The organism is Paenarthrobacter sp. CC6 (assembly GCF_040560085.1).
Classification (GTDB): domain Bacteria; phylum Actinomycetota; class Actinomycetes; order Actinomycetales; family Micrococcaceae; genus Arthrobacter; species Arthrobacter nicotinovorans.
Map to the genome: position 1 here is coordinate 1 of NZ_JARDAN010000023.1, position 57,671 is coordinate 57,671.

52 protein-coding genes, 2 tRNA genes and 1 riboswitch (1 of these 55 running past the window's edge) are annotated in these 57,671 nt (G+C 63.6%); of the genes, 45 read left to right on the forward strand and 9 right to left on the reverse strand.

Annotated features, from left to right (window positions below; genetic code table 11):
* Positions 1-317 precede the first annotated feature (317 nt).
* The 8 genes from PV760_RS18730 (at position 318) to PV760_RS18765 (ending at position 8,180) form a co-directional block, all read left to right on the forward strand.
* Entirely contained in the window at positions 318-1,088 is a 771-nt protein-coding gene (locus PV760_RS18730) for an MBL fold metallo-hydrolase (protein WP_354628455.1), read from the forward strand.
* Positions 1,089-1,111: 23 nt separating this feature from the next.
* Complete coding sequence (locus tag PV760_RS18735) at positions 1,112-1,888, forward strand: fumarylacetoacetate hydrolase family protein (RefSeq protein ID WP_018776247.1); 777 nt, start codon at positions 1,112-1,114, stop codon at positions 1,886-1,888.
* A gap of 122 nt (positions 1,889-2,010) precedes the next feature.
* The gene (gene gltX, locus PV760_RS18740) at positions 2,011-3,531 is read left to right on the forward strand and encodes a glutamate--tRNA ligase (protein WP_018776246.1); all 1,521 of its coding nucleotides are present in this window, start codon (positions 2,011-2,013) and stop codon (positions 3,529-3,531) included.
* 14 nt (positions 3,532-3,545) lie between these two features.
* Positions 3,546-4,274: an HAD family hydrolase gene (locus tag PV760_RS18745; protein ID WP_018776245.1), complete on the forward strand. Its 729-nt coding sequence runs from the start codon at positions 3,546-3,548 to the stop codon at positions 4,272-4,274.
* A 139-nt stretch (positions 4,275-4,413) separates the two neighbouring features.
* A tRNA-Gln gene (locus PV760_RS18750) sits at positions 4,414-4,485 on the forward strand.
* 128 nt (positions 4,486-4,613) lie between these two features.
* Positions 4,614-4,686: transfer RNA gene (locus tag PV760_RS18755), tRNA-Glu, on the forward strand.
* Positions 4,687-4,782: 96 nt separating this feature from the next.
* Positions 4,783-6,564, forward strand: coding sequence for a dynamin family protein (locus PV760_RS18760; RefSeq protein ID WP_354628438.1), 1,782 nt, complete (start codon positions 4,783-4,785; stop codon positions 6,562-6,564).
* Positions 6,561-8,180, forward strand: a complete 1,620-nt coding sequence (locus PV760_RS18765; RefSeq protein WP_354628439.1) for a GTPase — start codon at positions 6,561-6,563, stop codon at positions 8,178-8,180. Before PV760_RS18760 ends, PV760_RS18765 begins: the two co-directional genes overlap by 4 nt.
* A 27-nt stretch (positions 8,181-8,207) precedes the next feature.
* Here the strand turns inward: PV760_RS18765 and PV760_RS18770 are convergent, their stop codons facing one another.
* On the reverse strand, positions 8,208-8,744 hold the full coding sequence (locus PV760_RS18770; RefSeq protein WP_354628440.1) for a DUF1697 domain-containing protein: 537 nt from the start codon (positions 8,742-8,744) through the stop codon (positions 8,208-8,210).
* Between the two features lie 2 nt (positions 8,745-8,746).
* Positions 8,747-9,466, reverse strand: coding sequence for an IclR family transcriptional regulator (locus PV760_RS18775; protein WP_014922101.1), 720 nt, complete (start codon positions 9,464-9,466; stop codon positions 8,747-8,749).
* A gap of 133 nt (positions 9,467-9,599) precedes the next feature.
* On the opposite strand from PV760_RS18775, the gene leuC reads away from it, so the two are divergent.
* From leuC to PV760_RS18805, 6 genes are all read left to right on the forward strand, one after another.
* Positions 9,600-11,051: a 3-isopropylmalate dehydratase large subunit gene (gene leuC / locus PV760_RS18780; RefSeq protein ID WP_018776241.1), complete on the forward strand. Its 1,452-nt coding sequence runs from the start codon at positions 9,600-9,602 to the stop codon at positions 11,049-11,051.
* A gap of 9 nt (positions 11,052-11,060) precedes the next feature.
* A complete protein-coding gene (gene leuD / locus PV760_RS18785) occupies positions 11,061-11,669 on the forward strand; it encodes a 3-isopropylmalate dehydratase small subunit (protein WP_018776240.1) in 609 nt (202 codons plus the stop codon).
* A 208-nt stretch (positions 11,670-11,877) separates the two neighbouring features.
* On the forward strand, positions 11,878-13,203 hold the full coding sequence (gene murA / locus PV760_RS18790) for a UDP-N-acetylglucosamine 1-carboxyvinyltransferase (protein WP_026266908.1): 1,326 nt from the start codon (positions 11,878-11,880) through the stop codon (positions 13,201-13,203).
* Between the two features lie 11 nt (positions 13,204-13,214).
* Positions 13,215-13,988 (forward strand): lysophospholipid acyltransferase family protein, encoded by a 774-nt coding sequence (locus PV760_RS18795; RefSeq protein WP_026266907.1) that lies wholly within the window; start codon positions 13,215-13,217, stop codon positions 13,986-13,988.
* Positions 13,985-15,037, forward strand: coding sequence for an NAD(P)H-dependent glycerol-3-phosphate dehydrogenase (locus PV760_RS18800; protein WP_018776237.1), 1,053 nt, complete (start codon positions 13,985-13,987; stop codon positions 15,035-15,037). The genes PV760_RS18795 and PV760_RS18800 overlap by 4 nt, the downstream gene beginning before the upstream one ends.
* Positions 15,037-16,173, forward strand: a complete 1,137-nt coding sequence (locus tag PV760_RS18805) for a D-alanine--D-alanine ligase family protein (protein ID WP_018776236.1) — start codon at positions 15,037-15,039, stop codon at positions 16,171-16,173. Before PV760_RS18800 ends, PV760_RS18805 begins: the two co-directional genes overlap by 1 nt.
* Before the next feature lie 58 nt (positions 16,174-16,231).
* Here PV760_RS18805 and PV760_RS18810 read toward each other — a convergent pair whose 3' ends face one another.
* Complete coding sequence (locus tag PV760_RS18810; RefSeq protein WP_026266905.1) at positions 16,232-16,741, reverse strand: DUF3515 family protein; 510 nt, start codon at positions 16,739-16,741, stop codon at positions 16,232-16,234.
* 121 nt (positions 16,742-16,862) lie between these two features.
* On the opposite strand from PV760_RS18810, the gene thiL reads away from it, so the two are divergent.
* From thiL to rsmD, 4 genes are read left to right on the forward strand one after another with little or no spacing between them, the layout of a single operon-like run.
* Positions 16,863-17,876, forward strand: coding sequence for a thiamine-phosphate kinase (gene thiL, locus PV760_RS18815; RefSeq protein ID WP_354628441.1), 1,014 nt, complete (start codon positions 16,863-16,865; stop codon positions 17,874-17,876).
* A 22-nt stretch (positions 17,877-17,898) separates the two neighbouring features.
* A complete protein-coding gene (locus tag PV760_RS18820) occupies positions 17,899-18,906 on the forward strand; it encodes a DAK2 domain-containing protein (protein ID WP_110503991.1) in 1,008 nt (335 codons plus the stop codon).
* Positions 18,896-21,151 carry an ATP-dependent DNA helicase RecG gene (locus PV760_RS18825; protein ID WP_018776232.1) on the forward strand — a complete coding sequence of 752 codons (2,256 nt, stop codon included), beginning with the start codon at positions 18,896-18,898 and terminating at the stop codon, positions 21,149-21,151. Before PV760_RS18820 ends, PV760_RS18825 begins: the two co-directional genes overlap by 11 nt.
* Positions 21,152-21,184: 33 nt before the next feature.
* Entirely contained in the window at positions 21,185-21,751 is a 567-nt protein-coding gene (gene rsmD, locus PV760_RS18830; RefSeq protein ID WP_018776231.1) for a 16S rRNA (guanine(966)-N(2))-methyltransferase RsmD, read from the forward strand.
* A gap of 13 nt (positions 21,752-21,764) precedes the next feature.
* Here rsmD and PV760_RS18835 read toward each other — a convergent pair whose 3' ends face one another.
* Both PV760_RS18835 and PV760_RS18840 read right to left on the reverse strand, forming a co-directional pair.
* Positions 21,765-22,553 (reverse strand): spermidine synthase, encoded by a 789-nt coding sequence (locus PV760_RS18835; RefSeq protein ID WP_189076809.1) that lies wholly within the window; start codon positions 22,551-22,553, stop codon positions 21,765-21,767.
* A complete protein-coding gene (locus tag PV760_RS18840; RefSeq protein ID WP_354628442.1) occupies positions 22,550-23,803 on the reverse strand; it encodes an aminotransferase class I/II-fold pyridoxal phosphate-dependent enzyme in 1,254 nt (417 codons plus the stop codon). The genes PV760_RS18835 and PV760_RS18840 overlap by 4 nt, the downstream gene beginning before the upstream one ends.
* 35 nt (positions 23,804-23,838) lie before the next feature.
* Here PV760_RS18840 and coaD point away from each other — a divergent pair, with 35 nt between their 5' ends.
* The 9 genes from coaD (at position 23,839) to PV760_RS18885 (ending at position 30,233) form a co-directional block, all read left to right on the forward strand.
* Entirely contained in the window at positions 23,839-24,339 is a 501-nt protein-coding gene (gene coaD / locus PV760_RS18845) for a pantetheine-phosphate adenylyltransferase (protein ID WP_018776228.1), read from the forward strand.
* A gap of 165 nt (positions 24,340-24,504) precedes the next feature.
* Complete coding sequence (locus PV760_RS18850; protein ID WP_079582429.1) at positions 24,505-25,032, forward strand: YceD family protein; 528 nt, start codon at positions 24,505-24,507, stop codon at positions 25,030-25,032.
* 33 nt (positions 25,033-25,065) lie between these two features.
* Positions 25,066-25,269, forward strand: coding sequence for a 50S ribosomal protein L32 (gene rpmF / locus PV760_RS18855; RefSeq protein ID WP_011775139.1), 204 nt, complete (start codon positions 25,066-25,068; stop codon positions 25,267-25,269).
* Positions 25,270-25,292: 23 nt separating this feature from the next.
* Positions 25,293-26,003 carry a ribonuclease III gene (rnc, locus tag PV760_RS18860; protein ID WP_018776226.1) on the forward strand — a complete coding sequence of 237 codons (711 nt, stop codon included), beginning with the start codon at positions 25,293-25,295 and terminating at the stop codon, positions 26,001-26,003.
* A gap of 3 nt (positions 26,004-26,006) precedes the next feature.
* Positions 26,007-26,984, forward strand: coding sequence for a bifunctional DNA-formamidopyrimidine glycosylase/DNA-(apurinic or apyrimidinic site) lyase (gene mutM / locus PV760_RS18865; protein WP_354628443.1), 978 nt, complete (start codon positions 26,007-26,009; stop codon positions 26,982-26,984).
* Between the two features lie 46 nt (positions 26,985-27,030).
* Positions 27,031-27,171 (forward strand): hypothetical protein, encoded by a 141-nt coding sequence (locus PV760_RS18870; RefSeq protein WP_155845886.1) that lies wholly within the window; start codon positions 27,031-27,033, stop codon positions 27,169-27,171.
* Positions 27,168-27,887: a hypothetical protein gene (locus tag PV760_RS18875; protein WP_110503996.1), complete on the forward strand. Its 720-nt coding sequence runs from the start codon at positions 27,168-27,170 to the stop codon at positions 27,885-27,887. The genes PV760_RS18870 and PV760_RS18875 overlap by 4 nt, the downstream gene beginning before the upstream one ends.
* Before the next feature lie 7 nt (positions 27,888-27,894).
* On the forward strand, positions 27,895-29,196 hold the full coding sequence (locus PV760_RS18880) for an MFS transporter (RefSeq protein ID WP_493002014.1): 1,302 nt from the start codon (positions 27,895-27,897) through the stop codon (positions 29,194-29,196).
* Complete coding sequence (locus PV760_RS18885; protein WP_354628444.1) at positions 29,193-30,233, forward strand: TolB family protein; 1,041 nt, start codon at positions 29,193-29,195, stop codon at positions 30,231-30,233. Before PV760_RS18880 ends, PV760_RS18885 begins: the two co-directional genes overlap by 4 nt.
* Positions 30,234-30,243: 10 nt before the next feature.
* Here the strand turns inward: PV760_RS18885 and PV760_RS18890 are convergent, their stop codons facing one another.
* Complete coding sequence (locus tag PV760_RS18890) at positions 30,244-35,151, reverse strand: DUF4082 domain-containing protein (RefSeq protein ID WP_354628445.1); 4,908 nt, start codon at positions 35,149-35,151, stop codon at positions 30,244-30,246.
* Between the two features lie 348 nt (positions 35,152-35,499).
* On the opposite strand from PV760_RS18890, the gene smc reads away from it, so the two are divergent.
* Positions 35,500-39,078: a chromosome segregation protein SMC gene (smc, locus tag PV760_RS18895; protein ID WP_354628446.1), complete on the forward strand. Its 3,579-nt coding sequence runs from the start codon at positions 35,500-35,502 to the stop codon at positions 39,076-39,078.
* Positions 39,079-39,098: 20 nt separating this feature from the next.
* Entirely contained in the window at positions 39,099-40,304 is a 1,206-nt protein-coding gene (gene ftsY, locus PV760_RS18900; RefSeq protein WP_018776218.1) for a signal recognition particle-docking protein FtsY, read from the forward strand.
* A gap of 96 nt (positions 40,305-40,400) precedes the next feature.
* Here the strand turns inward: ftsY and PV760_RS18905 are convergent, their stop codons facing one another.
* Positions 40,401-41,621, reverse strand: coding sequence for an MFS transporter (locus PV760_RS18905; RefSeq protein ID WP_354628447.1), 1,221 nt, complete (start codon positions 41,619-41,621; stop codon positions 40,401-40,403).
* A gap of 262 nt (positions 41,622-41,883) precedes the next feature.
* On the opposite strand from PV760_RS18905, the gene PV760_RS18910 reads away from it, so the two are divergent.
* Positions 41,884-43,215 (forward strand): ammonium transporter, encoded by a 1,332-nt coding sequence (locus tag PV760_RS18910; RefSeq protein ID WP_018776216.1) that lies wholly within the window; start codon positions 41,884-41,886, stop codon positions 43,213-43,215.
* Positions 43,212-43,550, forward strand: a complete 339-nt coding sequence (locus tag PV760_RS18915) for a P-II family nitrogen regulator (RefSeq protein ID WP_167262769.1) — start codon at positions 43,212-43,214, stop codon at positions 43,548-43,550. The genes PV760_RS18910 and PV760_RS18915 overlap by 4 nt, the downstream gene beginning before the upstream one ends.
* A gap of 99 nt (positions 43,551-43,649) precedes the next feature.
* On the opposite strand, the gene PV760_RS18920 is transcribed toward PV760_RS18915, so the two are convergent.
* On the reverse strand, positions 43,650-45,050 hold the full coding sequence (locus PV760_RS18920; protein WP_110504039.1) for a glucose-6-phosphate dehydrogenase: 1,401 nt from the start codon (positions 45,048-45,050) through the stop codon (positions 43,650-43,652).
* 111 nt (positions 45,051-45,161) lie between these two features.
* On the opposite strand from PV760_RS18920, the gene ffh reads away from it, so the two are divergent.
* Both ffh and PV760_RS18930 read left to right on the forward strand, forming a co-directional pair.
* Entirely contained in the window at positions 45,162-46,742 is a 1,581-nt protein-coding gene (gene ffh, locus PV760_RS18925) for a signal recognition particle protein (protein ID WP_018776214.1), read from the forward strand.
* 63 nt (positions 46,743-46,805) lie between these two features.
* Positions 46,806-47,528: an alpha/beta fold hydrolase gene (locus tag PV760_RS18930; RefSeq protein WP_193590646.1), complete on the forward strand. Its 723-nt coding sequence runs from the start codon at positions 46,806-46,808 to the stop codon at positions 47,526-47,528.
* On the opposite strand, the gene thiC is transcribed toward PV760_RS18930, so the two are convergent.
* Complete coding sequence (gene thiC, locus PV760_RS18935) at positions 47,511-49,370, reverse strand: phosphomethylpyrimidine synthase ThiC (protein ID WP_354628448.1); 1,860 nt, start codon at positions 49,368-49,370, stop codon at positions 47,511-47,513. The two genes, PV760_RS18930 and thiC, sit on opposite strands and share 18 nt — an antisense overlap.
* Positions 49,366-49,473: riboswitch (TPP riboswitch) on the reverse strand. (Overlaps the previous gene by 5 nt.)
* 84 nt (positions 49,474-49,557) lie before the next feature.
* On the opposite strand from thiC, the gene PV760_RS18940 reads away from it, so the two are divergent.
* From PV760_RS18940 to PV760_RS18995, 12 genes are all read left to right on the forward strand, one after another.
* Complete coding sequence (locus tag PV760_RS18940; RefSeq protein WP_354628449.1) at positions 49,558-50,640, forward strand: amidohydrolase family protein; 1,083 nt, start codon at positions 49,558-49,560, stop codon at positions 50,638-50,640.
* A 92-nt stretch (positions 50,641-50,732) separates the two neighbouring features.
* Positions 50,733-51,605, forward strand: a complete 873-nt coding sequence (locus tag PV760_RS18945; RefSeq protein WP_354628450.1) for a VOC family protein — start codon at positions 50,733-50,735, stop codon at positions 51,603-51,605.
* 123 nt (positions 51,606-51,728) lie between these two features.
* Positions 51,729-52,166 (forward strand): hypothetical protein, encoded by a 438-nt coding sequence (locus tag PV760_RS18950; RefSeq protein WP_018776209.1) that lies wholly within the window; start codon positions 51,729-51,731, stop codon positions 52,164-52,166.
* 237 nt (positions 52,167-52,403) lie between these two features.
* A complete protein-coding gene (rpsP, locus tag PV760_RS18955) occupies positions 52,404-52,826 on the forward strand; it encodes a 30S ribosomal protein S16 (RefSeq protein ID WP_018776208.1) in 423 nt (140 codons plus the stop codon).
* 1 nt (position 52,827) lies between these two features.
* Complete coding sequence (locus PV760_RS18960) at positions 52,828-53,070, forward strand: RNA-binding protein (protein ID WP_011775119.1); 243 nt, start codon at positions 52,828-52,830, stop codon at positions 53,068-53,070.
* A 129-nt stretch (positions 53,071-53,199) separates the two neighbouring features.
* Positions 53,200-53,754: a ribosome maturation factor RimM gene (rimM, locus tag PV760_RS18965; RefSeq protein ID WP_354628451.1), complete on the forward strand. Its 555-nt coding sequence runs from the start codon at positions 53,200-53,202 to the stop codon at positions 53,752-53,754.
* Positions 53,755-54,555 carry a tRNA (guanosine(37)-N1)-methyltransferase TrmD gene (trmD, locus tag PV760_RS18970; protein ID WP_018776206.1) on the forward strand — a complete coding sequence of 267 codons (801 nt, stop codon included), beginning with the start codon at positions 53,755-53,757 and terminating at the stop codon, positions 54,553-54,555.
* A gap of 264 nt (positions 54,556-54,819) precedes the next feature.
* Complete coding sequence (gene rplS, locus PV760_RS18975; RefSeq protein WP_014922079.1) at positions 54,820-55,173, forward strand: 50S ribosomal protein L19; 354 nt, start codon at positions 54,820-54,822, stop codon at positions 55,171-55,173.
* Positions 55,174-55,254: 81 nt separating this feature from the next.
* Positions 55,255-55,932, forward strand: a complete 678-nt coding sequence (gene lepB, locus PV760_RS18980; protein WP_018776205.1) for a signal peptidase I — start codon at positions 55,255-55,257, stop codon at positions 55,930-55,932.
* Positions 55,933-56,748, forward strand: a complete 816-nt coding sequence (gene lepB / locus PV760_RS18985; RefSeq protein WP_039241891.1) for a signal peptidase I — start codon at positions 55,933-55,935, stop codon at positions 56,746-56,748. It abuts the gene before it with no gap.
* Positions 56,748-57,488 (forward strand): ribonuclease HII, encoded by a 741-nt coding sequence (gene rnhB, locus PV760_RS18990; RefSeq protein WP_354628452.1) that lies wholly within the window; start codon positions 56,748-56,750, stop codon positions 57,486-57,488. Before lepB (PV760_RS18985) ends, rnhB begins: the two co-directional genes overlap by 1 nt.
* Positions 57,489-57,555: 67 nt before the next feature.
* Positions 57,556-57,671, forward strand: partial view of a DUF2469 domain-containing protein gene (locus tag PV760_RS18995; protein ID WP_018776202.1) — the 5' portion only. The gene runs 229 nt beyond the window's last position; 116 of the gene's 345 nt are visible here — the first part of the coding sequence; its start codon is at positions 57,556-57,558; the stop codon falls past the right edge of the window.

Below are 57,671 nucleotides of genomic sequence, written 5' to 3' on the forward strand. Positions count from 1 at the left end.
GTCGGCACCCAGGCTGGGTGCCGACGTCTGGGCTTTCGCTCTTGTGCGGCTGAGGGAGGGGTGGGTTGAAGGGGGTGGGGTGTGATGGAGGGTTGGGGTTGAAGGGGGTGGGGTGTGAGGGAGGGTTTGGTTGAAGGGGGTGGGGTGTGAGGGAGGGTTTGGTTGAAGGGGGTGGGGTGTGAGGGAGGGTTGGGTTGAAGGGGGTGGGGTGTGATGGAGGGTTGGGGTTGAAGGGGGTGGGGTGTGAGGGAGGGTCAGGAGGATGCCAAGATGGGACTGTGACTTCTGAACCAAAGGCGACTCCAGACCACGCGCCCATGGGCGGCTCCTTGCAGCGCAGCAGCGCATTGACGCGCTTCCGGCTTGCGCCCAACCCCGGCCCGATGAGCCTGGACGGCACCAACTCATACGTCATCGGCGCTCCTGGTTCGGGCACATCAGCCGTTGTGGACCCGGGCCCCCAGGATGAACAGCACTTGGCCGAACTGGCAGCAGCCGGCCGGGTGGAGTTGATCCTGATAACCCATCGCCACGCCGACCACACTGAGGCATCCGCGCGTTTTCATGAGCTGACGGGTGCTCCGGTGCGGGCGATGTCCCCGGAATACTGCCATGGCGGCGAGCCTCTCCGGGACGGTGAGGTCATCAACGCGGGGGAAGTGGAAATCCGTGTGCTGGCAACGCCCGGCCATACCTCGGATTCGGTGTGTTTCCATCTCCCCGACGACGGTCCCCGAGGATCGGTCCTTACGGGCGACACCATTCTGGGCCGGGGCACCACTGTGTTGGACTACCCGGATGGCCGGCTGGGGGACTACCTTGCCAGCTTGGATAAGCTCGAGGCCCTTGGCGGGGCAACACTGCTCCCCGCCCACGGACCTGTTCTTCCAGCACTGGACGGGAAGTGCCGCGAATACCGTGAACATCGGCTGCAGCGTCTTGCGCAGATCAGGGCAGCCCTGGAACAGGTGGGCAAGGACGCAACGATCGCCCAGGTTACGGACGTGGTGTACGCCGACGTCGACCCCTCCGTCAGGTGGGCGGCTGAGACCTCCGTGGCCGCGCAGCTGGAATACCTTCGAAGCTAAGCCGTGACGGTAGGCTTGGGCCCATGCGTATCGCCCGGTTTGTAGTTGATTCTGATCCCCTTTACGGCGTTGTCGAAGGCGAGCCCGGCAGTGAGGAAATCACTGTCATCAACGGCGACCCTTTCTTCAACGGCGTTGAACGTACCCATGTGAAGCACAAGCTGGAGGACGTGCGGCTCCTTGCCCCCATCATTCCCCGCAGTAAGGTCATTGGCGTGGGCAGGAACTTCGCAGAACACGCTGCGGAACTCGGCAATGAAGTGCCGCAGCAGCCGCTGCTTTTCCTCAAGCCGAACACCTCGGTGATCGGCCCGAACGATCCCATAATCCTTCCCGAATTCTCCGAGGAGGTCTCGTTCGAGGCTGAGCTGTGCGTCGTCATTGGCCGCATCTGCAAGGACGTTCCCGAGGACCGCGCGGATGACGTCATCTTCGGCTACACCTGCGGCAACGACCTCACTGCCCGCGATGTCCAGAAAACGGACCTCCAGTGGGCCCGCGCCAAGGGCTTCGATACCTCCGCGCCGCTGGGACCGTGGATCGAAACCGAATTGGATCATGAGGACCTCTCCATCCAGGGGCGCCTCAACGGTGAGCTCCGGCAGGACGGCAGCACCAACCAAATGATTCGTGGCGTTCGTGAGCTCGTATCGATCGTTTCCCACGCGTTCACGCTTCTTCCGGGCGACGTCATCATGACCGGTACCCCGGCGGGTGTCGGTCTTGTCAGCGAAGGCGACCGTTTTGACGTCGAGATCGAAGGCATCGGACGCCTCTCCAACCCCGTCGTTCGCCGCTAGGCGAGCGGACTGAGCAAAACCACGACGGCGGTGCTTGCCTTTCGTACGAAAGGCAAGCACCGCCGTCGTGCGTCTTCGCCCGGGAAACCGAAGCAGTGGCAAGCGGTAAAGTTGGAACTACTATGACTACTGCTTCTGCGTCCACCGCTGCCTCCAGCGCCATTCCTGCCGTCAACGCCGAGACTCCGGTCCGAGTCCGTTTCTGCCCGTCACCCACAGGCACCCCGCACGTTGGCCTGATCCGCACGGCCTTGTTCAACTGGGCTTACGCGCGCCACACCGGCGGCAAGCTGATCTTCCGGATCGAGGACACCGACTCTGCCCGCGACAGCGAAGAGAGCTACCACCAGCTGCTGGATGCGCTCAAGTGGCTCGGCATCAACTGGGATGAAGGTGTGGAGGTCGGCGGCCCGCACGAACCCTACCGCCAGTCGCAGCGCGGCGACATTTACCAGGACGTCATCGCCAAGCTCAAGGCCGGCGGACACGTCTACGAGTCGTACTCCACCCCGGATGAGATCGAAGCCCGCCACCGGGCCGCAGGACGCGATCCCAAGCTGGGCTATGACGGATTCGACCGCCACCTCACGGAAGAGCAGCTCGCGCAGTTCAAGGCCGAGGGCAGGGAAGCCGTCCTGCGCCTGCGCATGCCGGACGAGGACCTGACGTTCAACGACCTGGTTCGCGGCGAGATCACGTTCAAAGCCGGTTCCGTCCCGGACTTCGCAGTGGTCCGCGCCAATGGTGCCCCGCTGTACACATTGGTGAACCCGGTGGACGACGCGCTCATGGGAATCACCCACGTCCTGCGTGGCGAGGACCTGCTGAGCTCCACCCCGCGGCAGATCGCCTTGTACCGGGCGCTGTACGCCATCGGTGTCGCCGAGTACATGCCGGAGTTCGGCCACCTGCCCTACGTCATGGGCCAGGGGAACAAGAAGCTGTCCAAGCGCGACCCCGAGTCGAGCCTGTTCCTCCACCGCGAACGCGGCTTCATTCCTGAGGGCCTGCTGAACTACCTGTCCCTTCTTGGCTGGTCCCTGAGCGCTGACGAAGACATCTTCACGGTGGAGCAGCTGGTGGCCAACTTCGACATCCACGATGTCCTTGGCAACCCTGCGCGCTTCGACATCAAGAAAGCCGAAGCCATCAACGGCACGCACGTCCGGATGCTTGCCCCCGCGGACTTCGAAGAGCGCTTGGTTCCGTACCTTCGTGCAGCCGGTTTCGTGGGGGAGATCCTTACCCCGCGCCAGGAAGAGATCCTCGCCGAGGCAGCCCCGCTGGTCCAGGAACGCATCACCCTGCTGGGAGAGGCTCCGGAGATGCTTGCCTTCCTGTTCAAGGCCGACGACGCCATCGACATTGCGGACGACGCCCGCAAGGGCCTCCCGGCCAACCTGGAGGAAGTTCTGGACGCGGCCCTCGCCGCTTTGGAACCCATCGAAGAGTGGACGGCGGAGAACATCCAGACCGCGCTCAAGCAGGCTTTGGTGGAGGACCTGGGCATCAAGCCCAGGGCTGCGTTCGGACCTGTCCGCACGGCCATCTCCGGTCGTCGTATTTCCCCGCCGCTGTTCGAGTCGATGGTGATCCTGGGCAAGGATTCCTCGTTGGCCCGCGTTCGCGCTTTCCGCGGCTAGGAGAGACACCTGTCATGGCGATTGCAACTGCTTTCGGCGCTATCCGCGGTGTCCTGTTCGACATTGACGACACTCTGGTGGACTTGGAATACGCCATGACGACAGCTTTGCGTGACGTCAGCGAACATCTCCTGCCCGGCCTTGACCAGGCCGGGTGGGTGAAGTTCGGCCGGATCTTCACGCACGAAACAACGCATTTCTACGACCGGTACCTTGCCGGTGAGCTGACCTTCAATGAGCAGCGGCTGCTGCGGGGCAGGGCCGCCCTGGGTCACTTTGGCGTGGAACTCGACGACGGCGAGGACGCGCAAGCGTGGGTGGCCGAGTATCACCAACGCCAGACAGCGTACGTTCGCGCCTTCTCTGATGTTGAAGGCGTGCTGGACGCGCTCGATGCTGCCGGGATCCCTTATGGGGCTGTCAGCAACAACGTGCACGATTACCAGCGTGCCAAGTTGGACGGCGCCGGCCTGTCGCGGATCGGGATCCTGGTGGGGACGGACACTGTGGGTGTCGCCAAACCTGACCCGGCAATCTACCTTGAGGGCGTGCGCCTTCTCGGCACGGAACCGGGGGAGACACTCTACGTAGGCGACAACCGGCTGCTTGATGCCGATGGTGCCGACGCAGCAGGGCTGGTGGGAGTCTGGCTCAACAGGACCGGCGAAGTGGTGGAAGAGTTCACCGGGCGCCAGGTGGATTCCCTCGCGCAATTGCTGGCCAAGACCCCGACGGCCGCCTGAGTTTTCCGTGTGATGCAGGTAACGGCCCGCCGATTTGTGCAGGTGGCGAGACTCCGGTAGAGTCATTACTCGTGCTGAGGGGCACGGAGGGAAAAGCTGAGGGAAACCAAGGCAAGGAACTCCGGTCCGAAAGTCACTTTGGGATATGGTGTAATTGGCAACACTACGGTTTCTGGTACCGTCATTCTAGGTTCGAGTCCTGGTATCCCAGCTCTGAAATTCCGCGTAAATACTCGGAAAATTCGGAACCTCCGATCCGCGAAAGCGATTTGGAGCGAAGCTGAAAGTATGAAATACTCATTCAGCTTGATCGCCGGAAACGGTGACAAAAAAGTGCAAGGCCCCATCGTATAGCGGCCTAGTACGCCGCCCTCTCACGGCGGTAACGCGGGTTCGAATCCCGCTGGGGTCACAATGAATCCCCCGGAACATGTGTTCCGGGGGATTTCTTTTGCCCATTGAGCCTGCCCGGCGCTCGTGAACGGGACGGGGCTGGCATGATGATGCTGTGACCGAACACGCAGACCCGCCGGCAGCCCGGAGCAGCCCTGTGCCCCCGAGTGCGGCAGCCGCCGTCGAAACCCTGGAAGCTGCACGCGCCGGACTTGCGGCCACCACCCTTCCTTTGGCGGTGCCCGAAGTGCAGGAGGCCCGCCAATGGATACGGGAGTCCCTGGCGCAGCTCGATGATTACATCATTCCCCGCTACCGCAGCCTGGACGCGCCGCTGCTGGCCGTCGTCGGCGGTTCAACCGGGGCCGGAAAGTCGACGTTGGTCAATGCCCTGGTGGGGTTTCCGGTGACCCGCTCGGGAGCGATCAGGCCTACAACGCGCCAACCGATCCTTCTGCACCACCCCAACGATGCGGAATGGTTCGAAGGACAGAGGATCCTTCCGAACTTGCAGCGGATCCGGGGAACGGTCTCGTCAGTCCCCGTCCCGGCGAACCAGGCCGGCGCGGCCCCCGACGCCCAGGCGATCACCTCGCTGGTATTGCTGGGGCACCCTGCTGTGGCGCAGGGCATTGCCCTGTTGGATGCCCCGGATGTCGACTCCATTTCCGACGACAACCGCAGACTCGCGGGGCAGCTGCTCGCCGCGGCCGACCTTTGGATCTTCGTCACCACCGCCAACCGCTACGCCGACGCCGTTCCATGGCGTCTGCTCCTTGATGCGGCTTCGCGGGACATCACCGTCGCCGTGGTCCTGGACCGTGTGCCGCCGGCAGCTGAGGACGAAGTCCGGACCGACCTGCAGGCGATGCTGGACCGGCAGGGACTTGGGGAGGCGAAACTCTTTGTCGTGTCCGAAAGCGCGTTGGACGGGCTGGGAATGTTGCCGGAGGGAGCGGTGGACCCTTTGCGCCTGTGGCTCGGTGCCTTGGCCGCCAATGCCGCCGGCCGTGCCGAGGTTGCCCGGCGGACACTCAACGGTGCCGTCAAGGCCGTGAGTCTTCGCCTGGAGGCTGTAGCGGTCGCCACGGCGGCACAGGACGCTGCAGCCCGTGACCTGGAGGGCTCGTGCTCCGAGGAATACGGGCACGCACTGACCCGCATCCTGGAAGCCACCAAGGATGGGGCACTCCTCCGCGGAGAAGTATTGGCCCGTTGGCAGGATTTCGTGGGAACGGGAGAGTTCTTTCGGGCCCTGGAGCAGAACATCGGCCGGATGAGGGACCGCATGGGCGCCTTTTTCCGAGGCGAACCGGCACCGGCTGTAAAGGTGGAGACGGCGATCGAAACAGGGCTGCAGGCAGTGATCCTCGATGAAGCGGCCACTGCTGCTGAAAACGTTGACAGGCGCTGGCGGGCGGACCCGGCTGGCCGCCAACTACTGGGCCACGACGACCTCTCCGGAACCAGCGAAGGCTTCGATGCCAAGGCGGCCGCGGCAATCCGTACTTGGCAGGAAGGCCTGATGGAGATGATCCGGACCCAAGGACAGGGGAAGCGGACCCAGGCCAGGTGGCTGTCCTTCGGGGTCAACGGGCTTGGTGCTGCGCTCATGGTGGTGGTCTTCTCCATGACGGCTGGCCTGAGTGGTCTGGAAATCGGGATCGCGGGCGGCACAGCGGTGGTTGGGCAGAAGCTGCTCGAAGCGGTATTCGGCGAGGATGCTGTCCGTCGCCTTGCCCAGCAGGCCAGGCAGGACCTGCACACGCAGTGCCAGCGCCTGCTGGATGAAGAACGGCTCCGCTTCCTCACCAGGCTCGAGACCGTTCAGCCGGTCTCGGGTCCTGATCTCGCTCTGCACGCCAAGGCCCTCCGCCGGCTGGCAGGGACTGCATGAGCCGCCACAGTCTGGTCCGTGAGTCGTCCGCATTGCAGCGCAGGCTCGAAGCCCTCAATACCGCACGCGAGCTGGCCGAAGGCGTTCTTCCCGATCAGGAACTCCAGTCCGTCTACGACGTTCTGGAGCGGGCAACTTCCCGGCGCTCGTTGTCGGCAGGACATACCGTGGTGGGCTTTTTCGGAGCCACCGGGAGCGGCAAGTCATCCCTGTTCAACGCAGTTTCCGGCAGCGAACTGGCCACCGCGGCTGCGCGGCGGCCCACCACCTCCGAGCCTTTGGCGGGTATCTGGGGTGAGGACGGCAGCGGACCCCTGCTCGATTGGTTGGACGTGAAGGACCGTCATGTACTTCCGCCGGTTGCCGGCTTTGCCGACGAGGACAGTGGGCTGGTGCTCCTGGACCTGCCGGACTTCGATTCCACCCGGGTGGAGAACCGGGAGATTGTCCAACGGATGGTTGGCATGGTGGATGTCCTGGTGTGGGTGATGGACCCGCAGAAATACGCCGATGCCGCGGTGCACAACGACTTCCTCCGGCCCATGGCTACCCACGGCGCCGTCACCTTGGTTGTCCTGAACCAGATCGACAAACTGGGCGCACCGGACGCCGCCGCGGTTCTGGACTCCTTGGAAGGGATCCTCGCACGCGACGGCCTGGGGACCGTCCGCGTGCTGGGCGCGTCGGCGCTGACGGGCGACGGCGTCCCCGCCGTCCGCGGGGCCATCAGGAACGTCGTGGTCCAGCGGGCAGCGACCACGCAGCGCTTGGCAGCCGACGTCGCCAAGGCTGCTGCCGGGTTGTCGAAAGCGTCGGGCGACGGTGAAGCACGCGGGATCAAGGCAAACGCAAGGGCCCGCCTTGCATCGGAACTGGCGACGGCGGCGAACGTCCCTGTGGTGGTGGACGCGGTCCAGCGTTCGTTCCAAAGGGAGTCGGCGCGCAGGACGGGGTGGCCGGTCACACGATGGTTGTTGCGGTTCCGTCCCGATCCCCTGCGGAGGCTGAATCTGGGGCGGAGCGACACCAGGCCCGAATTGAGCCGCACGTCCTTGCCTCCGGCCGGCGCCCCTGAGCGTGCCCGCACGGATGCCGCCGTCCGGGAGTTCGCCGATGAGGCCTCGGCCGGCGCTCCGGGTCCTTGGCGGGCAGCCATTCGCGGGGCAGCGAGGGATGGCCGGGACCAATTGCCCGATGCCTTGGACCAGGCCATTGCCGGAGCGGACCTGAAAACGGCTAAACGTCCCCTCTGGTGGCTGTTGTTCAACACCCTGCAATGGTTGGCCCTCCTCTTGGCGGTCGGCGGGCTGGGCTGGCTCGGAGTCCTGGCAGCCTTGGGCTACTTCCAGATGCCCGTGCCTGAGGTTCCGCGCACGGAGGGGTGGCCGTGGCCCACCTTGATGGTGGCCGGGGGAGTGGCGTTGGGAGTGCTGTTGGCCATTACCGGCCGCATTTTGGGCGGCTGGGCGGCACGCATCAGGGCAGCCGGCGCGGCGAAGCGTCTGAAAGCGGCCGTGGCCGAGGTGGCGGAGCAAAGGATCGTGGAGCCCGTGGGAGTGGAAATCACGCGGTTGAAAGCCTTCAACGCTGCACTGAAAGCCGCGCGCCCGGACTAGGATTCGCCCGGACTAAGGTGCGCCCGGCTAGAGAGCGGCCGCGGCGTCCCTGACTTTGACCAGCGTACGGAGGTTCCGGGTGGTGGTGCTTGCCTTGTAGCGTGGCTTGGCGGAGAGCTTGCTGAACGGGCTGTCCAGGGTGCCGCCTGCAGGTGCCAACCAGGCGGAGGCTTCAGGGCCCAGGCGCACTTGCGTCACGCCCCCCAGTTCTTCGGCTGCTGCAAAGAGCTCGTCAAGCATCGCGGTGTCCGAGGCTAAGGTGATGTAGCTGTGCGTCGACTTGTCATCCGCGGGGTACGGGCAGGCGTCCACAAGTTCGGCGACCCTCTGCGCTGTCAGGACAACCACCCAGGCGTCGTAGCCGAAGGAGTCCCGCAGGCACTGTTCGAACCGGGCCTTGACGTCCTTGGCGCTGAGGTCGCTTTGCAGCACCACATTCCCACTTGCCAACAGGGTCTTGACCTTGGTGAACGGGTAGTCGTGGAGCGCTGCCTTGAGGTCGGCCATCTTGATGTTGATGCCGCCCACATTGATTCCGCGCAGGAATACTGCGTAGCTTTCCATGGCTAGTCGTTGTTCTTCCGCAGCGCCTCAGTCAGGACCCGTGCGGCATTGCACACGACTTCGGCGTGCAGGCGTCCGGGCTGGCGGGTGAGTCGTTCTATCGGACCCGAGATGGACACTGCGGCGATGACCCTGCCGGAGGGTCCGCGCACCGGCGCGGAAACCGAGGCGACTCCGGGCTCGCGTTCGCCGAGGCTCTGACCCCAGCCCCGGCGTCGTACTCCTGCCAGGACGGTGGGCGTGAAGCGGGCGTTCTGCAGTCCCTCAAGGAGCCGGTCGTGGTCTTCCCACGCCAGCAGTACTTGCGCTGCGGAACCGGCTTTCATGGACAGCTGCGTGCCGACGGGAATGGTGTCGCGCAGGCCGATGGGACGTTCTGCCGAAGCCACGCATACGCGCCAGTCACCTTGGCGGCGGAAGATCTGTGCGCTTTCGCCCGTGGCGTCGCGAAGCTGGATGAGGACCGGGCCGGCCGAAGCAATCAACCGGTCTTCGCCGGCGGCGGAAGCAAGCTCGACGAGCCTGCTGCCCAGGACAAAGCGCCCTTGGATGTCGCGGCTGACGAGCCTGTGGTGAACCAGTGCCAGGGCGAGGCGGTGAACCGTGGGGCGGGCGAGCCCGGTGGCTGCTACAAGCTGGGCAAGTGTCGTTGGCCCGGCCTCGAGGGCATCGAGTACTTGGGCCGCTTTATCAATGACACCGACTCCACTAGAATTGTCCATGTAATGATATTGCCGTCTCAATATCTGAGATGCAAGTTGTTTCACTGGCCTATTTCGCAAGCGTGCTGGTTCAGTGGATGAAGAACAGTTCAGTGGATGTAAACCATCCGACCGCAGTGAAGGGAGCAAGGCCGTGGGAAAGACACTGGCCGAGAAAGTCTGGGACGCGCACGTTGTGCGCAAGGGTGAAGGCGAAGGAGCCAATGCCCAGCCCGATCTTCTCTTCATCGACCTTCACCTGGTTCACGAAGTAACATCCCCGCAGGCATTCGAGGGCCTGCGCCTGGCCGGCCGCAAGCTGCGCCGCGTGGACCTGACCATCGCCACGGAGGACCACAACACTCCCACGCTGGACATCGACAAACCGATCGCCGACCTCACCAGCCGCACCCAGATCGAAACCCTGCGCGCCAACTGCAAGGAATTCGGTGTGCGCCTGCACTCCCTGGGTGACAAGGAACAAGGCATCGTCCACGTCGTGGGTCCGCAGCTGGGCCTGACCCAGCCCGGCATGACCGTGGTCTGCGGCGACTCGCACACCTCCACCCATGGCGCCTTCGGTGCACTGGCCATGGGTATCGGCACGTCGGAAGTGGAGCACGTCATGGCCACCCAGACACTGTCCTTGAAGCCGTTCAAGACCATGGCCATCAACGTCGAGGGCACCTTGCGTCCGGGCGTCACTGCCAAGGACATCATCCTCGCAGTCATCGCCAAGATCGGTACCGGCGGTGGCCAGGGCTACGTCCTGGAATACCGTGGTTCGGCTATCCGTGCCCTGTCCATGGACGCCCGCATGACCATCTGCAACATGTCCATCGAGGCCGGCGCACGTGCCGGCATGGTCGCGCCGGACCAGACCACGTACGACTACATGCAGGGCCGCCCCCACGCGCCGGAAGGCGCGGACTGGGATGCCGCCGTCGAGTACTGGAACACGCTGCACACCGACGCCGACGCGACCTTCGACGTCGAGGTGGACCTGGACGCAGACACGCTTGAGCCGTTCGTGACCTGGGGTACCAACCCGGGGCAAGGTGTTTCCCTCTCGGCCAAGGTTCCGTCTCCCGAAGACTTCGGTGACGAGAACGCCAAGGCTGCCGCTGAGCGTGCCTTGCAGTACATGGGCCTGGAAGCCGGGACGCCCATGAAGGACATCCGCGTGGACACCGTGTTCCTGGGGTCCTGCACGAACTCCCGCATCGAGGACCTGCGCGCTGCAGCGGATATCATCCGGGGCCGGGAGAAGGATCCGAAGGTACGGATGCTGGTGGTTCCCGGATCGGCGCGCGTCCGCCTGGAAGCCGAGGCCGAGGGCCTGGACAAGGTCTTCAAGGACTTCGGTGCCGAATGGCGCTTTGCCGGCTGCTCCATGTGCCTGGGCATGAACCCGGACCAGCTGGAACCGGGGGAGCGTTGCGCCTCAACGTCCAACCGCAACTTCGAGGGCCGCCAAGGCAAGGGCGGCCGCACACACCTGGTCTCGCCCGTGGTGGCTGCAGCGACTGCCGTCCGCGGCACGCTGAGCTCGCCGTCGGACCTTGAGTCCGCCGCCACAGGCACTTTGACCGGAATCGCAGTCTAGGAGGATCCCATGGAAGCTTTCACAACCCACACCGGCATCGGGGTCCCGCTGCGCCAAAGCAACGTGGACACCGACCAGATCATCCCCGCCGTGTACCTCAAGCGAATCACCCGTACCGGGTTCGAGGACGCCCTGTTCGCCGCGTGGCGCAAGGACGAGTCTTTCATCCTGAACCAGGCCCCGTTCAACGCCGGTTCCGTGCTGGTGGCAGGCCCGGACTTCGGTACCGGCTCATCACGTGAACACGCCGTTTGGGCCTTGAAGGACTACGGCTTCAAAGCAGTCCTCTCGTCCCGTTTCGCCGATATCTTCCGCGGCAACTCCGGCAAGCAAGGACTCCTCGCAGCACAGCTTGCGCAGGACGACATTGAACTGATCTGGAAGGTCCTGGAGAACGCTCCCGGTACCGAGGTGAAGGTGGACCTGGTCAGCAAGACGGTCGAGTGCGGCAATGTGGTGGCACCGTTCGACATTGACGACTACACCCGCTGGCGCCTGCTGGAAGGCCTGGACGACATCGGCCTGACCCTCCAGCACGAAGAAGACATCACCGCATACGAAGCCACCCGGCCGTCGTTCAAACCCCGGACGATCCCGGCGAAAGTCGATGCCCGTTAGCCGCTGACCCTTCATCGGAATTTCCGCTGGCAGAGGACCGCCGGACCCCCTTGTGAGGGTCCGGCGGTCCTTTTTTGCGGGAGTTCGGCCTGGGCCGGATCCGTACGGCGCGGGGCGGGTCCATTTCGGTTCGGTTACGTGAGCTTCTATGCTTAGCTGGAGCCTTTGTAAGTTTGGGGGGCGAGTAGTCGTGAGGAAACCGGTATAGATGAGTAGTGTTCTGACAATCCGCGGTGGGGTCCCGTTAACTGGACGAGTGACCGTTCGCGGTGCCAAGAACCTGGTGCCCAAGGCGATGGTGGCCGCGTTGCTGGGCAGCGAGCCATCGGTGCTGAGGAACGTGCCGGAAATCAAGGACGTCGAGGTCGTCACCAGCCTTCTGAAGCTGCATGGTGTGACTGTCGTCAAAGATCCGGAGTCGGGTGACCTCACCCTGGATCCGAAGGACGCCAAGACGGCCTCCAGCACTGCAATCGACGCACACGCCGGCGATTCAAGGATCCCCATTTTGCTGTGCGGACCGCTGATCCATGCGATCGGTGAGGCCTTCATCCCGGATCTCGGTGGTTGCAAGATCGGTGACCGGCCCATTGACTACCACCTGAATGTCCTTCGCCAGTTTGGTGCCGTGGTGGAAAAGCGCCCCGGGGGCATCCACATTTCGGCCCCCCACGGCCTGCACGGCGCCAAGATTTCCTTGCCCTACCCGTCCGTGGGGGCTACGGAGCAGGTTCTGCTCAGTGCAACGCGGGCCGAAGGCATCACGGAGCTTATTGGTGCGGCAACCGAGCCGGAGATCATTGACCTCATCGCTGTCCTCCAGAAGATGGGCGCCATCATCAGCGTCCAGACTGACCGGACCATCCGCATCGAGGGCGTCAAGGACCTGCGCGGGTACAACCACCGTGCACTCCCTGACCGCAACGAGTCCGCTTCCTGGGCCTCGGCTGCGTTGGTAACCCGCGGGGATATCTTCGTTGAAGGTGCTTCCCAGCGGGACATGATGACGTTCCTGAACACCTACCGAAAAGTGGGCGGCGGAATGGACATCGGCGACGACGGCATCCGTTTCTACCACCAGGGTGGAAAGCTCAGCCCGCTTGTCCTGGAGACGGACGTGCACCCGGGCTTCATGACCGACTGGCAGCAACCGCTGGTGGTCGCGCTGACCCAGGCCGATGGCGTGTCAATTGTCCATGAGACCGTTTACGAGAACCGTTTTGGTTTCACCGAGGCTTTGGCCCGCATGGGGGCAAACATCCAGGTGCACCGCGAATGCCTTGGCAGCGTGCCCTGCCGCTTCGGCCAGCGGAACTTCCTCCACTCCGCGGTGATCTCCGGCCCCACGCCCCTGAGGGGCACCGACATTGACATCCCGGACCTTCGCGGCGGCTTCAGCCACCTCATTGCAGCGCTGGCAGCAACAGGAACCTCCAAGGTCACCGGGATCGATATCATCAACCGCGGTTACGAGCGCTTCACCGAGAAGCTGGCCGCCCTGGGCGCCGATTTCGACATCACCACCATCAAGTAGCGGGGGATCCTTTGAAGGAATCGGCCACGAGCCGTGCCATGTTCATATTGCTGGCGGGCCTTGCCCGTCCGGCGATGAATATGTTGATGGCAAAGAAGTGGGAAGGCATCGGGAAACTTCCCGCGGGCGGTTTCATCGCCGTGCCCAACCACTGCACCGAGATTGATCCCATTGTTGTGGGACACCTGGTGTACAACCAGAAGCGGCCACCCCACTTCCTGGCAAAAGCGGGGCTCTTCAAGGTGCCCGTACTGGGCAGCCTGCTGCGGGCCACGAAACAAATCCCGGTTGAACGCTCGACGGCGGGTGCGAACCGCTCGCTGCAACTGGCCAAGGAGGTGGTGGACGCCGGTGGCGCCATCATCATCTATCCCGAGGGAACCCTGACCAGGGATCCCGACCTGTGGCCGATGAAGGGCCACACCGGGGCCGCCCGCCTTGCCCTGCAAACAGGAGCACCGGTAGTACCCATGGCCCATTGGGGCGCACAGGAGGTCTTCCCCCGGTACGCCAAGCGCTTCCATGTCTTTCCCCGGAAGACCGTCCGCGTGCTGGTGGGTGAACCTGTGGACTTGAGTTCCTTCGCCGACCGGCCACTCGACCGGGCCACGCTCACCGAGGCCACGGACGTGATCATGGACGCCATCACAGCCCTCCTGGAGACGCTTCGTGGCGAAAAAGCGCCGGCTGAACGCTGGGACCCCGCGCTCCACAAACAAAGCAAGCATGGCCGTTTCGTTGAGGGGGCACCCTCCGAGACCCAGGATCCGGAGGCCGGCAAGTGACCGTGATCGAAAGCGCCGGTTTTGTTCCCGGCACTGTGGCCGTTCTGGGTGCAGGGTCCTGGGGTACTACGTTCGCGAAGATCCTGGCTGACGCAGCCATTGCGGCCGGTGTCGAGCGCAGCATCCGCATCTGGGGGCGCCGCGCCGAAGTAGTGGAGCAGATCAATACACTTCACCGCAACGAGCAGTACCTGAAGGACATTGACCTCCCGGCCTCCATCACAGCGTCCACGGATGTGGCAGAGGTGCTGAAGGATGCCACCCTCGTGGTGCTCGCTGTACCTGCACAGTCGTTGAGGCCGCAGTTGGGTGATTGGAAACCGCTGTTGTCGTCCGACGCCGTGGTTGTTTCCCTCATGAAGGGCCTGGAACTGGGCACGGACGCCCGCATGAGTGAAGTCATTGCGCAGGAACTTGGTCTTTCGGAGAGCCGCGTCGCTGTGGTTTCCGGACCCAACCTGGCCATGGAAATTGCCAGGGAACAACCGACTGCCTCCGTTGTTGCGTGCAGCGACGCCGATACGGCGGCTGCTATAGCCCTGTGCTGCACCGCGCCCTACTTCCGCCCCTACACCAGCACGGACGTGGTCGGCGTCGAGATCGGCGGCATCGTCAAGAACGTGATTGCCCTGGCGGTCGGAATCTGCGAGGGCCGGCAAATGGGCGACAACACCAAGGCGTCAGTGATAACCCGCGGACTCGCGGAAACGTCCCGGCTGGCTCTTGCCCTGGGCGGCGAAGCCCACACCATGGCCGGACTTGCCGGACTCGGAGACCTCGTGGCCACGTGCTCGTCTGCGCTCTCCCGGAATCACACTGCCGGCCGCCTGCTGGGTGAAGGCCTCAGCCTGGTGCAGGTGGCCGAACAGATGACCCAGACCGCTGAAGGCATCAAGTCCGGCCCCGCCGTGCATGAACTGGCGGGGAAACTGAATGTAGAAATGCCCATCACCGCAGCCGTAGTGGCCGTGCTTGAAGGCAGAATGTCCGTTGATGACCTGGGGCCGCGCTTGCTGGCCCGGGCACTGAAGTCCGAAGGCGACTACTGATGGTGACTGAAGAACCCACACCCGTGAAGGCGAAACCCCGCGTGGCGATCCTCTTTGGGGGCCGCTCAAGCGAACACGCTGTCAGCTGCGTCACGGCAGCTGGCGTCATGGGAGCCATCGACACCAACAAGTACGAGGTCATCCCTATCGGCATCGCGAAGTCGGGCCAGTGGGTTTTGGCTTCTGGAGATACCAGCCAGTGGTCCTTGAGCTCCAGGTCGCTTCCCGAGGTAGCGGCGTCAGGGCAGACTGTGACGTTGGCCGAAGTCGGCGGTGAGCACCAATTGATCGTCACAGAGCCCAACGCCGTCCCCCGGGAGCTGGGCTCCGTTGACGTCGTGTTCCCATTGCTGCATGGCCCGTGGGGTGAGGACGGAACAATCCAGGGCCTCTTGGAGTTGTCCGACACGCGCTACGTAGGCGCAGGCGTCCTGGCCTCCGCAGTGGGCATGGACAAGCACTTCATGAAGGTTGTCTTCGAAGCCGCCGGGCTGAAGGTGGGTCCCTACGTAGCCGTGACGGACCGCGAATGGGTGACCGACGCCGAGGCCGTGCGCAAACGCGTGGACAAGCTTGGTTTCCCGGTCTTCGTCAAGCCCGCCCGCGCGGGTTCTTCCATGGGAATTTCGAAGGTTGACTCCCTGGACGGCCTGGATGCCGCCGTCGAGGAAGCCCGCCGCCATGACCTGAAGCTCGTTATCGAAGCCGGGATTGTGGGACGTGAAATCGAGTGTGCCGTCCTGCAAGGACGCGGCACCGACGCTCCCCGCACGTCAATGCCCGGTGAAATTGCCGTGGCGGCCGGGGAACACGATTTCTACGACTTCGCTGCCAAGTATGTGGAGGACGGGGCCGCCGCACTCAGCTGCCCGGCCGACATGCCCGACGAAGCCATTGCCCGCGTCAGGGAACTGGCCGCCGTCGCTTTCGACGCCGTAGGCGCGGAAGGCCTCAGCCGTGTGGACTTCTTCTACACCCCGTCCGGCGAGCTGATCATCAACGAGATCAACACCATGCCTGGCTTCACTCCCAAGAGCATGTACCCGCAGATGTGGGCAGCCTCCGGACTGTCCTACGCCGAATTGATCGATGAACTGATCCACTTGGCGCTGACCCGGAAAACGGGCCTGCGCTAAGCTCACGATGCTTGGGCACTGCCTGCCTTGGCAGGCAGGCGGGGCCCAAGCATCGCCGCTATTTGCCTGTCGGCAGGTTCTGCAGGTCTTCCTGGCCTACACACTTGCCGCTGGCCTTGATTTTTCCGACGGCGGCGGCGAGCTCGGTCAGGACAGTTGCGGAGCTGATGTTGGCAGCCTCCAGTTTGACCGGGTCGACCAGGATTTCCGTGGCGGGCTCGCGGCCGAACGTGGTCAGCGTGTACACGGGGTCGCCCTCCTTGATGACCCAATCGATGTTATTGACGCTGACACAGCGGTCCGTCGTGGGTCCGGGGACATTCACACCACAGCGCAGGATGATCTGGGACGGATCGCCCCATGCTGCCGTCGCCTGGCTGTTGGTCTTGCGGAGGGCAGCATCGCCGATCTTGTCGGGCAGGGCCACCATCATGGGGGCGCAGGCAGGGTTGGCGGCGTCCGCTGCAGCAGTGACGTCAACGGCAGGTGAACAGGCCGACAAAGCGAGCACGGATGCAGAGGCCAGGGAAATGGCCATGGCAGTCCTGTGGAGGGTCTTTCGATGCATCCTTCCAGCCTATCCCGCATGGACTGCCTGCCCGACGTGGGTAGCGCGGGTCACATTCCGCGAAGCCGCCGCAGGGGCAGCCCGTCATTATTGTGTCGGTGGATCGCGATAGCGTAGAACCGTGCCCGCAGAACAAGTGACCGTCCAAGACCTTTCGGAGTCCGAGCTCCTCGCCCGGATCTTTCCCCGGCTGAATAGCAGCCCCGGCGTCCTGCTGGGACCCGGTGATGATGCAGCCCTCGTAGCGGCCCCGGACGGCCGCGCCCTGATTTCCATAGATACCCAAACGCAGGACCAGGACTTCAGGCTGCAGTGGAACAACGGCTACAGGACCAGCGGCTACGACGTCGGCTGGAAGGCCGCGGCGCAGAACCTCAGTGACATCAATGCCATGGGAGGCACTGCCACCTCGCTGGTGGTGAGCCTGACCATGCCGCCGTCCACTCCCGTCGATTGGGTGGAGGCTTTTGCGGACGGCGTCACTGCAGCCATCGTCGAGCTGGGGGCACCGGACTGCTCTGTTGCCGGAGGGGACCTCGGCCGGGGCCGGGAACTCGCCGTGACGGTCGCCGTCGTCGGAACTCTTGCCGGAATGGCGCCGGTGCTGCGCTCTGGCGCCCGGCCAGGGGATGTGGCGGCGGTTGCCGGCACGCTCGGCCGGGCAGCCGCAGGCTGGGCGTTGCTTGAAAGCGATGTCCCGCTTGAGAAGCTTGACGAGGAGCTGAGGGGCTTCGTGGGGAACCAGTGCAGGCCTCTGCCGCCGCTGGCAGCAGGACCGCTTGCTGCGAGGACCGGCGCCACTGCAATGCTGGACATCTCCGACGGTCTGTTGCGCGACGGCGCCCGGCTGGCCACCGCCAGTGGTGCCGTGCTGGACTTCGATCCCATCGCGTTGAAAAAGTATGCCGCCGTGCTGGAACCGGCAGCTGCCTTGCTGGGTGCCGACGCCATGGCATGGGTCCTTGGCGGGGGAGAAGACCATGGCTTGCTGGCCACGTTCCCAGCCGGTATTCAGCTGCCGCAGGGCTTCACTGCGATAGGCTCAGTTCAAGCCGTTGTCGAGCCGCCAGGCAGCGGCGTCCGGATTGCCGGGCATGCTGCTGACACCGTTGGATGGGATCACTTTGCAGACTAAGATCGCCGCGAATGCGCACGCCATGAAACGTTGGCTCGGCAAGGCGGAGGTGGTCCTCGGAAACCACAGCGACCGCCTTAATGCGATCAACATCTTTCCCGTTGCCGACGGCGACACGGGCACAAACCTGTATCTCACGGTCCGTGCTGCCGTTTCTGCCTTGGATGGACCTACCGTTGCGGCGTCAGAATCAGGCCACGATGTTGGCGCGGTTCTGTCAAAGGCCGGCCAGGCAGCCATGGAGCAAGCGCGGGGGAATTCGGGAACGTTGTTCGCTGTCTTCCTGTGCGCGGCCGCTGAACCTTTGGCAGGCAAAACACGCCTTAGTGCCCCGCTCCTGGCTACCGCACTGAACAGGGCCCAGATACGTGCCTGGTCCGCGCTCAGCGAGCCCGTGGCAGGAACCATGCTTTCAGTCCTGGAAGCCGCCGCCCATGCCGCACAGCGGGTTGACGCAGAGCAGGACGGCGACGACAGCAACCATGCGCTTGGGTTGTCGCTCGATGCCGTGGTGGAAGCTGCCTACCAAGCCGTTCTTCGCACCGAGGATGAGCTCGCCCAGTTGCAGGAAGCGCACGTGGTCGACGCCGGCGGCGTGGGCATGCTCCTGGTATTGGACTGTCTTCGTTCCGCAGTGCTCGGCGAGGAACTGCAGGACGAAATGCTGGACAACCTGCACGGCTACAAGCTGCAGGATCCACACATCCATGAGCACATGCCGGCAGATGACGGCGTGGAGGTCATGTGCACCATCAGCCTTTCCCCGCTCAACGCTGCCATCCTGCGGCAAAGGCTGGATGAGATGGGCGACTCCGTCATCATGAGCCAGGTCGGGGGTGCCCGGAACGACGACGACGATGACGAGGAATCGCCGATGGAGGCCAGTTACCGTTGGCGTGTCCACGTCCACGTTCCGGATCCCGCTCCGGCCGTGGAACTGATCCGCTCGCTCGGGGAACCGAGCGATATCGCCGTCAGCCAGCTTGCCCTGCCCCGGCATGATTCAGACCAGCCACGGCATGATTACTGAACTGGAACTGCCCCTCGAACGCAGGATCGGTAAGCGGTCCGCGGCAGTTATCGATAAACACCTGGGCCTCAAATCAACCGGTGCCCTGCTGAACTACTTCCCGCGGCGTTACCTGAGCCGCGGAGAGCTGACGCCCATCAGCAACCTGCCGTTGGACGAGGAAGTCACGCTCATCGCCCGCGTCCTGTCCAACAGCACCCGCCAGATGCGCGCCCGCCGTGGTTCCATCACAGATGTCGTCGTCACCGATGAGGCCGGCGGAAGCGGTGTCGCGGGGACCCTGAAGGTGAGTTTCTTCAACGGGTTCCGCGCCAAGGCGGAGCTGCTGGCCGGTCGCCGGGCCATGTTTTCGGGGAAGGTGACACGCTACGGTGGGGCTCTTGGCCTGACCAACCCCGACTTCCTGTTGCTCGATGAGGACCCTGAAGCCGAAGGCTCCGTGGACCCTGCGAAGCTGGCCGCCATGCCTATTCCGGTGTACCCGGCGACAGCCAAACTGACCAGTTGGTCAATTCACAAAGTGATCACTGCGCTCCTGCAGACCATGGACCTTGACGGGCTGGAGGACCCGATCCCGGCGCATCTTGCCGGGAGGGACGGTTTGCTGAGCGTCGCTGAGGCGTATCGGCTGATCCACTCGCCGGAGACCTCCAAGGACTGGCAACGGGCGCAGGAACGATTCCGATACCAGGAAGCTTTGGTCCTGCAGACTGCCTTGGCGAGGAGGCGCGCCCAGCTTGCGGCCGAGGAAGCCACAGCCAGGCGACCGCTGCCCGGGGGCCTCCTCAGCACCTTCGACCGGAACCTTCCGTTCACGCTGACCGCCGGCCAGTCCGCCGTCGGAAAGACCCTGGCCGAGGAGCTGGGCCGGGATACGCCCATGAACCGGCTCCTGCAAGGCGAAGTGGGTTCCGGCAAAACAATCGTTGCCCTGCGCGCCATGCTCCAAGTCGTGGATGCCGGAGGCCAGGCCGCGCTCCTCGCACCCACCGAGGTCCTTGCCGCCCAGCATTTCGATTCAATCCGCCGGACCCTGGGCCCACTTGCCCGCGACCATATTTTTGGCGGGGCAGGCATGCTCGGCGGAGACTCCGGGCAGCAAGCCGTCCAGGTAACCTTGCTGACCGGTTCCATGCCCACCGCGGCACGAAAGCAGGCAATGCTTGATGCGGCGTCCGGGAATGCCGGGATCGTCATCGGCACGCATGCCCTGCTGAGTGACAAGACGAGTTTCCAGGATCTCGGCCTGATTGTGGTCGATGAGCAGCACCGCTTCGGGGTGGAGCAGCGCGATGCCCTCCGGGCAAAAGCACAACGTCCTCCCCACTTGCTGGTGATGACGGCAACTCCCATTCCGCGTACCGTCGCCATGACTGTGTTCGGTGACCTTGAGACCTCCATCCTTGACGAGCTTCCCGCCGGGCGCGCCCCTATCTCCACGCACGTGGTGGGGCTCTCGGAAAACCCGGGTTGGGCTGACCGCATCTGGAAGCGGTCGCGCGAGGAAGTCGACGCGGGACACCAGGTCTATGTGGTGTGCCCCAAGATCGGATCGGACGACGACGGCGACTTCAGTCCCGGCGAATCGGAACCGAGCGAAGCGGAACTCCAGGACGAGGGCGGGGCGAGGGAGCTCGCGTCGGTGACTGCCGTCGTCGAGGGCCTCCTGCAGGAGCCGTCCCTGGCTGGTGTTCCAGTGGCACCCCTGCACGGACGGCAGGATCCGCAAATGAAGTCTGAAACCATGGCGTCTTTTGCGTCCAATGAGACCAAGGTCCTGGTTTCCACCACTGTCATCGAAGTGGGCGTGGATGTCCACAACGCCACGTTGATGGTGATCCTTGATGCTGACCGTTTCGGCATTTCCCAGCTCCACCAATTGCGGGGACGTGTGGGGCGCGGCGGGCTTCCGGGCACGTGCCTGCTGGTGACCACCCTGGAGCCCGGGCATCCGAGCCGGCGCCGCCTGGAGGCGGTTGCGTCCACTACCGACGGTTTTGAATTGTCGCAGGAGGACCTCAAGCTGCGCCGTGAAGGCGACATCCTGGGGGCGTCACAGTCCGGCGGACGCTCCACTTTGAAGCTGCTCCGGGTCCTTGAGCACGAGGACATCATTGCCCGTGCAAGGGCCGACGCCCAATCCCTGGTGGCGGACGATCCCGCGTTGGCGGACCAGCCCGCGCTTGCCGCCGCGATAGATCAGTACCTGAACCCTGAGAAGGAGGCGTTCCTTGAACGCGGTTAGAAGCCCCGGCAAAGGCCCGCAAGGAGTATGCCTGTGAGCCGCATCATCGCCGGAGTGGCCGGCGGAAACCCTCTGGCAAGCGTCCCCGGCAATGCCACCAGACCCACGACGGACCGCGTCAAGGAAGCCCTGTTTTCGCGTCTGGAATCGTTGGCGGTGATCGACGGCGCGCGGGTCCTGGATCTCTACGCGGGCTCGGGTTCGCTGGGCGTCGAGAGCGCCAGCCGGGGCGCGCACAGCGTGGACCTGGTGGAGTTCGATGCCAAGGCAAGCGACGTCTGCCAACGGAACGCGGACCTGGTCAACCAGACCCTGGGGTCCAAGAAGGTTTCCGTCCACCGTTCCAAGGTGGAATCGTTCCTGGAGCGTGCAGGCGATGCTTCGGTGTGGGACCTGGTCTTCCTTGACCCGCCCTACCCCCTGGACGAACCGGCGCTGGCTGCGGTGCTCGAAAAGCTGGCACTGCACCTGGACGATGCCGCCGTTGTGGTGGTGGAGCGCAGTTCCCGCAGCCCCGAACCGTCGTGGCCGGATGCCTTGGAGTGTTTCGCCGACAAAAAGTACGGGGAGACCAAGCTGTGGTTCGCTGAACCGGCGTGAGCACTGGTTCCGTTTAGCCGGCGATCCGGTCCAGGTCCACGCCCGTCAGGACGGCAGCCGGGTGGGGGCCGCGGGCCAATAGTTCAGCTGTCCATTCCGCGGGCCATGGCGTACGTGTGCCGACCAAAATTATGTTGCCCGGATAGCGGCCTTCAAACATGCCGGCCTCCGCGAACGCAGCAACATCCGGCATGGCCTTGCGCAGCGCTGAGACCTGGCTGCGGACAAGCGTGAGCGCCGGCTCGTCGCCCACATTGACGATGAGGACGCCATCGGGAGCCAGCCGGGCTGCTGCCTCTTCATAGAACTCCCGGCAGGCGATATGGGAAGGGGCCTCGGGCCCGGAAAAGATGTCAAGGATGACGACGTCGAACCCCGCCTCGGCGGGAAGCTGCGCCAATGCGTCGCGCGCGTCGCCGATATGGGAGGTCAGCCTTGTACCGTCGGGCATCGGCAGTTTCTGGAGGACAAAGTCCAGGAGTTCACGTTCCAGTTCAACGGCGTACTGTTCGGAGCCCGGTCGGGTGGCCTGGATGTAGCGGGCCAGTGTAAGTGCTCCGGCGCCCAGATGAAGGGCCCGGATGGGGCGGCCAGGTTCTGCGGCCAGGTCCACCACGTGCCCGATCCTGCGGAGGTATTCATAGAAGATCTCACCGGGCGCCGCCAGGTTCACGTGTGACTGTTCGGCTCCGCCGATGCTCAGGATGAAGCTGCCCTCCACGAGGGGGTCTGTATCGATCGTGGCGTGCTGGCCGCTGGTGCGGAGGAAGCGGGCGGCATGGCCGGAATCCCGGGAATTCACAGGCGTTCCTTGAGCGTAGCCAGGCGCCCGGCAGCTTCTTCCAGGACGTCGATCTTCTTGCAGAAGGCAAAACGCAGCAGGCTGCGGGTGCGTTCGGCGCCTTCCGGATGACAGAAGACCGGAACAGGGATGGCAGCCACTCCGACGAGTCCGGGCAGGCGCCTGGCGAGATCAACGGAATCCCTGATGCCCAGCGGCGCGGTATCGACGTTGATGAAATACGTGCCGCTGGGGTTGAAAACGCCGAAGCCTGCGGCGCGGAGGCCTTCGGCGAGGATGTCGCGCTTTTGCCGGAGGGTATCGGCAATGCCCTGGTAAAACGCGTCGGGAAGGCCCAGTCCGACCGCGATGGCGCCCTGGAATGGCGTGCCGGAGCTGTAGGTCAGGAATTGCTTCACGGTGCGTACAGCTGCCACCAGGTGTGCCGGTCCGGTGAGCCAGCCGATCTTCCATCCGGTGAAGGAAAACGTCTTGCCGGCGGAGGAAATGGTGATGGTTCGTTCGGCGGCGCCGGGCAAGGTGGTGACCGGGATGTGCGGCACTCCGAAGGTGAGATGCTCATACACTTCGTCGCTGAGGATGACGGCGTCGTATTTGACGGCCAATTCCACGATCCTGGCGAGGACGCTCTGCGGAAATACGGCACCCGTGGGGTTGTGCGGGTTGTTCAGGAGGACAATTTTGGTTCTGCCGCTGAAGGCTTCTTCCAACGTTTCGAGGTCCGGCAGGAAATCAGGGGCCAGCAGGGGAGCGGTGACATGCTTGGCGCCGGACATCCCGATGATGGCACCGTACGAGTCGTAGAAAGGCTCGAAGGTCAGGACCTCGTCGCCGGGTTGGACGAAGGCGAGCAGCGCCGCTGCGATGGCCTCGGTTGCTCCCGTAGTGACAAGGACTTCATTGTCGGGATCCGGGTCCAGGCCGTAAAACCGTTGCTGGTGGGCCGAGACGGCCTCCCGCAATGCGGCAACCCCCTTGCCTGGCGCATACTGGTTCGCTCCTGCCGCAATGGCGGCCTGCGCTGCGTCCTTGATCTCTACGGGGCCGTCCTCGTCGGGAAACCCCTGACCGAGGTTGATGGCTCCGGTGGACACAGCCAGTGTGGTCATTTCTTCGAAGATGGTGACTCCCAGGTCCCCGGCAGGTGAGAGTAGGTTGGCTCCCATAGCGGCCCGTTTCCAAGGTGCCGGAGCGCCGGCTGAAGTTCCAATAAGGGGAGCGCTGCTGCCTGCTGATGCCATGGCAGCCATGGTATCCCGGCGAAGCCATGGGGTAGGTTCGTCTCATGAGACGCGCGGTATGCCCTGGATCCTTTGACCCCATCCACAATGGACATCTCGAAGTCATTGCCCGGGCCGCCGGCCTGTTCGATGAAGTCATCGTTGCCGTGTCCACCAATTACGCCAAAAAGTACCGGTTCAGCCTCGAAGACCGGATGGAGATGGCACGCGAAACGTTGGCTTCCCTACGCGGAATCATCGTGGAGCCCATGGGTGAAGGCCTGCTGGCCGAGTATTGCCGCCACAGGGGCGTTTCGGCGATCGTCAAAGGCCTGCGCTCGTCCTCGGACTTCGACTACGAGTTGCCGATGGCCACGATGAACCGCCAGTTGACCGGCGTTGAAACCGTCTTCCTGCCCGCCGAAGCGCACTACGTCCACCTGTCCTCCACCCTGATCAAGGAGGTCAATGTCCTGGGCGGGGACATCTCTGATTACGTCCCCAAATCTGTGTTGAAGCGGCTCCTTGCAGGCGAGCCGCCCACTGAAGCGCCCCGCAAGGGGTAGGCTTGTCGGGTACCTGCGCCCTCACGCAGAGTTCCCCAAGCTGAAACCAGCGTACTTCTGTGCGCGCCCGGTGCCGGTTTGAGTCCTCAAGCGTGATCAGGCTAAGATGGTACGTCGGTCATATGTTCTACAGGAGTTCTCATTAAGCGAGATGCAAGTTCGCCCTTGGCGCTGGTAGTCAAGGACCTTGGACGCAGTCCAGGGACCATGCGGACACTCAACGAGCATGTACCTGCGCCAAGTGACCTTGGTGTGGCGCTCATTGGCGTAAAGGAAGGCTCGGATATCGAGCTGGATCTTCGTCTTGAGGCCGTACACGAAGGAATTCTGGTATCCGGATCCGCGATCGTCGAAGTAACCGGCGAGTGTGGGCGATGCCTGGATCCCCTTGCGTATGACCTTGAGGTCAATGTGCAAGAACTTTTCTTCTACGAAGGTGCTGAGCTTTCGGCCGAAGAAGACGATGAAGAGCAACGTCGAGTCGAGTACGATCTGATCGATCTTGAGCCGGTGTTGCGGGACGCAGTTGTCACTATGCTGCCGTTCCAGCCGGTGTGCCGGGAAGACTGCCAGGGTCTGTGCTCCGAATGTGGAGCGCGCCTGGAAGACGAGCCGGGGCACCACCACGAGGTCATTGACCCTCGCTGGGCTGCCCTAGCTGATCTGGCTAAGACTGACCGGCAAACCGATTAGTAAGTGTTCGTCTAAGAGAGAAATGAGATAGCCGTGGCTGTTCCCAAGCGGAAAATGTCTCGCGCAAATACACGCGCCCGCCGTGCCCAGTGGAAGGCAACTGCCCCCAACTTGGTCAAGACCATCGAAAACGGTCAGGTTACTTACAGCCTGCCGCACCAGGCAAAGGTCGTTACTGACTCTGCCGGCACCGCGCTGTTCCTTGAATACAAGGGCCGCAAGGTCGCAGACGCCTAATCTGCCGTAGAGGCTGACTAAGGATGTCTTCAACTGAAGAGCTTCTGAAGCGTCTCGGTGTCTCCATTGACACCGAGACGCTTCGTCTTGCTCTCACACATCGCTCATACGCGTATGAGAACGGCGGGATCCCCACCAACGAGCGCCTTGAGTTCCTCGGCGACTCCATCCTGGGTTTCTCCGTGACCGATTCCCTTTACCGTGAGAACCCCACGCTGCCTGAAGGCGAGCTGGCCAAGCGCCGCTCCGCCGTCGTCAGTACGCGCGCCCTGGCCGGAATCGGCCGTGAGATCGGCGTCGGCGAGTTCATCTACCTCGGCCAAGGCGAAAAGCTTACTGACGGCAAGAACAAAGCCTCCATCCTGGCTGACACCATGGAGGCGCTGATCGGTGCCACGTATCTGTCAAACGACATCGAAACCGCACGCCAGCTGGTCATGCGGCTCGTGGGACCCCTCCTGAAGGACGCAGGTGCCCTGGGTGCCGGCACGGACTGGAAGACCAGCATCCAGGAGCTCACCGCCAGCCGGCAATTGGGCGCCATCCACTATGCGGTGGAAGGCTCCGGACCGGATCACGCGCGGACTTTCGAAGCCGTACTGAACATTGGCGGAACACCCTACGGACGCGGTTCCGGTCACTCCAAGAAGGAAGCAGAGCAGGAAGCGGCCGCCGATGCCTGGCGTGCCCTGACTGCCCTGGACACGACCCCGACTGGTCCGGCGTCCGCTTGATCCATGCCTGAGCTTCCCGAAGTAGAAGTGGTGCGCCGTGGCCTTGCCCGATGGGTCAGGGGCCGGACCATCACAGCCGTCGAGGTGCTGGACCCACGCTCGATCAGGCGCCACGCCTTGGGAACCGAAGACTTCGTGGGGAATCTGGAACACACCACGGTGCTTGACGTCGTGCGGCGGGGAAAGTTCCTGTGGATGCCTCTCTCCATGGACGGTGTGTCCGCCACCGGTGACGGGACCCTTCCCGAGGTCTCGACCCTGCCCAAGGTCGCGCTTATGGCCCATCTGGGAATGAGCGGACAACTTCTCATGCAGGATCCGGACGTGCCGGACGAAAAACACCTTAAGGTCAGGATCTCGCTGAGCCCGGTGGAGGGCATGCATGAACAACTCAGGTTCGTGGACCAAAGGATCTTCGGCGGACTCTTCGTGACCTCCCTTGTGCCCACTCCGGACTCCGGGCCCGGAGGCCTGGGCGAGACGCCGCTGCCGGAAATCGCCGAGGAAGCCTCGCACATAGCAAGGGATCCGTTGGATCCGTGGTTCTCATTCGACGCGTTCTACCGGAACGTCAAGAAGCGGAAGACGGGCCTGAAACGTGCCCTGCTGGACCAGGGAGTCATCTCCGGTATCGGCAACATCTACGCCGACGAGGCCCTGTGGAAGGCGCAGCTCCACTACGCACGGCCCACCGATACCTTGCGACGGGCAGATGCAGAGCGGCTCATCTCGGCCGTCAAGGATGTCATGGACGCCGCCTTGGCCGCCGGCGGGACCAGCTTCGACTCCCTCTACGTTAACGTCAACGGCGATTCGGGCTACTTCGCGCGCTCCCTCAACGCCTACGGGCGGGCCGGTGAATACTGCCTGCGTTGTGCCGGGAAGGGGCTTCAGAGCGTCATCAAACGGGAACAATTCATGAACCGTTCCTCCTACACCTGCCCGGTTTGCCAGCCCCGCCCACGGAATGGGCGCTGGTAGCGCCAAAACTGTTCCGGAATCGTGGCGTGAATGGCAGACTGTCCCCATGAAACGCTTGGTGCGGTACATCGCCATCGCACGGCCGAACGCCACCTCGTCGCAGGTGGCGTCACTTCTACCCGCCGCCCCTGAGTCCCACGCCGTAAATCCGCGGCCGGGCGGGGCTGTTCTTCCGGTCATGCCATGATGGCGCGGCGGCTGGTCATCGCAGGCATATGCCTTGCCGTGCTGATCGCCGCCGTCGCAATACTCTTTGACCAACTGGCGGTGAAGCCGGCCCCTTCGGCGCAGACGACGTCCTCGTCGTCGCCAAGCCCGGGCTCGACTGCCCCCGGGTCAACAGCCTCGGCGGGAACCACTTCGCAAGGCGCCGAGGCACCCGGCTCCGGCAGTTCGCCGTCGGATGCTTCAGCAAGCGGAGGTACTGAAAACGGTGGCGACGGCGGTTCGTCACCGTCCGCCGGTCAGCCACTGGAAGTCCTTCCCCCTGTGACGGCAACACCGACAGGGCTGCCCGCGCCAACTGCTCCCGCTCCACTGATCACCGGAGCCTTGCCGGAGCCTGGTACCGCAGCCGGTGAAATGGTGGACGGCTGGCCCGCAGGGATCCTCACCTTGCCAGCGGGGTCGACCATCGGTTCAACCTCCGTGTCGACCTCGGGCAACACGCTCCAGGTCGCAGCTGACGGCATCATCGACAAGCCCCAGGCACAGGTGCTGGGTTCCTTCCGAGATTCCTTGGTATCGCATGGATTCTGGTCCGAAGACGCTCCAGCCGCTGACGGTGCCATGGCTGCCCGGTTCGTACGGGGAACGGATACGGTCACTGTTTCGGTATCAACCACAGGGACCGGCAGCTCGCGGTTCCAGCTTCTGGGCAGCCTGCACACGGCGGCGGACTAGGGCACCCATGTATATTTCCCTTTCTGACCGCAGCGGCGGTAAGCGGGACAAACCGCAGGGCACGAGGACGGCACTATCCAGCGAGGTGCCGTTCCGCTTGTCTCCGGTCATCCTTTGGCTGGGCATTGTCAGTATGGTCACCGATGTTTCCTCGGAATCGGTGTCGGCCATCCTGCCCCTGTACGTGACAGGTTTCCTGGGCCTGTCCACGATCGCTTTCGGTGTCATCGACGGCATCAACCAAGGTGCCAGCGCCATCGTCAGGATCGCCGCAGGTTGGGCCGCCGACCGCAGCGGCCACCCCAAACGGATAGCTTTGGCGGGCTATGGCTTGTCCATGCTCGCCAGGATCGGTTTCCTTTTCGCCGGGGGTTTTTGGGCGATTGCGGCCATTGTTACCGGTGACCGCATCGGCAAAGGCATCAGGACCGCTCCGCGTGATGCGCTGATTTCAGTCTCGGCGCAGCCGCAGCATCTGGCGAGATCGTTCGGCGTGCACCGGATGCTGGACAACATCGGCGCGGCAGCGGGTCCGTTGATCGCCTTCTTTGTGCTGTTGATGATTCCCAACGGGTTCAGCACCGTGTTCGTGGTGTCCCTGGCCTTCGCGGTGATCGGTGTCGCCGTCCTTGCCCTGGTGGTGCCCGACATTCAGGCCAAGGCCCTGAAGGGAGCCGGGGCACGGCAGGACCGCAGGCTTTTCGCATTTTCCTGGAGCCATTTGAAGGAACCGGGTTTGGGCAAGCTGCTGATCGCGGCAGGGCTCTTGGGCCTGGTCACGATTGGTGACGGTTTCATCTACCTGGTCCTGCAGGACAGGGATTCCTTCGCGGTCCAGTGGTTTCCCCTGCTTTTTGTGGGCACCAACGTGGTGTTTCTTGCTTTGGCCATTCCGCTGGGACGGCTGGCAGACCGCGTGGGGAAGATCCCGGTGTTCGTCGCCGGGCACGTTGCGCTGCTTGCCACCTATCTGTTGGCCGCGGCTCCTTTTGGCGGGCTTTGGGCGACGCTGGGCTGTTTGGTCCTGCTGGGTGCCTTTTACGCAGGCACTGACGGCGTCCTGGCCGCGCTGGCCAGCCAGCTGACGCCGTCGGGAAAACTCGCCACGGGAATCGCCTCAGCGCAAACCGTGGTGGCTCTGACCCGCATGCTGGCATCGGCCGGATTCGGTGTGCTGTGGTACGCCGTTGGTGCTTCCACCGCGATGCTCTTGGCAGGGGCGCTTTTGGCCTGTGCCGTTGTGGCTGTGGTTTTCATCCTCCGAGGTGCCAAGCGCGATGTCCCGGCCGACGTGAGCGACGAAGCATGAGGGAACGCGCCTCCGGGGGAGCTGCCGCGGGGAAGGTGCGGTGGGGTGTCCTCCTGATGGTCACTGTACTGGTCCTGGTCGCAGCGGGCGTCTACGCGGTGGGGGCCTACCAACGCTTTGAAGAAAGCCGGACGGCGGCCTCGTCCGTGGGGACCTCAGCCGGCGGACAGCTCCCCGGTGCTCCGTTCGTGCTGTTCCGGAACACCGCGTCAGGGCAGGGGTACGGGAACGCCGCAACTGTTCCGTTGTCGGATCCCGGCGGTAGCCGGGCCGTGAGCGGCCAGGAATGCGACCGGGTCTACGGCTCGCCGGAGCAGGTGGTGTGTTTGCGCACCAACCGAGGGCTGGTGACCTCTTTTGAAGCCGAGGTGTTCAACCGTAACTGGGAGCAGCAACGGGCCTGGCCGCTTCCCGGGATCCCCAGCCGGACCCGGATCAGCCCCGACGGCTCCAATATTGCCACTACGGTGTTCGTCACCGGCCACTCCTATGCGACAGCAGGATTTTCCACCGCCACCGAAATCAGCCTCCCAGGCGGTTCCACCGGCAACCTCGAGGACTTCGCCCTGCTGGTCAACGGCGAACGGTTGCAGGCTACCGACCGCAACATCTGGGGGGTGACCTTCGCACCGGACCAGGCGGATGTTTTCTATGCCACTGCGGCCGCCTCCGGACGCATCTGGCTGGTGCGGGGGAGCCTGTCAGCAAGGACTTTGACGGCTGTCCATGACAACGTGGAGTGTCCTTCGATTTCCCCGGACGGGACCCGGATCGCGTACAAGAAGAACGACGGCGGCGCGCTGGCAGCGCACTGGAACATCGCGGTTCTTGACCTCGCCAGCGGACGCGAGACCGTCCTTGCCGAAAAGCGCAGTGTGGATGACCAAATCGAGTGGCTCGATGACCGGAGCCTTCTCTATGGCTTGCCGGACGAGACAACGGACGGGGACAGCAACATCTGGAAGCTGGAAACGGAACCGGGCGCCCAACCAAGCATGTTCATTGCCCATGGTTGGTCGCCCAGCGTCGTTCGCTGACGTTGTTGCTTCAGCAGATCCCGAGCAAGCCGCAGACGAGTCCAGTCTGGGTCGGGCTGGGTGACGGACTCGGTGACGGGGTCGCTGTCGGTGACGGGGTCGGGGTCGCTGTCGCTGTTGCTGTTGGGGTTGCTGTCGGCGTGGCAGTAGGTGATGGTGACGGCGCCGCCTGCTGCTGGGCTGGAGCTGCGGTGGAGTACACCACATCCACGAAGTAGTTCGTGGCGTTCCAGGAACTGGTGGGCATCACGCCGCCTGAGCCGTACCGGTAGCGTCCGTTGTTGGGGCCCGAGGCCGTGAACACTCCGCTCGTCCATGTCTGGTTAAAGAATCCCTGCGTTGAGGAGTAGCGGCCGTTTGGCGCCCGGTAGGAGACCACATAGGTCTGTCCGGTAGACAAGGCAACCGGGGTTGCCAAGGTGGCGGTTTGCCAGCCGGTGGCCGTTTCGTTGGTGAAGGTCACCTGTGCCAGCCTGGTGCCTGCGGCGTTCCACAGCGAACCAACATGGGTGCCTGTGTTCCCGGTTCCCTTGTAGAAGCGGATCCCTGTGACGTTCCCCGCCTGGGACACCGTGAAGGCAGTTCCGAGCTCCACCGAAAGCGGGTCGGAGTTGGCGGCAACCTGGGGAAGCAACGAACCGAAGATCGTCGATTGCTGGACCGCTGCCGCCGCCGTGGTGAACTGCCAGGTGGTCGGGGGCAGGGATTGCCCCTGCGGGGTGGCCACGCCCGAGACGTTGGCGGATATCTGGGTGTTGGCGGGAAGGGCGGCCGTCGGCGTGAACGTGATGGTGCGGGCGTCAGCTGACAGTGCTGCCGTTCCTGCGACAGAGGATCCGTTCGCGGTCAAAGTGAACGTGGCGCCCGGATTGATGGCGGTGGAGAACGTGATGGATGGTTTCACGTCCGTGGGAATGGCGGCGGCTCCTGGAGCGGGCACCTGGGCACTGATGGACAGGGGAGGTGCGGCTACGGTGAAGACCAGGTCCACCAGGTAGCTGGCCGTGGACGCCGTACTCGGGAAGTCACTGGTGTAGGAGTACGCCCCCGAATCCGGCTGGGTCTTCAGCGGTCCCCTCGTGAAGCCTTCACCGAAGCCACCGGAGGTGTAGGAGTACTTGCCTGTGGGCGTCTTGTAGGCAGCTACATACTCGGTGTCTGCCTGGATGTTCACGGGCTGGCTGAACGTAGCAGTCTGCCAGCCGGTGCTGGATTCGTTCGTGAACGTCACGGTCGCCAGGACCTGGCCGCCCACCGTGTAGAGGTATCCGGTGTGGGTCCCGGTGTTGCCGGCCGACTTGTAGAAGCGCACACCGGTCACCTGGCCCGCAGTGTCGCTGGTGAAGCGGACACCCAAGGTCAAGGGCACGCCATCATCTAATTCGAGGGTCGTTGGCGTCACCGTGTCCTCGTACAGGGTGCACGGGCACGAACCGGGTGTGCCCGCGGCCTGTACTGTGGTGAACTGCCACGTCCCACCGGATGACATTGGTTGTCCGGAAACGGCCGTAGCAGTCACCGTGGCCGTGTAGGAAGTAGCCGCCGCCAAAGGTGCCGAGGGCGTGAAGGTCACCTTGCGGGTGTTGCTGTCATAGACAGTAGTCCCGGCAACGGCGGCACCTGCGGCCGTCTTGAGTGACAGAGCGACGCTTGAGGACACGGCTGCTTCCGAAAGAACCGCGCTGACCGTTGTGTTGAGCGGAACGCTCGAGGCGTTCGGAATGGGGGAGTGGCCACCAACGGTGAACGGAGGCGCCGAGACCACCACCACTACGTCCACCAGGTAACTGGTGGAGGACCTCGAAGCAGGGAAGTCCCCGCTGTAGCTGTAGGCCCCGGCGTCCGACACAGTCCGCAACGGTCCAACGCTCAGTCCGGCCCCAAAGCCGTTGGCGGTTGCCGAATATGCGCCCGTGGTTGACTTGTAGCTAGCTATGTACTCGGTATTGGCAGCCATTTGGACCGGCTGGCTGAACATGGCCGTCTGCCACCCGGAACTGCTCTCATTGGCAAAGGTGACCGTTGCCAGCTGCTGCCCGCCCGCTGTGTAGAGCGCGCCTGTATGGGTGCCGGTGTTGCCGGCTGACTTGTAGAAGCGGACCCCGGTTACCTGACCGGCGGAGACACTGGTGAACCGTACTCCCAGGGTCAGCGGGACTCCGTCCTGGATTTCCGCGATGCCGGGAGTGACGGAGTCGTCATAGAGGCTGCACGGGCACGATCCCGGCACGGACGCCGTGGCAGCGGTGGTGAAGGTCCACGTGCCGCCCGAGGTGACCTGGCCTCCCGTGGTGTCGGTGCCTGACAACGTTGCCGTGTACACGGTGCTGAAGGCCAGCTGGGATGCCGGAGTGAACGTTGCCTTGCGCGTGGTCGCGTCATAGCTCGTGGTGCCCGTTACCGTTCCGGCAGAAGACTTCAGGACCAGCTGGACGCTGGCTGGGGTCACTGGCTTGGAGAAGGAGGCGCTGACCTTGGTGGTCACGGGGACGCTGGACGATGACGGAATGGGGGACTGCCCGGACACCGTCAGCGGCGAAGTATCCACGGTGCTGAAAACTGCATCAACGAAGTAGTTGCCGCCATTGAAACTGGTGGTCGGGAAGCCTTGCGAGGTGTTGTAGACGCCCGCAGGCTCCGCCCCAAAACCACCTGTGACCTTCAATGGCGGATCATTGAATCCAAAGCTCGCCCACTGGTAGTCCTTGGTGGCATAGTGCCCCCTGGGTGCCCAGTACGAGACCGTGTACTTTTGGCCCGCGGAAACTGCTACCGGCTGGCTGAACAGCACGCTCTGCCAGCCCGAGGCGGTTTCATTGGCAAAAGTGGCGGTAGCCAGGCGGGTGCCGGTGGAGCTCCACAACGAACCCGTGTGGGTTCCGGTATTGGCCGAGCTCTTGTAGAACCGGACCCCCGTCACGAAGCCATTTACTGAGGGCGTGAACCGCAGGCCCATTTCGTAGGCTCCGCCGTCTCCGGAGTCGGTGATGGCAGGGACAGTTTGGCCAAAGACGCTGTAGGGTCCGGTGAGGCCAAGGTTCCTCGTAGCCACGGCTCCGATGTTGGCGCTGTCATCCACGGCCCGAACCTGGATCGCGGCGGTGTCCAGGCCTTTCTGGATGTAGGTGTAGGTCCAGGAAGCCTTGCCCTGGGCCGGGTGCCAGGTAGTACCGCCGTCGGTGGAAACCTCGACGCCGGCCACAACACCGCCGGTGTCCGTGGCAGTTCCGGTGACCGTCACGCTGCTTCCGTGCGCGATGGTCGCGCCGTTGGCTGGAGCGGTGATGGTCGCCGTGGGGCCGGTCAGATCCGAGCTCGCGCTCGCAGCAACAAGCCCGGCCGCGCGGGTTGCCGGCTGAACGCCCATGTCCGCAAACAGGTTCACTTGAGCCTGCCGCATGCGCATATCGGCAGCGGCGCCGTCGCCGTCGTGCTCCTGATCCAGGCCCCAGGTCCACTGGACGCTGCCGGCCGAGAAGACAAGAGCCCCGCTGGCCGCCCGGTACAGGGTGATGTGATGCGTGGTTGTGCCGGGTTTGACCGTATTTCCGTAATCCTGGAGGTACTCGCTGACGCTGCCGACTGTTGTGGACAGCTGGATCAGACCTGACGGCCGGAAACCGTTATCGAGGTCCTCGTCGGATTCATAGCCCACTGTGTGCGGCGCCAAGGCAGCAGTGGTACCTGCGGGCAGGGAAGCCAGTGAGGTATTGCGCCACAACCGCGACTTTCCTTCAGCGGCTGACACCGTCACTGGAAGGTCGGTGTAGTTGGACATATACAGCGTGCCCGTCAATCCGTTTTCGGGCAGACCACCGCCATTGGCCTGGGATGCGTAGCGCGGATCCCGCCATGTTCCGGTCCATTGGCTGGTGGGGTCGATCTTTCCGTTGCTCCACGTCTCCTTGTAGCAGGTCAAGGTGCGGCCCGCGGCGCCGTCCACGGAGGAGGGCTCGAACCGCGTACGCCAGTACATTTCATTGCCTGAAAGGAACTGGAGGTTGACGCCCGCGTCGCGGGCCGCAGTAACGTTGGCCCTTTGGGGGCCGGACCAGTATTCGTCGTGGCCGACGGAAAGAAATACCTTGTGGTTCAGCAGCTCCGCACCATTGCGGTCAACGTCAAGGCCGCTGACGTAGCTGACGTCATAGCCGTTTTGTTCCAGGAACCGCACCATCGGATATTCGTTGGCGAAGTAGAAGTCCCGGCCTCCGATGCCGCCTCGGGTGTTCACGGGGCGGTTGTAGCTCACTTTGTAGGCGCGCCCGTTGACGGCCCCCTGGTAGAAGTCGGCGCCGCCATACGTGTTGTAGGCCTGCCAGGTCTGGTCCGCTGTTTGGAAAACGATCGATGAACGGTTTCCGTCGTTCCTGACGATGAAGGTGATGTGGCTCTGGCCGCCCGTATCCGGTCGAGTGAGAAGGGCGATATAGACCCCTGAGACCGCGGTCGCAGGTACCTGCCAGGTGGCCGAAACAGCCCAGGTACCGCAGTCATAGAGTTCGGTCGTCAGATCGTTCCTGCATGCGGGCTGCGTCTGGCGCAGGACCGATGGAGTGACGTCGGCAATCTTCCGTGCACCGTTGCCTCCGTACCAGCCCGTGCGGTAGATCGCGATGGTGTAGCTGGGGGCCTTCGTGTCGATCTTGAAGCGGATGGGTTGTCCGGCATTGACGCTGATCTCGGTGGAGAAACCCTGGATTGTGTCATCCCCGGCCCCATCAATGTCCCATTCCGAGGGCGGGCTGCCCGGTTTGGAATTCTCACACGCCACAGCGTTCACTATGGGGTCGCAGGGACCCGCCGCCACAGCCGCGGGGGCGGTCAGGGGCAGCAACGCTGCCACCATTGCCAGCACCAAAGTGAAGAGCAGCCCCTTGAGGGCCCGCTGAGGTGGGGTTACTGAAGGACCGGGCATGAGAACTCCTGGAGTGGTACGCCAATTGCTACGACGGGTCTGCGTCTTCACGCAGCCCCTGCTTGCCGCTCCCCAGCCAGGGTCAAACCAAGATCTTCAGTTATTGAAACCACGGTGCCTTGTGGACAGGCGTTCCTACTACGGGACCGGATCCAGCCAAAGCCGAACAGAAGTTCAAGCCGAGGCCGGATCACCGGAACGAATCCACCAAGTAACCCTTGGCAGGAGTGTAGGGGTGCGGCATCCCTGCCGCAAGGCTTTCCCGCTGCAGATCCGCGGATTTCACGTAAACGGCAGTAGATTTAGGGGGACACAAACACCCGGGCCACCCAGGAGAACCGAAGCGCCTTGCATTTGAAAAGTTTGACCGTCCGCGGATTCAAGTCGTTTGCGTCGGCCACGACGTTCGACTTCGAGCCCGGCGTCACTGCCGTCGTCGGTCCCAATGGATCCGGCAAATCCAACGTGGTGGATGCGCTGGCCTGGGTCATGGGCGAGCAGGGCGCAAAAACACTGCGCGGCGGAAAAATGGAAGACGTCATCTTCGCCGGAACCTCGGGCCGCCCGCCACTTGGCCGGGCCCATGTGTCGTTGACCATCGACAACGCGGACAACGCGCTTCCCATCGAGTACAGCGAAGTAACCATTTCCCGCACCCTCTTTCGCACCGGTGGTTCCGAATACGCCATCAACGGTGCGCCGTGCCGGCTGCTGGACATCCAGGAACTCCTCTCGGATTCCGGTCTCGGCCGGGAAATGCACGTGATCGTTGGCCAAGGCCAGCTGGACCGCGTCCTGCACGCTACGCCCGAAGACCGCCGGGGCTTCATCGAAGAAGCCGCAGGCATCCTCAAGCACCGGCGGCGCAAAGAAAAAACAGTGCGCAAGCTGGAGGCCATGCAGGCCAACCTGGCACGGCTCAGTGACCTCACCGCCGAAATCCGTCGGCAACTGACCCCCTTGGGGAAACAGGCCGAAATCGCCCGCCGCGCCCAAACCGTCCAGTTCGACGTACGCGACGCCCGCGCCCGTCTCCTTGCCGACGACCTCGTACAACTGACAACCACCCTGGAACAGGACGTCGCCGACGAAGCCGCGCTCAAGCAACGCCGCCAGGTAGTCGAAGCCGGGCTGGGCGTGGGACGGCGACGGCAAGCAGAGCTGGAACAGCACGCCGCAGAAGCAACCCCCCGCCTCAACGCCGCCCGCGATACCTGGTACCAGCTCTCCGCCGGCAGGGAGCGTCTGCGTTCGCTGGGTTCGCTGGCCGCTGAACGGCGGCGCCTGCTGGGCTCCTCCGAAACCGCACCCGAATCGGGGCGCGATCCGGAACACCTCGAGCGCCAGGCCGCCAGGGTCCGCGAGGAACAAGCAGCCCTGGAACACGACATCCTGGCAAAACAGGCCGCACTGCTTGAAGCCACCGTCGCCAAGGACGCAGCCGAAGCACTCGCAGCCGCCGAAGACAAACGCCTCACAGTCATGTTGCGAGCTGCAGCCGACCGCCGCGAGGGGCTTGCCCGTCTCGCCGGCCAGCTTGCTGCCGCACGGTCCCGGGCAGAGGCAGCCGAGGCCGAGCGCGGCAGGTTGCGGGAGTCGCTGGGGGCCGGAGATGAGCGGCGTAGAAAGGCGCAAAGCGAGTTCGCCGCCCTTGAAGCGCAAGTAGCCGGCGTCGAGGACGGCGAGGAAAGCCTGGATGCCGAATACGAGGAAGCAAGCGCGGCGCTGGACGGAGTACTTGCTGAAATTGAGGAACTCAAGGCTTCCGAGCGGGAGGCAGTCCGTGAGCGGGACGCCCTGACGGCCCGGCGGGATGCGCTTCAGCTCGGACTCAACCGCAAAGATGGCTCCGGGCACCTGCTGACGACCGAAGGAGTACTCGGTCCGCTGGCGGGTTTGATCAGCATCGAGCCCGGCTGCGAGGCCGCCATTGCCGCGGCCCTGGGCAGCGCCTCGGATGCCCTGGTGGTTGCCGGTGCCGACGCCGCCGTTGCGGCCTTGGGTCTGTTGAAGAAGGACGACGCCGGTCGTGCGGCGTTGCTCTTGGCCGGCGGTTTCGCCGAAGAAGACGACGCCCGGACCGCCGTCGAACTGCCTGCGGGATGCCGCCGGGCTGTCGACGTCGTAAAAATAGCCGACCCGGCGGGCCACGGTGCCCTCGGACTCCTGGCCAATACCGTCGTGGTCGATGACCTCCGCACGGCGGCGGCGCTGGTCGCGGACCACCCTGAAGTGAAGGCAGTCACCATCGACGGTGACGTTTTTACGGCCGTGACTGTCCTTGGCGGCTCAGCCACCGCACCATCGCTTCTTGAAGTCCAGGCCGCAGTGGACGACGCCGATGCCCGCCTTCATGAGGTCACCGCCCGGCTGGAGCGTGGCCGTTTCGCCCTCGCCGGGGCCCAGGCCCGCCGCGCCGAAGCGCAGGAACGTGCCGATGCCGCACTGGAAAGACTGCATGAGTCCGACGCGCGGCTTGCTGCTGTCGCCGAACGCCTGGGCCACCTGAATTCTGTTCTGCGCAGCGCAGTGGGCGAAAGCGATCGTCTGGCGGCCTCCATGGCCAAGGCTGAAGCAAATATTGCGGAGGCGCAGCTGGATCTGGAAGTTGCTGCCGAGCGCCTTGCTGCCGCCCAGGAAGTCCCTGACGAGGAACCCTCCACCGACCAGCGGGATGAACTTGCCGCTGAGGCGAGGACGGCCCGCGCCCTGGAGACGGAAGCCCGGCTGGCGCTTCGCACTGCCGAAGAGCAACTGGGCGCGGTCAGCAACCGGGCTGCCTCCCTGGAGCGGGCTGCAGCCACCGAACGCCGTGCGCGTGAGGAGGCTGCACGACGGGCCCAGCGTCGCAGGTCACAGGCCCAGCGTGCTGCCGCTGTTGTTTCGGCGGTCGAACAGACTCTGCGCTACGTGGACGTCTCGGTGGAGGTGGCTGCCGATGAACGGGACCAGGCCGAGCAGAAACGCGAACTCCTTGAAAAAGAGCTTTCGGACGTCCGCTCGGGCAACGAGGCCCTGGCACGCGAGCTTGCCGAACTGACCGATTCGGTGCATCGGGATGAGATGGCACGGACACAACAGCGGCTGCGGATCGAGGCCTTGGAAAGCCGGGCAATCGAGGAACTGGGACTTTCCGCTGAGCAGCTCATTGCCGACTACGGCCCGGACCGGCCGGTTCCGCTTCCCGCCGGATCCACCACGGACAAATGGGCCGAACTGCGGGCCCCCGTCGACGAAAACGGCGAACCTGTGGTGGAAGGTGTTCCCTTTGTCCGGGCGGAGCAGGAGAAGCGGCTGAAGAAGGCCGAGCGCGAGCTGGCAGCCCTGGGCAAAGTGAACCCGCTGGCGCTCGAGGAGTTTGCAGCCCTGGAAGAGCGGCACCAGTTTCTCAGCTCGCAGTTGGAAGATCTCAAGTCCAGCCGGAAAGACCTGCTGGACATCATCAAAGAGGTGGACAAACGCGTCCAGCAGGTCTTCACGGAAGCTTTCGCGGACACCTCAGCCCAGTTCGACCACGTCTTTGCCAGGCTCTTCCCCGGTGGCGAGGGAAAGCTGGTGCTTACTGATCCGGATGACATGTTGACCACGGGCATCGAGGTAGAGGCCCGTCCCGCCGGGAAGAAGATCAAGAGGCTTTCACTGCTTTCAGGTGGTGAGCGCTCCCTGACTGCTGTCGCACTGCTGGTTGCCATCTTCAAGGCGAGGCCTTCACCGTTCTATGTCATGGACGAAGTCGAAGCGGCGCTGGATGACACCAACCTGGGCCGGCTCATCACCATCTTTGAAGAATTGCGGGAGTCCAGCCAGCTCATCGTGATCACCCACCAAAAGCGCACCATGGAAGTGGCCGATGCCCTCTACGGTGTGACGATGCGCGGTGATGGCGTGTCAACCGTCATCAGCCAGAGGCTCGGTGCCGGGGCTTAGCTTTATGAGAAGGTAGGGGAGTGAACGATTTCCTACCCATAATTCTGTCCATTCTCGCTGCGCTCGTAGTGGTCGGCGGACTCGTGCCGGTATTGATGAAGGCCCGCAAATCGGGCGCAAAATACCCCGGAACGCGAGATGCGAACGATCCTTTGCAGTCGTCGGCAGCAGGCGGCGGAACCCTTGTGGAGGACCGCCCGGATGCGGCGAAGGCACCGGCCCCGACCTTTGACGGAACAGTCGAAGGCACGGATGTTCCGGACGACGCCGCAGGGCTCGAAACCATCGCCATCGACACCCCGGCGCCGGTCGAAGGGCGCCTGACCCGCCTGCGCGCCCGCCTGGTCAAGTCCAACAACATCCTCGGCAAGGGCCTGCTGGCCTTGCTGTCCGGCGACAAGATCGACGAGAACGTCTGGGATGAGGTGGAGGAAACCCTTCTCCTGGCCGATCTCGGCACCGAGCCCACCATGCAGTTGGTTGATGCATTGCGTGAGCGTGTCAAAGTCCTGGGCACCCGCAGCCCCGAAGACGTCAAGGCCATGCTCAGGGAAGAGCTCATCAAGCTGGTTGATCCCGGGATGGACCGTTCACTGAACGTCGAACGCAAAGGCGACCGTCCCGCCGTCGTGCTTGTTGTCGGTGTGAACGGCGTCGGCAAGACCACCACCGTGGGCAAGCTGGCGCGTGTCCTGGTGGCCGAAGACAAGGACGTGCTGCTTGGTGCTGCTGACACCTTCCGTGCCGCCGCGGCTGAGCAGCTGGCCACGTGGGGACAGCGCGTGGGTGTGCCCACGGTCAAGTCCGACATCGACGGTGCGGACCCCGCCTCGGTTGCTTACGAGGCCGTGAAGGCAGGCATCGACCAGGAGGTCGATGTTGTCATGGTGGACACGGCAGGACGCCTGCAAAACAAGACCGGCCTCATGGATGAGCTGGGCAAGGTGAAGCGGGTCATCGAGAAGCTGGCGGAGGTGGACGAGGTCCTGCTGGTACTGGACGCCACCACCGGCCAGAACGGACTCAATCAGGCACGGGTTTTTGCTGAAGTGGTCAACATCACCGGCATCGTGCTGACCAAGCTCGACGGCACGGCCAAGGGCGGCATCGTTGTCGCCATCCAGAAGTCCCTCGGCGTTCCGGTGAAGCTGATCGGCCTGGGTGAAGGCCCGGACGACCTTGCACCCTTCGAAGCGGAAAGTTTCGTTGACGCACTGCTCAACTAAACAGCGGAACAGCTGAAGAGCTCCAGCCAAACAGAACTCCCACTGGACTGGCCGGCAGCAGTGGTTGACCCGAAACCGGGCAACCTCGGCCGCCGGTCAGTTCCTACGTTTAAGGGGTTCCCTTGCAGGCAGCCACGCTGCCGCGGTGACCAACAGCACCGCACCCGTCAGGCCGAACGCCCAGCCATAGCCCAAGCGGTCGGCGATCAGGCCGGCAACCACCGGGCCGATGATTGCGCCAGTATCGGCAGCCATCTGGAAGACGGCAAGCACCTTGCCGCCCGAGCGTCCCCTTCCAATGACATCGGCGACGGCGGCCTGCTGCGCCGGCCCCAGCAAGCCGGAGCCGAAGCCTGCTATGGCGGAGGCGATGAAGAAAGCAGTCAGATCCGTGGTCAGGCCGATGAGCCCGGTGGCCAGTCCAGTGATGACCAGGCCAGGGATCAGCAGGCGTTTTCGTCCCCAGGCATCTGCCAGGCGGCCGGAGAACGTCAGGGCAAGGGCATTTCCGACGGCGAACACGGCCAGTGCCCACGCAGCGGTTTCCGGACGTGAATCCAGGACGGCCACAGCAAAGAGCGGAATGGTAGCCATGCGGACGCCGAACGTCACCCAGCCGTTGCCGAAGCTGGAAAAAACTGCGGCGCGGTAGGCGGAGTCGGACAGCGCCTCTTTCAAAGCCATTGCGGGTGCCGGTCCGGCCTCCTGGGCGGCATTGCCGTCACCTCGGAGCATTGTCCGGACTACCAGGGCAGCAACAAGGAGCGCTCCGGCATAGGCCAGGAAGGGAACCCTCAGCCCGAAACCTGCCAGCAGGCCACCCACCACCGGCCCCAGGACGCTGCCAATCAGGAACGCCGAAGCATAGGCGCCGGATACCCTGCCACGCCGTTCCGGCGGAGCCAGCCGGATGAGCAATCCCATGGCCGCAACCGTAAACATCACCGAGCCGGCCCCGCCGAGTCCGCGGAAGATCAGCAGCTGCCAGTAGTCCTGGGCAAACGCGCAGGCCGCCGTGGATACGGCAACGATCAAAAGGCCGGAGACGTACACGTTCCGTTCCCCGAACCGTCCGATCAAGGCCCCGCCCGCCGGCGCGAAGACCAGCCGCATGAAAGCGAAGATGCTCACGATCACGGCAGCCGCGGTGGCACCGACGTCGAAGGTCGTGGCGAATTGCGGCAGAACGGGAGCGACCAGCCCGAATCCCAAGGCGATCAGGAACGCGGCAGCCAACATCACCTTGATGTCCCGTGGCAAGGGCGCCTTTTCCTGCCGGATCCTTGGAACTTTGGTGGATCGGGACGACTGGGTCATTCGGGGCTGGTCCTTCTGGTGGGTTTTTGGCACTTCTGCGCTGCGACGGGGTTGAGCTGGGCAATTCCTGTGAAGTCTGACGCCTGAAACATATCCGTAACATCGAAGATATGCACCATTTACGTTGGGGAGGTTGTTGTAACCGGCCCGCAATATAAATCCAGCGCAGGTGAAACACGGCGGCACAAAACTCTTAAGCAGGACGCAAAAGGCGTCAGGACAGCGGTTGAACCGCAGATCTAGCAAGAGAGGAACGTGCACCATGGAACTTACCGCAGGTCACGTATGGGTCATGGTGGCGGCGGCGCTTGTGCTGTTCATGACACCTGGTCTGGCATTTTTCTACGGCGGCATGACACGCGCCAAGGCAGCCTTGAACATGATGATGATGAGCTTCATCTCCATCGGCATCGTCGGGGTCGTCTGGGTGATGTGGGGCGCATCGATGAGCTCCGGGGAAGGTTTCCTGGAGATCGTGGGCAACCCGTTCGCTTCGTTCGGTCTTATCGGAGTTGAAACCACCCCGGACGCGATGATCAAGATTGGCTACGCAGCTACCTTCGCCATCATCACCGTCGCCCTCATCAGCGGTGCGATCGCAGACCGTGCCAAGTTTGGTGCCTGGAGCATCTTCGTTCCGGTCTGGGTCACCCTGGTCTACTGCCCGCTGGCCTACATGGTCTGGGGTGGAGGCTTGTTCGGCCCCGAAGGCGCAATCGGCAAGGCCCTCGGCCCGGCCATCGACTTCGCCGGCGGCACCGTGGTTCACATCAACGCCGGTGTTGCAGCTCTCGTCCTGGTCCTCATCATTGGCAACCGCCGCGGTTTCGGCAAGGATCCCAACCACCGTCCCCACAACATCCCGTTCGTCATGCTCGGTGCTGCAGTTCTGTGGTTTGGCTGGTTCGGCTTCAATGGCGGCGCAGCTACCACTGCGGAACAGGCGGGCCTGATCTGGATCAACACCCTGGCAGCACCCGCGGCAGCCATGATCGGCTGGCTCATCACGGAACGTATCCGCGACGGCCACCCGACATCGCTCGGCGCAGCGTCCGGTGTAGTCGCCGGTTTGGTAGCCATCACCCCTGCCTGCGCAAACGTTGATCCCATCGGCGCCCTGGCGCTCGGTGTGGTTGCCGGTGTGGCCTCTGCCCTGGCTGTCGGCCTGAAGTTCCGCTGGGGCTTCGATGACTCTTTGGACGTCGTGGGAGTCCACCTCGTCTCCGGAATCATCGGCACCGTGGCCCTTGGCTTCATCGCCAAGTCCGTGGACGGAGTTGGAGGCGGCCTCTTCTACGGCGGAGGATGGACCCAGATGTGGGCACAGCTTGCTGCGGCCGGCATTGCCATCGCGTTCTCGGCTGTCATGACGGCCATCATCGCCTTCGCCATCCACAAGACCATGGGCTTCCGGGTTTCCACGGAACAGGAGAACGTGGGCGTTGACCTCAGCCTCCACGCTGAGACCGCTTACGAGTTCGGCATCAACGGCCACGGCGGCAGCTTCCAGCCGCTGCACGAGGCCATGACCGGCAAGTCGGAAACCACCGCAACCAAGGCACCCGCAGAGGGCAAGGAGAGTGTCCAGGCATGAAGCTCATCACAGCGATCGTTCGTCCCGAAAAGCTTGAAGCGGTCCGTGAAGGCCTCGAAGCCTACGGAGTCCAGGGCCTGACGGTCAGCGCGGCCAGTGGTTATGGCCGGCAGCGCGGCTATACCGAGGTATACCGCGGAGCTGAGTACAACGTGGATTTGCTGCCCAAGATCCGGATCGAGGTTCTCGCCACCGACGAGCAGGCGGACGACATCCTGGATGTCCTCATTGCCAGCTCGAATACCGGACGCGCAGGTGACGGCAAGGTATGGACCATGGACGTTTATGAAGCGGTCCGGGTCCGGACCGGCGAACGTGGCGCAGCCGCAATCTAGGACAGCAACACAGTAGCCAGGACAGCAGCACCGTCCAGGTGATGGCAAAGCGGGCCGGGTACCCCTCAAGGTATCCGGCCCGCTTTGCGCTGCGCTGACCTAGTTGTCGACGGCGGTGGGCCAGCCCGCCGGACCCTCGCTCCCGGCGTCGTATTCTTCCAGCGGCACCTCGCCGTCCGCCCAGGCCCGAAGGACCGGCTCGATGATCCGCCAGCAGTCTTCGGCGGTGTCGCCGCGGACGGACAGCAGGGGATCGCCGGTGAGGATTCCTTCCAGGACTTCACCGTAGGGCAGCATTCCCGCTGCGCTCAGTTCTGCCATGAGGGTCGCGCGGTCCAGCGTGAAGATGTTTCCGGGCCCATTGACATCGACATGGAGCTCCAAGGTGTCCGGCCCGAAACCAATCCGTAGTTGGTTGGGGGAGTCCACGCCCGTAAAGCCCACCGGCAGCTGGGGAACCGGCCGGAAGGTGATGACAGCCTCCTTCCGGCGTTCTCCCATGGCTTTTCCGGACCGGAGGATGAACGGGACACCCTTCCACCGCCAGTTATCAATGTCCACCTGGACTTCGGCCAGGGTTTCGGTGTTGCGCCCGGGATCCACGCCTTGTTCAGCGGCGTAGTCGGGGACTGTACGTTCGCCGAGGGTTCCGGCGGTGTACCTGGCCCGCCGTGTGGAGGCATCGAAGGGGGCTTTGACGCTGCTGGCGCGCAGCACGGTAGCCACAGCGTCACGGAGATCGCGTTCTTCGATGGTGGCCGGGGCATCGATGGCCAGGAAAGCCATGATGTGCAGGAGATGGCTTTGGATCATGTCACGCAGGGCTCCGGCAGCGTCGTAGTAACGCGCCCGTCCTTCGAGGGCCAGGTCTTCGTCGAAGACGATTTCCACCTTTTCGACGTGCTCACGGTTCCAGACGGGTTCCAGGAATCTGTTGGCGAAGCGTAGGCCCAGGATATTCAGGACTGTCGCCTTGCCCAGGAAGTGGTCCACGCGGTGGATGTGGTCCTCGGGCACCAGGGCCGCCAGGGTCTTGTTCAGTTCACGCGCTGATTCAGTGCCCGAGCCGAAGGGCTTCTCCATCACCAGGCGCGTGCCGGCCGGCACCTGCTCACGCCGCAGTATTTCGCAGGCCTTCTGGCTGACGTGGGGAGGCAGTGCAAAGTACACGGCGACCGGCCCCTCCAGCTGCGCCAGCAGTTCGGCCAAGGGGCCATCCGCTGTCACATCCACCTGGTGGTATTCGGTACTTTCGGCAACTGCGGCCAACGCCGCGCGTCCGGCAGTATCGGCGGACTCCGACGCCGCCTCGAAGGCGCCCTTGACCCGTTCCTGCCATTGATCCGGTGACCACGGGTCCGAACCGGCGCCCACCAGCCTCAGTCCGGGGGCACGGCCGGCCGCCAGGAGTCCGGCTAGTCCGGGCAGGAGCAGCCTGCCTGTCAGGTCCCCGGACGCGCCGAGGATGAGCAACGTTTTTACAGTTGTTTTACTGGTCACTGTGCCAGCATGCCACCTTGCCAGCGTGACTTGGTACCCTAGATAGTCGAGTCCCGTGGTTAACGCCGGACCGGCCACCATTCGTAGACCATCGAAAGAAGTGCGCGGCGCGTGTTCAATTCACTCTCTGACCGGTTGACAGCAACCTTCAAGAACCTCCGTGGCAAGGGCCGCCTCACCGAGGCTGACGTCGATGCCACCGTCCGGGAGATCCGCCGTGCCCTCCTGGACGCGGACGTCGCAGTGTCCGTGGTCCGCGAGTTCACAGGCCGCATCCGTGAACGCGCCCTGGGTGCCGAGGTTTCGGGAGCGCTGAACCCGAGCCAGCAGATCGTCAAGATCGTCAATGAGGAACTCAAAGAGATCCTCGGCGGCGAGACCCGCCGCATCCGTCTGGCCAAAACCGGCCCCACCATCATCATGCTGGCCGGCCTTCAGGGTGCCGGTAAGACCACCCTCGCAGGCAAGCTTTCCAAGTGGCTCAAGGCCCAGGGCCACAGCCCCATGCTGGTGGCGTGCGACCTTCAGCGCCCTAATGCAGTGACCCAGCTCCAGGTAGTTGGCCAGCGCGCCGGTGTCCCGGTGTTCGCCCCGCACCCGGGTGCCACCTCCGAACTTGAGCACCCCGCCGGTGACCCGGTTGCGGTAGCCAAGGCCGGCGTCGAGGAAGCCCGCCAGAAGCTTCACGACGTCGTGATCGTGGACACCGCCGGCCGCCTCGGCGTGGACGCCGAGATGATGGACCAGGCCCGTCGCATCCGCCAGGCGATCATTCCCAACGAAGTCCTTTTTGTCATCGACTCCATGATCGGCCAGGACGCCGTCAACACGGCGATGGCGTTCGATGAAGGCGTCAACTTCACCGGCATCGTGCTCTCGAAGCTCGACGGCGACGCCCGCGGTGGTGCCGCACTTTCCGTTGCGTCGGTCACCGGTAAGCCGGTCATGTTCGCGTCAACGGGCGAAGGCCTTGACGATTTCGAACTCTTCCACCCGGACCGGATGGCTTCCCGCATCCTGGACATGGGTGACGTACTTACCCTGATCGAACAGGCTGAGAAGGCGTGGGACAAGGACGAAGCAGCCCGGATGGCGAAGAAATTCGCCGACCAGGAAGACTTCACCCTTGACGACTTCCTGGCCCAGATGCAGCAGATCCGCAACATGGGCTCCATGAAGAAGATGCTCATGATGATGCCGGGTGCGCAGAACATCCGCCAGCAGCTTGAGAACTTCGACGAAAAAGAGATCGACCGCGTCGAAGCGATCGTCCGTTCCATGACCCCGCACGAGCGTGTGGCTCCCAAGATCATCAACGGCTCACGCCGCGCCCGTATCGCCAAGGGTTCAGGTGTCCATGTTTCCGAGGTCAACGGCCTGCTGGAGCGTTTCGCCCAGGCCCAGAAGATGATGAAGAAGCTGGCCCAGGGCGGCGGCATGCCGGGCATGCCCGGAATGCCCGGCCTCGGTGGTCCCGGTGGAGGACGAAAGAACGGGAAGAACGCGCCCAAGAAGAAGGCACGGTCGGGCAACCCGGCCAAGGCTGCCCAGGAGCTGCGTGACGCAGAGGCCAAGCGGGCCAATGCGGCCTCGGCGGCTCCCACAGGCGCGGCCTTCGGCCAGGGCGCAGCGGACTTCGACCCGTCCTCGCTCAACCTTCCCAAGGGTTTCGACAAGTTCCTCGGTAAATAACCGTGCCGACATCCCGGCCCGCGTCGGAGCCGGGATGTCAGAGCCGTCGAATAGGCTGAACCAATGCATAAGCAGCGCGTAGTCTTCCTTCACGGCCTGGGCAGTTTTGGTGCTGCGGCCTGGCCGAAGCAGCACGGCATGGCGCTTGGCTATGATGCACTTTTTCTCCGGAGGCACGGTTTTGATCCGGTCGCGGAACCGGCGGAATCCAACGTCGCTGCCGACGTCGCCATCGTGATTGGTGCCTTGGCTGATTCAGGGGGCGGCCACGTCGTAGCGCACGAGCAAGGCGCGATCTCCGCCATGTTGGCGGCCGTTGAGCGCCCTGATCTTGTGCATTCGCTTTCCTTGGTGGAGCCCGCCTGTTTGTCCTTGACTGCTGAGCTTCCCGCTACCGCTTCATATCGGGCGCTGATGGAACCGCTGTTTGAGGTGCGGGGCCAGCTCAACGACGCCGATTACCAGCGTGAGTTTTTCCTCCGCGCGTTTTCCGCCGAAACGGGAGGGCTCGACTCTCCCGAGGCCCGGCGTTCTGCCCGCAGGCTCCGGCTCCAAGCTCCGCCGTGGGAAGCTCCGCTGCACATTGTTCCTGGTGTTCCCACCTTGGTTCTTACTGGTGGTTGGGAGCCGCTGTACGAGGAAATCGCCGCGTACCTCCAGGAGACCGGTGCCCTCCGCCGTGTGGCAGCAGGCGGGCACCGGCCCCAGGACTCACCCGACGGCGATCACATCATCCGTTCGTTCGTCGCAGAGGTGCGACGGGCCAGGTCAGTTCAGGCTTCCTGACTGCGTGGTCCCATCGATCGGCTCCGGCGTCCGTGCGGAGGCCACCTGGAGCTCCGGCAGGTAGACCTTTCCACCGGAGGCGAGGAACTCCGCACTTTTTTCCCGCATCCCGCTGTACATTCCTGCGATCGCCGCTTGGGATTCTGCTGAACCGTATTCGTCGCGGATGTCCTGGCTGATGCGCATCGAACAGAACTTGGGCCCGCACATTGAGCAGAAGTGCGCCGTTTTGGCGGGTTCGGCCGGCAGCGTTTCATCGTGGAACGACTCGGCCGTCACAGGATCGAGGGACAGGGCAAACTGGTCCCTCCACCGGAACTCGAAGCGCGCCTTGGAAAGTGCGTCGTCGCGCTCGTGTGCGCCGGGGTGCCCCTTGGCAAGGTCCGCCGCGTGCGCCGCGATCTTATACGTGATCACCCCTGTTTTGACATCGTCTTTGTTGGGTAGGCCCAAGTGTTCCTTGGGCGTGACGTAGCAGAGCATGGCCGTACCGTAGCGGGCGATCTCCGTGGCACCGATGGCTGAGGTGATGTGGTCGTAGCCGGGGGCGACGTCGGTGACCAGCGGACCCAGGGTGTAGAACGGTGCCCCTTTGCAGAGTTCCTGCTGCCGTTCCACATTTTCGCGGACCAGGTGGAACGGGATATGCCCGGGACCTTCCACCATCACCTGCACGTCGAATTCCCAGGCGCGCTGTGTGAGTTCGGCCAGGGTGTCCAGTTCCGCGAATTGTGCGGCGTCGTTGGCGTCAGCGGTAGCGCCGGGACGCAGGCCGTCGCCGAGGGAAAACGCGACGTCGTACTTGGCAAAAATTTCGCACAACTCGTCGAAGTGCGTGTACAGGAAGTTCTCCTGGTGGTGGGCCAGGCACCACCCCGCCATGATGGACCCGCCACGGGAAACTATGCCTGTCACGCGGTTGGCGGTCAGCGGTACGTACCTGAGCAGTACACCGGCATGGATCGTCATGTAGTCCACGCCTTGCTCGCACTGTTCGATCACTGTGTCACGGAAGATTTCCCACGTGAGCTTGTTGGCTTCTCCATTGACCTTTTCCAGCGCCTGGTAGATGGGAACGGTGCCGATCGGAACAGGGGAGTTGCGGATCAGCCACTCGCGGGTGGTGTGGATGTCGTCGCCGGTTGACAAGTCCATGACGGTGTCCGCGCCCCACTGCGTAGCCCACTGAAGCTTGTCCACTTCTTCGGCAATTGAACTGGTGACGGCCGAATTGCCGATGTTGGCGTTGATCTTCACCAGGAAGGCCTTGCCGATAATCATGGGCTCGGATTCGGGGTGGTTGATGTTGTTGGGAATGATCGCGCGGCCGGCGGCGACTTCGCTGCGGACCAGTTCGACATCGCAATTCTCGCGCAGCGCCACGAAGCGCATCTCAGGCGTCACCAGGCCTTGCCGTGCGTAGTGCATCTGGGTGACGGTCTTACCCTCGACGGCGCGGCGAGGCACCGGTTGCGCGCCCTTCCACTCGGCTGAGGCGGCCCCGCGGCGAACAGCCGACTTGCCGTCGTCGAGCAGGTTCCGTTCGCGGCCGGAATAGGCCTCAGTGTCGCCGCGGGACTCGATCCATGCGGCCCGGAACGGTTCCAAGCCCACGACGGGATCGCTGCCCGGGCCTGCCGTCCGGTACACCTGCAGTGGTGCGTTGGCTTGGCCATTGGGGGAGGGCTCCAGCGCGATTTCCGTCACGGGGACGCGGATTCCGGCGTCATGGTCTTTAAGCCATGCCAGCGAATGGGACCTCAGGGACTGCGTAACAGGCTCGTTTTGGGCAGGGCTGGACTCGCTTTGGGCAGGGCTGTGCTGTGTTTTGGTGGTGCTCAAAGGATTACTCACTTCCTTCGCCGGCATTACCCGGACAGGTTCAACGGTCGCAGGCTGCCTCAGCCCGATCTCAGCCCCTGCAAGGGCACCCGTGTGGTCGTAGACGAAGCTACCACAGCTGGCAGGGGGCGCCCAGTCACATCAGTCCGCCGAAGCCTGCCGCCCCCCAGCGGATTAGGCTTTTGCCATGGCCAACATCATTGAATTCAGCGGACCCGTGCTCGTGGCAGCAGATGACGTGCGCCAAGGAATGTGGTCTGTTGGGGGAGCGCTGACGTTTGAAAAGCCGTCGTCCCCTCCAGACAAGGTACTGGACGGTTGGGTCCTGCCGGGTTTCGTGGATGCCCACTGCCATATCGGCTTGGGCGCCGGTGGGGCCGTGGACGACGCCACCACCCTCGCGCATGCCCAGGCCGACCTCGCTTCGGGAACCCTGCTGATCCGCGACTGCGGATCTCCCAGCGACACACGTTGGGTGCAGCAGCGGACGGACTTGCCCCGCCTTATCAGGTCCGGCCGCCACATCGCCCGAAGCCGTCGGTACCTGCGCGGATTGGGCCATGAGATTGAACCGGAACAGCTGGTGGAGACCGTCCGTAAGGAGGCCCGCGACGGCGACGGTTGGGTGAAGCTCGTAGGCGACTGGATCGACCGGGGCATTGGCGACCTGGCGCCCTCTTTTCCGGCAAAGCTGGTCAAGGACGCCGTAGCTGCCGCCCACGAGGAAGGTGCCAGGGTCACGGCGCACTGCTTTGCGGAGGACACAATCGACGACATGCTGGATGCCAACATCGACTGCATCGAACATGCCACTGGCCTTCTGCCCCGGCACATCCCACGGCTGGTGGAGCAGTCAGTGCCGATCGTTCCCACGTTGGTGAACATTGCGACCTTTCCGGAGATCGCCGCCCAGGCGGCGCCAAAGTTCCCCGGGTACGCGGACCACATGACGCGGTTGTGGGAGCGCCGGCGTGAGCGGGTCCTTGAGGCTTTCGAGGCCGGGGTGGCGATCTACGCGGGAACGGATGCGGGCAGCGTGATCAAGCACGGCCGCATCGCGGACGAAATGCATGAACTGCACGACGCCGGCCTGCCGCCCGCCGCGGTCCTGGATGCCGCTGCGTGGGGCGCCCGCAAGTGGCTGGGAGCCGACGCCATCAGCGAAGGCGCCAGTGCCGACGTCGTTCTCTGCCATGACGATCCCCGGCACGACCTACGGACGGTATCCGGGCTCAAGCACGTGGTCCTTCGCGGTGAACTCATGGGATGAGCGTCAAATGGCTGGGAATAAATTGAAGCTTCAAGTAATTTATAGAAGTAGAACCTGCCGAAAGGCGGACACTTCAACACCGGGAGCTTCACATGTCCACATCATCCGCACAGGACCTTCTTCCTGCCGACCTCGCCATGGGCACTGTCATGCTCAAGGTCGGCGACATGAAAGTCATGAGTGACTACTACCAGCGTGCTTTGGGCCTTGTGGTCGTGGCCGAACAGGACGGCGGCCTCTACCTGGGCCGGGCAGGCAAGCCCGTGGTTCACTTGGCGCCGGCTGCGGGGCTCCAGATTCCGGGGCGAGGGGAAGCCGGGTTGTTCCACACCGCCATACTGTTCCAGGATCAGCCCTCACTGGCGGCCACCATCGCCACCGCTGCCGGATACGAACCCCGGGCGTTCGTGGGCAGCGCAGACCACCTGGTCAGCGAAGCGTTCTACTTCACCGACCCGGAAGGCAACGGCATCGAGCTTTACTACGACAAGCCCCGTGAAACCTGGCAGTGGGAAGGCAAGAACGTCGTCATGGACAACGTGGCCCTCCCGCCGCAACGTTTCCTTCAGCAGCACCTGAGCGAAGAAGCCGTCACGGGCCAGCATCAGGCAGCGGCCGGTGTCGGGCACGTCCACCTTCAGGTGGGTGACGTCGCCACCGCCCAGGACTTCTACGTCGGGACCCTGGGCTTCGAGCGGACCGCGGGCTGGCACGGCCAAGCACTGTTCGTATCCGCCGGCGGCTATCACCACCATATGGCCATGAATGTCTGGAACAGCCGGGGTGCCGGCCCCCGCAAGGACACTCTTGGGCTGGGGGAAGTGTTGATTGAGGTTCCATCCAGCGAGGATGTCGGGGCCTTGGCGGACCGTTTGCGCGTTGCCGGGGTGCAGAACCATCACACCGGCGCTGAACTGCAGTTCGAAGATCCGTGGCGGAACAAGCTGCGGGTGGCTGTTCGCTAGACGGCATCCCGCCGGAGTGCCCGTCGGTGCCCCATGCTGCACTAGGCTGGGCAGTGACGGTTCGGGACCCTGGCGGGCCTGCGCCGGACGTCCCGTCAGCACGAAGGATTGAGAGTACTTTCCATGGGCTTTGCCGAAATTTTTGTAGCCACCCACGACGAAGCACTCAAGCGGGCGGCAGCCCTGGGTAAAGGTGCCGATGCCGCAGGCCCTGCAGTCCGCATCAACGGCATAACGGACTTCGAGGTGGAACAACTGGGCGACCTCGCCGGCCAGGCCGTCCATGCCGCAGGCGCTGACTACGAACTCGCGCTGGTGGACGTCACCAGTGACGCGCTGCTTGGCGTTCCCGAAGCGATGGTGAGGGCCTTGGCCGAATTGCTCACGTATGAGAGCGAAGGTGAAGCCAATGTCCTGGATGACGTTGCTTCCGCCTGGGCGGAACAAGAAGACATGCCGTTCGACGCCGCCCAGTCCCGGCAGTACGTTCAGCAACTTGCCGCTCTGGCCACCGACGTGGAAAAAACGGAGCGCGCCGGGCTTTACGTCTGGTCCGAATAGCCACCTCGACGGCTGGGTCCGGGCACTGACCGGGCCTTGGTGTGACCAAGAACTCACCGACCCGGAGAGCTTGAGTCGTAATCTACCCGGGCATCTGGCACAATAGACAGGTACTCGATCGGTGCGGCCCCTCTCTCCGTGCTCGTATCTTGTCCTTCGAACCGTCTAGTATGGCCCGCCCCACGGGTGCAAAACGTCGGGTTCAACCCCGTTTCAGAAACAGGAGTGACCACAAAAGTGGCCGTAAAGATTCGCCTTAAGCGCTTCGGTAAGATGCGCGCACCGTACTACCGCATTGTCGTCATGGATGCCCGCGCCAAGCGCGATGGCCGTGCCATTGAAGAAATCGGCAAGTACCACCCCACCGAAGAGCCGTCGTACATCGAGGTCGCTTCCGAGCGCGCCCAGTACTGGCTTTCCGTTGGCGCCCAGCCGACTGAGCAGGTTGCTGCGATCCTCAAGATCACCGGTGACTGGCAGAAGTTCAAGGGCCTCCCGGGCCAGGAAGGCACCCTGAAGACGAAAGCTCCCAAGGAAGCTTTCGTAGCACCGGAGAAGGGTTCCGTCATCATCCCGGAAGCCATCACCAAGAAGGCCAAGAAGGACGACGCTGCCGAGGCTCCGGCCGAGGCTGAAGCAGAGACCACCGAGGCTGAGTAAGTTGCTGGCAGAAGCGCTCGAGCACTTGGTTCGTGGGATCGTTGACAGCCCTGAGGATGTCAAGGTCAGTGCCAAGAACAACCGCCGCGGGGAATCCCTTGAGGTGCGCGTTCACCAGGAGGACCTCGGACGGGTGATCGGCCGTCAAGGACGGACCGCACGCGCACTGCGCACTGTGGTTGCCGCCTTGGCTGGTGGCGAGCAGGTCAGGGTCGACGTCGTCGACACCGACCGCCGCCGGTAACGCGCTCAGCACTGCTTGTCTTAGATCCGGCCCCTTCACCGAATATGGTGGAGGGGCCGGATTGCTTTGTCCAACACTTCACACCGTGGCTGCCCGGCGGCGCGGAACAACAGGAATTCAGAGGAACCCATGCAGCTCCAGGTGGCCCGGATCGGTAAACCCCATGGCATTCGCGGCGAGGTAACGGTGCAGGTACTCACTGACGCACCCGCAGAGCGCTTCGTCGCCGGAACCGAGTTCGTCGTGGAGCCGGCGTCCGCCGGACCCCTGACCGTCCGCAGTGCCAGGTGGAACAAGGACATCCTGCTGCTCGGATTCGAGGAGATCGCGGACCGAAATGCCGCCGAGGCCATCCGCGGCGCCAAGCTGTACATCGAAACCGAGGAACTCGACGACGAAGACGACGACGAGGGTTGGTACGAACACGAACTCGTTGGGTTGGAAGCGCGCGTTGGATCCCAGGTCATGGGCAAGGTGGCAGCGCTGACGACGTTGCCTGTCCAGGACCTGCTGACAATCACCACGGACGAGGGAAAGGAAATCCTTGTTCCCTTCGTGGATGAAATCGTTCCCGAGGTCAACATCGAGGACGGATACGTCCTCATCACCCCGCCTGCGGGACTCTTTGAGCTCAATGACGACTCCTCTGACGACGCAAAGGATGCTGCGGGGGATGACGCCTGAATGAGGATTGATGTCGTCAGTATTTTCCCCGAATACCTGGCCCCCCTTGAGCTCTCCCTCATAGGCAAGGCCCGGCAGGACGGATTGCTGGAGCTCAACGTCCACGATCTCCGCAGCTTCACCACCGACAAGCACCGGACGGTGGACGATACCCCGTACGGCGGCGGTGCCGGGATGGTCATGAAGCCTGAACCCTGGGCCCAGGCCCTTGAGTCGCTGGCGCCTGCGCACGAAGGTGCCAAGCCCGTATTGATCGTTCCGTCACCGGCAGGACAACGCTTCAACCAGGCGCTGGCCTACGAACTCGCTGAAGAAGAGCAGCTGGTCTTCGCCTGCGGCCGATACGAAGGCATCGACGAACGCGTCATGGACTGGGCCCGGGACCACTTCACGGTGCGCCCCGTCAGCCTCGGGGACTACGTTCTCAATGGTGGCGAGGTAGCTGTCCTTGCCATGGTTGAGGCAATCGGTCGCCTGCTTCCCGGAGTGGTCGGAAACCCGGAATCCCTGATCGAGGAGTCGCACTCCGACGGCCTCCTGGAGTATCCCGTCTACACCAAGCCCTCGTCGTGGCGGAACCACGATGTTCCGGAAATCCTGCTCAGCGGCAACCACGGAAAAATTGCCCAGTGGCGCCGCCACGAGCAGTTCCGCCGCACCGCAGAGCGCCGGCCTGACCTCTTGGCGGATTTCGACGCCGGTGCTTTGAGCCGCGCCGACCGCAACGCGCTGACGGAACTCGGCTATGACGTGGTGGATGGACGCCTGCAGGCCAGGCACGGCGGCGACGCCGCCAACTAGCGCTGCCCGCCGCCGTCGGGAGTTCCAGTCCCGCCAGTTGGCTGGATGGCTGCGCTTATGGCAGAATTAACCCTTGTGTCTGCTGGGCTGACACCTGCCACAGGGGGAGTTCAGCCAACAGTCGGACAACCCGGTGACGCCAATCAGTGGCGGAACCGGACACTAATAAAACTTCGGCGGAGATTTCCGGTAGGCCTTCGGGCTGCGGGCTTGTTCGCCGTAACCCAAAGTGAATGACCTGTGGCGTTCACCAGGAGTGGATTAATGCATATCCTCGATAGCGTAGATGCAGCCTCGCTGCGTAACGATGTTCCTGAGTTCCGCGCGGGTGACACCCTCAAGGTTCACGTCAACATCATCGAAGGCAAGAACTCCCGTGTCCAGGTTTTCCAGGGCTTCGTCCTTGGCCGCCAGGGCGACGGCGTTCGCGAAACCTTCACCGTGCGCAAGGTTTCCTTCGGTGTCGGCGTAGAGCGTACCTTCCCGGTACACTCCCCGATCATCGACAAGATCGAGGTCGTCACCAAGGGTGACGTCCGCCGCGCCAAGCTTTACTACATGCGTGCACTGCGCGGTAAGGCTGCGAAGATCAAGGAAAAGCGCGACTTCGCCAAGTAAGTCCTGCGACTTACGCAACGGGTCCAGGATTCGTGCCCGGTTGTATCCGGAGCAATCCGCAACGCAACAGGGATACGAGTCATGGACACATCAGAACGCCAGCCCCGGAAACAGGGCTGGCGTTTTGTTTTGCTCGCACTGGTCCTCGCGATCGCCATCAGCGGATTGGTCCGTTCCCTGTGGCTTGATGTCTACTACATTCCCTCGGAATCCATGGAGCCGCTCCTGATGACGGGCGACCGGATCCTGGTATCGCGGACCGACTTCAGTGCCGAGCCGATCCGCCGGGGCGATGTTGTGGTCTTTGATGGGCGGGGTTCGTTTGCTCCGCTGAGCAGCGGGCGCGGTCCATTCGTTGACGCCGCCTCTGCAGCAGCCCAGTGGTTCGGGCTGACGGGCAGCGACACCACGTACGTCAAGAGGGTCATCGGGGTGCCGGGTGACCATGTCCAGTGTTGTGATGCCGGCGGCCGCCTCACAGTGAACGGTCAGGTACTTGAGGAACCCTATCTGTACCCGGGAGACGAACCCAGCAAGCAGAAATTCGACGTCGTGGTGCCTCCGGACCGGCTCTGGTTGATGGGCGACCATCGCTCGCGGTCTGCTGACTCCCGTGGCTTGCTTGGTGCGCCCGGCGGAGGAATGGTTCCGATGGACCGGGTTATCGGCCGGCCGGTCCAGATCATCTGGCCACTTGATAGATTTGCAGAGATGCCTCGCTCCACGCAGGCCGAAACACCATCGAAGAACGGACAGTAGATGCCGGACAAAGCTCCTGGGAACCCCGAGCGGTACGACGACGACTCGCGGCTCCCGGACGGAACGGCAAGTGCCGCTGGTGTGGCGGAGCCGGATGCTGGTGCAGCAGAGCCTGAAGAGGATCAAAAGAAGCCCCGCAAGAATCCTGCCCTGGTGTGGATCAAGGAAATCGCCACTGTCGTGGCCATTGCACTGGTGTTGTCCTTCCTACTGAAAACCTTCCTCTTCAAGGCTTTCTACATTCCCTCGGAGTCCATGGAGAGCACCCTGGACGTTTACGACCGCATCTTCATCAATTTGCTCGTTCCCGGACCCTTTGACCTTTCGCGGGGGGACGTCGTGGTCTTCAAAGACACGCAGGCTTGGCTGCCGCCCGTCGCACAGAAACCCGCCGGCCCCATGGACTGGGTAGGGGACACGCTCGAGTTCGTGGGCTTGGCTCCGGATGCCAGCGAGCAGCACCTGGTGAAGCGCGTCATCGGACTGCCGGGCGATCATGTCACGTGCTGTGACGCCCAAGGCCGCGTCAGCGTCAATGGCGTCGCGCTCAATGAAAGCTATATCAACCCCGCGGAACTGCCTTCCCCGCAGTCGTTCGACGTCGTCGTGCCGGAAGGTAAAGTGTGGGTTATGGGCGATAACCGCAACCACTCGGCTGACTCGCGGGCCCACCAGGAAGTCAACGGTGGATTCGTCAACATAGAGGACGTCGAAGGCAAGGCAACCGTCATCGCGTGGCCGATCAACCGGTGGACCGTCCTCGATAACTATCCGGACGTTTTCCGTAATGTCCCTCAAGGCACCCCGGCGAAGTAATGGCTACCGCAACAGCCCGGAAGAAAACCCCCGCCAAGACGAAGGCCAAAGCCAAGGCCCAGGCAGGTTTTCCCACACTCGACGTTGAGCGTTCCTTTCTGTCCTCCGGGGTGCGCTTGCTGGCCGGTGTCGACGAGGTAGGCCGTGGAGCCTTGGCTGGCCCGGTCAGCGTTGGCATCACAGTGGTCGACCTTGCCGATCACGGCCTGCTGGCCGATGTCCGCGACAGTAAACTCCTCAAACCAGAGGACAGGGACAGACTGGAACCCCTGGTCCGTGAATGGGCCCTGGCGTCAGCTGTAGGTCATGCCTCGTCCCGGGAAATCGACGAGATCGGCATTATTGCGGCTTTGCGTCTGGCAGGCACGCGTGCGTGGTGTGACATCCTGGACGGCGGCGTCACGCCTGACCTGGTCCTGTTGGATGGGAGCCATAACTGGCTCTCACCCGAGGTCCAGGCATCTCTTTTTGATCCTGCCCCGGCGGGCGCCGGCTGCGAGGCACCGGTCCACACCAGGGTAAAGGCGGACATGAGTTGCCTGAGTGTTGCTGCGGCCAGCGTATTGGCCAAGGTGGCTCGTGACCGCATCATGGTGGACCTTCACTCCGAGCTGCCGGCTTACGGCTGGAACGTGAACAAGGGGTATGCCACCGCCGCACACAGGGATGTCATCCGCCTGCATGGTCCCAGCGCGTACCACCGGACCAGCTGGCACCTGACGGGGCCAGACCCCGAGTAGAGCGATCCTGTAGCTTTCTGTTGCAGGTCTGGCGCATGGCACCTTGCAGATGGTGCAAGATGGAACCATGAGTGCCGAGGACCTTGAGAACTATGAAACCGACATGGAGCTGCAGCTCTACCGTGAGTACCGGGATGTAGTCGGTCTGTTCAGCTACGTTGTCGAGACGGAGCGGCGGTTCTA

Coding starts and splice junctions, on each gene's coding strand:
- PV760_RS18730 (WP_354628455.1), top strand. CDS start 318: ATGGGCGGCTCCTTGCAGCGCAGCAGCGCATTGACGCGCTTCCGGCTT.
- PV760_RS18735 (WP_018776247.1), top strand. CDS start 1,112: ATGCGTATCGCCCGGTTTGTAGTTGATTCTGATCCCCTTTACGGCGTT.
- gltX (WP_018776246.1), top strand. CDS start 2,011: ATGACTACTGCTTCTGCGTCCACCGCTGCCTCCAGCGCCATTCCTGCC.
- PV760_RS18745 (WP_018776245.1), top strand. CDS start 3,546: ATGGCGATTGCAACTGCTTTCGGCGCTATCCGCGGTGTCCTGTTCGAC.
- PV760_RS18765 (WP_354628439.1), top strand. CDS start 6,561: ATGAGCCGCCACAGTCTGGTCCGTGAGTCGTCCGCATTGCAGCGCAGG.
- PV760_RS18770 (WP_354628440.1), bottom strand. CDS start 8,744: ATGGAAAGCTACGCAGTATTCCTGCGCGGAATCAATGTGGGCGGCATC.
- PV760_RS18775 (WP_014922101.1), bottom strand. CDS start 9,466: ATGGACAATTCTAGTGGAGTCGGTGTCATTGATAAAGCGGCCCAAGTA.
- leuD (WP_018776240.1), top strand. CDS start 11,061: ATGGAAGCTTTCACAACCCACACCGGCATCGGGGTCCCGCTGCGCCAA.
- murA (WP_026266908.1), top strand. CDS start 11,878: ATGAGTAGTGTTCTGACAATCCGCGGTGGGGTCCCGTTAACTGGACGA.
- PV760_RS18805 (WP_018776236.1), top strand. CDS start 15,037: ATGGTGACTGAAGAACCCACACCCGTGAAGGCGAAACCCCGCGTGGCG.
- PV760_RS18810 (WP_026266905.1), bottom strand. CDS start 16,741: ATGCATCGAAAGACCCTCCACAGGACTGCCATGGCCATTTCCCTGGCC.
- PV760_RS18820 (WP_110503991.1), top strand. CDS start 17,899: ATGAAACGTTGGCTCGGCAAGGCGGAGGTGGTCCTCGGAAACCACAGC.
- PV760_RS18825 (WP_018776232.1), top strand. CDS start 18,896: ATGATTACTGAACTGGAACTGCCCCTCGAACGCAGGATCGGTAAGCGG.
- PV760_RS18840 (WP_354628442.1), bottom strand. CDS start 23,803: ATGGCTGCCATGGCATCAGCAGGCAGCAGCGCTCCCCTTATTGGAACT.
- coaD (WP_018776228.1), top strand. CDS start 23,839: ATGAGACGCGCGGTATGCCCTGGATCCTTTGACCCCATCCACAATGGA.
- rnc (WP_018776226.1), top strand. CDS start 25,293: ATGTCTTCAACTGAAGAGCTTCTGAAGCGTCTCGGTGTCTCCATTGAC.
- mutM (WP_354628443.1), top strand. CDS start 26,007: ATGCCTGAGCTTCCCGAAGTAGAAGTGGTGCGCCGTGGCCTTGCCCGA.
- PV760_RS18870 (WP_155845886.1), top strand. CDS start 27,031: ATGAAACGCTTGGTGCGGTACATCGCCATCGCACGGCCGAACGCCACC.
- PV760_RS18875 (WP_110503996.1), top strand. CDS start 27,168: ATGATGGCGCGGCGGCTGGTCATCGCAGGCATATGCCTTGCCGTGCTG.
- PV760_RS18880 (WP_493002014.1), top strand. CDS start 27,895: ATGTATATTTCCCTTTCTGACCGCAGCGGCGGTAAGCGGGACAAACCG.
- PV760_RS18885 (WP_354628444.1), top strand. CDS start 29,193: ATGAGGGAACGCGCCTCCGGGGGAGCTGCCGCGGGGAAGGTGCGGTGG.
- PV760_RS18890 (WP_354628445.1), bottom strand. CDS start 35,151: ATGCCCGGTCCTTCAGTAACCCCACCTCAGCGGGCCCTCAAGGGGCTG.
- PV760_RS18905 (WP_354628447.1), bottom strand. CDS start 41,621: ATGACCCAGTCGTCCCGATCCACCAAAGTTCCAAGGATCCGGCAGGAA.
- PV760_RS18910 (WP_018776216.1), top strand. CDS start 41,884: ATGGAACTTACCGCAGGTCACGTATGGGTCATGGTGGCGGCGGCGCTT.
- PV760_RS18915 (WP_167262769.1), top strand. CDS start 43,212: ATGAAGCTCATCACAGCGATCGTTCGTCCCGAAAAGCTTGAAGCGGTC.
- PV760_RS18930 (WP_193590646.1), top strand. CDS start 46,806: ATGCATAAGCAGCGCGTAGTCTTCCTTCACGGCCTGGGCAGTTTTGGT.
- PV760_RS18940 (WP_354628449.1), top strand. CDS start 49,558: ATGGCCAACATCATTGAATTCAGCGGACCCGTGCTCGTGGCAGCAGAT.
- PV760_RS18945 (WP_354628450.1), top strand. CDS start 50,733: ATGTCCACATCATCCGCACAGGACCTTCTTCCTGCCGACCTCGCCATG.
- PV760_RS18950 (WP_018776209.1), top strand. CDS start 51,729: ATGGGCTTTGCCGAAATTTTTGTAGCCACCCACGACGAAGCACTCAAG.
- rimM (WP_354628451.1), top strand. CDS start 53,200: ATGCAGCTCCAGGTGGCCCGGATCGGTAAACCCCATGGCATTCGCGGC.
- trmD (WP_018776206.1), top strand. CDS start 53,755: ATGAGGATTGATGTCGTCAGTATTTTCCCCGAATACCTGGCCCCCCTT.
- rplS (WP_014922079.1), top strand. CDS start 54,820: ATGCATATCCTCGATAGCGTAGATGCAGCCTCGCTGCGTAACGATGTT.
- lepB (WP_018776205.1), top strand. CDS start 55,255: ATGGACACATCAGAACGCCAGCCCCGGAAACAGGGCTGGCGTTTTGTT.
- lepB (WP_039241891.1), top strand. CDS start 55,933: ATGCCGGACAAAGCTCCTGGGAACCCCGAGCGGTACGACGACGACTCG.
- rnhB (WP_354628452.1), top strand. CDS start 56,748: ATGGCTACCGCAACAGCCCGGAAGAAAACCCCCGCCAAGACGAAGGCC.